The organism is uncultured Tateyamaria sp., from assembly GCF_947496075.1.
In the GTDB taxonomy this organism is placed as follows: Bacteria; Pseudomonadota; Alphaproteobacteria; order Rhodobacterales; family Rhodobacteraceae; genus Tateyamaria.
Map to the genome: position 1 here is coordinate 57,672 of NZ_CANMBJ010000001.1, position 55,368 is coordinate 113,039.

Annotated in this window: 55 protein-coding genes, 2 tRNA genes and 1 other RNA gene; 27 read left to right on the top strand and 31 right to left on the bottom strand. The window is 57.8% G+C overall.

The window, feature by feature from the left end; all coding sequences use genetic code 11:
- Window positions 1-47: 47 nt before the first annotated feature.
- From Q1A51_RS00255 to Q1A51_RS00280, 6 genes are all read right to left on the bottom strand, one after another.
- A complete protein-coding gene (locus Q1A51_RS00255; RefSeq protein ID WP_299196291.1) occupies window positions 48-464 on the bottom strand; it encodes an HIT family protein in 417 nt (138 codons plus the stop codon).
- Between the two features lie 41 nt (window positions 465-505).
- Window positions 506-1,492: an acryloyl-CoA reductase gene (gene acuI, locus Q1A51_RS00260; protein ID WP_299605587.1), complete on the bottom strand. Its 987-nt coding sequence runs from the start codon at window positions 1,490-1,492 to the stop codon at window positions 506-508.
- Between the two features lie 86 nt (window positions 1,493-1,578).
- A complete protein-coding gene (locus Q1A51_RS00265; protein ID WP_299605590.1) occupies window positions 1,579-2,682 on the bottom strand; it encodes a dimethylsulfoniopropionate demethylase in 1,104 nt (367 codons plus the stop codon).
- Entirely contained in the window at window positions 2,682-3,191 is a 510-nt protein-coding gene (locus Q1A51_RS00270) for a DinB family protein (protein ID WP_299605593.1), read from the bottom strand. The genes Q1A51_RS00265 and Q1A51_RS00270 overlap by 1 nt, the downstream gene beginning before the upstream one ends.
- Window positions 3,188-3,895, bottom strand: coding sequence for a DUF1326 domain-containing protein (locus Q1A51_RS00275; RefSeq protein ID WP_299196282.1), 708 nt, complete (start codon window positions 3,893-3,895; stop codon window positions 3,188-3,190). The genes Q1A51_RS00270 and Q1A51_RS00275 overlap by 4 nt, the downstream gene beginning before the upstream one ends.
- Before the next feature lies 1 nt (window position 3,896).
- The gene (locus Q1A51_RS00280; protein WP_299605595.1) at window positions 3,897-4,685 is read right to left on the bottom strand and encodes a DUF2182 domain-containing protein; all 789 of its coding nucleotides are present in this window, start codon (window positions 4,683-4,685) and stop codon (window positions 3,897-3,899) included.
- 69 nt (window positions 4,686-4,754) lie between these two features.
- Here Q1A51_RS00280 and Q1A51_RS00285 point away from each other — a divergent pair, with 69 nt between their 5' ends.
- The 10 genes from Q1A51_RS00285 to Q1A51_RS00330 all read left to right on the top strand — a co-directional run bounded on the left by Q1A51_RS00285 (window position 4,755) and on the right by Q1A51_RS00330 (window position 12,668).
- Window positions 4,755-5,510 (top strand): FCD domain-containing protein, encoded by a 756-nt coding sequence (locus tag Q1A51_RS00285; RefSeq protein WP_299196278.1) that lies wholly within the window; start codon window positions 4,755-4,757, stop codon window positions 5,508-5,510.
- Window positions 5,511-5,584: 74 nt separating this feature from the next.
- Complete coding sequence (locus tag Q1A51_RS00290; RefSeq protein WP_299605597.1) at window positions 5,585-6,985, top strand: selenium-binding protein SBP56-related protein; 1,401 nt, start codon at window positions 5,585-5,587, stop codon at window positions 6,983-6,985.
- A complete protein-coding gene (locus Q1A51_RS00295; protein ID WP_299196274.1) occupies window positions 6,986-7,639 on the top strand; it encodes a hypothetical protein in 654 nt (217 codons plus the stop codon). It abuts the gene before it with no gap.
- A 71-nt stretch (window positions 7,640-7,710) separates the two neighbouring features.
- Window positions 7,711-8,403, top strand: a complete 693-nt coding sequence (locus Q1A51_RS00300; protein WP_299671100.1) for a 1-acyl-sn-glycerol-3-phosphate acyltransferase — start codon at window positions 7,711-7,713, stop codon at window positions 8,401-8,403.
- Between the two features lie 37 nt (window positions 8,404-8,440).
- Window positions 8,441-8,794, top strand: coding sequence for a DUF4345 family protein (locus Q1A51_RS00305; RefSeq protein ID WP_299605602.1), 354 nt, complete (start codon window positions 8,441-8,443; stop codon window positions 8,792-8,794).
- Between the two features lie 77 nt (window positions 8,795-8,871).
- Window positions 8,872-9,223, top strand: a transfer-messenger RNA (tmRNA) gene (gene ssrA / locus Q1A51_RS00310).
- 99 nt (window positions 9,224-9,322) lie between these two features.
- Entirely contained in the window at window positions 9,323-9,751 is a 429-nt protein-coding gene (locus Q1A51_RS00315; protein WP_299206817.1) for a nuclear transport factor 2 family protein, read from the top strand.
- A gap of 358 nt (window positions 9,752-10,109) precedes the next feature.
- Complete coding sequence (locus Q1A51_RS00320; protein WP_299605603.1) at window positions 10,110-10,835, top strand: rhodanese-like domain-containing protein; 726 nt, start codon at window positions 10,110-10,112, stop codon at window positions 10,833-10,835.
- Complete coding sequence (gene chrA / locus Q1A51_RS00325) at window positions 10,832-12,085, top strand: chromate efflux transporter (RefSeq protein WP_299605606.1); 1,254 nt, start codon at window positions 10,832-10,834, stop codon at window positions 12,083-12,085. Before Q1A51_RS00320 ends, chrA begins: the two co-directional genes overlap by 4 nt.
- A 76-nt stretch (window positions 12,086-12,161) precedes the next feature.
- Window positions 12,162-12,668, top strand: coding sequence for a ClpXP protease specificity-enhancing factor SspB (locus Q1A51_RS00330; RefSeq protein WP_299206823.1), 507 nt, complete (start codon window positions 12,162-12,164; stop codon window positions 12,666-12,668).
- Window positions 12,669-12,676: 8 nt separating this feature from the next.
- Here Q1A51_RS00330 and Q1A51_RS00335 read toward each other — a convergent pair whose 3' ends face one another.
- Window positions 12,677-13,246 carry a hypothetical protein gene (locus Q1A51_RS00335; protein WP_299206825.1) on the bottom strand — a complete coding sequence of 190 codons (570 nt, stop codon included), beginning with the start codon at window positions 13,244-13,246 and terminating at the stop codon, window positions 12,677-12,679.
- A gap of 178 nt (window positions 13,247-13,424) precedes the next feature.
- On the opposite strand from Q1A51_RS00335, the gene fumC reads away from it, so the two are divergent.
- The 4 genes from fumC to Q1A51_RS00355 are packed head-to-tail and all read left to right on the top strand — an operon-like array spanning window position 13,425 to window position 15,443.
- Window positions 13,425-14,816, top strand: a complete 1,392-nt coding sequence (gene fumC, locus Q1A51_RS00340; protein WP_299605610.1) for a class II fumarate hydratase — start codon at window positions 13,425-13,427, stop codon at window positions 14,814-14,816.
- The gene (locus tag Q1A51_RS00345) at window positions 14,813-15,025 is read left to right on the top strand and encodes a DUF4169 family protein (protein WP_299605612.1); all 213 of its coding nucleotides are present in this window, start codon (window positions 14,813-14,815) and stop codon (window positions 15,023-15,025) included. Before fumC ends, Q1A51_RS00345 begins: the two co-directional genes overlap by 4 nt.
- Before the next feature lie 41 nt (window positions 15,026-15,066).
- Entirely contained in the window at window positions 15,067-15,228 is a 162-nt protein-coding gene (locus tag Q1A51_RS00350; protein ID WP_299605614.1) for a hypothetical protein, read from the top strand.
- On the top strand, window positions 15,225-15,443 hold the full coding sequence (locus Q1A51_RS00355; protein ID WP_299605616.1) for a ribbon-helix-helix domain-containing protein: 219 nt from the start codon (window positions 15,225-15,227) through the stop codon (window positions 15,441-15,443). Before Q1A51_RS00350 ends, Q1A51_RS00355 begins: the two co-directional genes overlap by 4 nt.
- A 143-nt stretch (window positions 15,444-15,586) precedes the next feature.
- On the opposite strand, the gene Q1A51_RS00360 is transcribed toward Q1A51_RS00355, so the two are convergent.
- The 4 genes from Q1A51_RS00360 to Q1A51_RS00375 form a co-directional block, all read right to left on the bottom strand.
- Window positions 15,587-16,480: a fructose bisphosphate aldolase gene (locus Q1A51_RS00360; RefSeq protein WP_299605619.1), complete on the bottom strand. Its 894-nt coding sequence runs from the start codon at window positions 16,478-16,480 to the stop codon at window positions 15,587-15,589.
- 85 nt (window positions 16,481-16,565) lie between these two features.
- Complete coding sequence (locus tag Q1A51_RS00365) at window positions 16,566-17,906, bottom strand: cytochrome P450 (protein ID WP_299605622.1); 1,341 nt, start codon at window positions 17,904-17,906, stop codon at window positions 16,566-16,568.
- Window positions 17,903-19,123 carry a hypothetical protein gene (locus Q1A51_RS00370; RefSeq protein WP_299605625.1) on the bottom strand — a complete coding sequence of 407 codons (1,221 nt, stop codon included), beginning with the start codon at window positions 19,121-19,123 and terminating at the stop codon, window positions 17,903-17,905. Before Q1A51_RS00370 ends, Q1A51_RS00365 begins: the two co-directional genes overlap by 4 nt.
- A gap of 59 nt (window positions 19,124-19,182) precedes the next feature.
- Window positions 19,183-19,935 (bottom strand): cytochrome c biogenesis protein CcdA, encoded by a 753-nt coding sequence (locus tag Q1A51_RS00375; protein WP_299206840.1) that lies wholly within the window; start codon window positions 19,933-19,935, stop codon window positions 19,183-19,185.
- Between the two features lie 93 nt (window positions 19,936-20,028).
- Here Q1A51_RS00375 and Q1A51_RS00380 point away from each other — a divergent pair, with 93 nt between their 5' ends.
- A complete protein-coding gene (locus tag Q1A51_RS00380; RefSeq protein WP_299605630.1) occupies window positions 20,029-20,256 on the top strand; it encodes a sulfurtransferase TusA family protein in 228 nt (75 codons plus the stop codon).
- Window positions 20,257-20,283: 27 nt separating this feature from the next.
- On the opposite strand, the gene Q1A51_RS00385 is transcribed toward Q1A51_RS00380, so the two are convergent.
- From Q1A51_RS00385 to purC, 8 genes are all read right to left on the bottom strand, one after another.
- Complete coding sequence (locus Q1A51_RS00385; RefSeq protein WP_299605632.1) at window positions 20,284-23,037, bottom strand: ribonuclease E/G; 2,754 nt, start codon at window positions 23,035-23,037, stop codon at window positions 20,284-20,286.
- Between the two features lie 507 nt (window positions 23,038-23,544).
- Window positions 23,545-24,351, bottom strand: coding sequence for an endonuclease/exonuclease/phosphatase family protein (locus Q1A51_RS00390; protein ID WP_299605635.1), 807 nt, complete (start codon window positions 24,349-24,351; stop codon window positions 23,545-23,547).
- 108 nt (window positions 24,352-24,459) lie between these two features.
- Window positions 24,460-25,128: an HAD family phosphatase gene (locus Q1A51_RS00395; RefSeq protein WP_366869738.1), complete on the bottom strand. Its 669-nt coding sequence runs from the start codon at window positions 25,126-25,128 to the stop codon at window positions 24,460-24,462.
- Between the two features lie 113 nt (window positions 25,129-25,241).
- Complete coding sequence (locus Q1A51_RS00400; RefSeq protein ID WP_299206848.1) at window positions 25,242-26,576, bottom strand: sigma-54 dependent transcriptional regulator; 1,335 nt, start codon at window positions 26,574-26,576, stop codon at window positions 25,242-25,244.
- Between the two features lie 6 nt (window positions 26,577-26,582).
- On the bottom strand, window positions 26,583-28,364 hold the full coding sequence (locus tag Q1A51_RS00405) for an ATP-binding protein (RefSeq protein WP_299605638.1): 1,782 nt from the start codon (window positions 28,362-28,364) through the stop codon (window positions 26,583-26,585).
- Between the two features lie 37 nt (window positions 28,365-28,401).
- Entirely contained in the window at window positions 28,402-29,070 is a 669-nt protein-coding gene (gene purQ, locus Q1A51_RS00410; protein WP_299605640.1) for a phosphoribosylformylglycinamidine synthase subunit PurQ, read from the bottom strand.
- Window positions 29,071-29,179: 109 nt separating this feature from the next.
- Complete coding sequence (purS, locus tag Q1A51_RS00415; protein ID WP_299206854.1) at window positions 29,180-29,410, bottom strand: phosphoribosylformylglycinamidine synthase subunit PurS; 231 nt, start codon at window positions 29,408-29,410, stop codon at window positions 29,180-29,182.
- Between the two features lie 11 nt (window positions 29,411-29,421).
- A complete protein-coding gene (gene purC / locus Q1A51_RS00420) occupies window positions 29,422-30,183 on the bottom strand; it encodes a phosphoribosylaminoimidazolesuccinocarboxamide synthase (protein WP_299206856.1) in 762 nt (253 codons plus the stop codon).
- Between the two features lie 151 nt (window positions 30,184-30,334).
- Here purC and Q1A51_RS00425 point away from each other — a divergent pair, with 151 nt between their 5' ends.
- From Q1A51_RS00425 to bmt, 3 genes are all read left to right on the top strand, one after another.
- Entirely contained in the window at window positions 30,335-30,652 is a 318-nt protein-coding gene (locus Q1A51_RS00425; protein WP_299605644.1) for a DUF1476 domain-containing protein, read from the top strand.
- Window positions 30,653-30,814: 162 nt separating this feature from the next.
- Window positions 30,815-32,713, top strand: coding sequence for a phosphatidylglycerol lysyltransferase domain-containing protein (locus Q1A51_RS00430; protein ID WP_299605646.1), 1,899 nt, complete (start codon window positions 30,815-30,817; stop codon window positions 32,711-32,713).
- Window positions 32,714-32,749: 36 nt separating this feature from the next.
- The gene (gene bmt / locus Q1A51_RS00435) at window positions 32,750-33,766 is read left to right on the top strand and encodes a betaine--homocysteine S-methyltransferase (RefSeq protein WP_299206862.1); all 1,017 of its coding nucleotides are present in this window, start codon (window positions 32,750-32,752) and stop codon (window positions 33,764-33,766) included.
- Here bmt and Q1A51_RS00440 read toward each other — a convergent pair.
- Window positions 33,763-34,839: a PA0069 family radical SAM protein gene (locus tag Q1A51_RS00440; RefSeq protein ID WP_299605649.1), complete on the bottom strand. Its 1,077-nt coding sequence runs from the start codon at window positions 34,837-34,839 to the stop codon at window positions 33,763-33,765. The genes bmt and Q1A51_RS00440 overlap by 4 nt on opposite strands.
- Window positions 34,840-35,047: 208 nt before the next feature.
- Between Q1A51_RS00440 and Q1A51_RS00445 the strand changes: the two genes are divergently transcribed.
- The 3 genes from Q1A51_RS00445 to Q1A51_RS00455 are packed head-to-tail and all read left to right on the top strand — an operon-like array spanning window position 35,048 to window position 36,952.
- A complete protein-coding gene (locus Q1A51_RS00445; protein WP_299206865.1) occupies window positions 35,048-35,749 on the top strand; it encodes a B12-binding domain-containing protein in 702 nt (233 codons plus the stop codon).
- A gap of 34 nt (window positions 35,750-35,783) precedes the next feature.
- Entirely contained in the window at window positions 35,784-36,329 is a 546-nt protein-coding gene (locus tag Q1A51_RS00450; protein WP_299605651.1) for a thioredoxin family protein, read from the top strand.
- The gene (locus tag Q1A51_RS00455; RefSeq protein WP_299605653.1) at window positions 36,320-36,952 is read left to right on the top strand and encodes a DUF1638 domain-containing protein; all 633 of its coding nucleotides are present in this window, start codon (window positions 36,320-36,322) and stop codon (window positions 36,950-36,952) included. Before Q1A51_RS00450 ends, Q1A51_RS00455 begins: the two co-directional genes overlap by 10 nt.
- A 92-nt stretch (window positions 36,953-37,044) precedes the next feature.
- On the opposite strand, the gene Q1A51_RS00460 is transcribed toward Q1A51_RS00455, so the two are convergent.
- On the bottom strand, window positions 37,045-37,452 hold the full coding sequence (locus Q1A51_RS00460; RefSeq protein WP_299207143.1) for a SufE family protein: 408 nt from the start codon (window positions 37,450-37,452) through the stop codon (window positions 37,045-37,047).
- Between the two features lie 136 nt (window positions 37,453-37,588).
- Here Q1A51_RS00460 and Q1A51_RS00465 point away from each other — a divergent pair, with 136 nt between their 5' ends.
- A complete protein-coding gene (locus tag Q1A51_RS00465) occupies window positions 37,589-38,122 on the top strand; it encodes a hypothetical protein (RefSeq protein WP_299605656.1) in 534 nt (177 codons plus the stop codon).
- A 9-nt stretch (window positions 38,123-38,131) separates the two neighbouring features.
- On the opposite strand, the gene rnd is transcribed toward Q1A51_RS00465, so the two are convergent.
- From rnd to purM, 3 genes are all read right to left on the bottom strand, one after another.
- Window positions 38,132-39,292, bottom strand: coding sequence for a ribonuclease D (rnd, locus tag Q1A51_RS00470; protein WP_299206873.1), 1,161 nt, complete (start codon window positions 39,290-39,292; stop codon window positions 38,132-38,134).
- Between the two features lie 66 nt (window positions 39,293-39,358).
- On the bottom strand, window positions 39,359-39,949 hold the full coding sequence (gene purN, locus Q1A51_RS00475; protein ID WP_299206875.1) for a phosphoribosylglycinamide formyltransferase: 591 nt from the start codon (window positions 39,947-39,949) through the stop codon (window positions 39,359-39,361).
- The gene (gene purM / locus Q1A51_RS00480; protein ID WP_299605658.1) at window positions 39,946-40,992 is read right to left on the bottom strand and encodes a phosphoribosylformylglycinamidine cyclo-ligase; all 1,047 of its coding nucleotides are present in this window, start codon (window positions 40,990-40,992) and stop codon (window positions 39,946-39,948) included. Before purM ends, purN begins: the two co-directional genes overlap by 4 nt.
- Window positions 40,993-41,184: 192 nt before the next feature.
- Here purM and Q1A51_RS00485 point away from each other — a divergent pair, with 192 nt between their 5' ends.
- Window positions 41,185-42,276 (top strand): hypothetical protein, encoded by a 1,092-nt coding sequence (locus tag Q1A51_RS00485; RefSeq protein WP_299605661.1) that lies wholly within the window; start codon window positions 41,185-41,187, stop codon window positions 42,274-42,276.
- A gap of 52 nt (window positions 42,277-42,328) precedes the next feature.
- Window positions 42,329-42,405 (top strand) — tRNA-Ile (locus Q1A51_RS00490).
- A gap of 8 nt (window positions 42,406-42,413) precedes the next feature.
- On the opposite strand, the gene Q1A51_RS00495 is transcribed toward Q1A51_RS00490, so the two are convergent.
- Together Q1A51_RS00495 and Q1A51_RS00500 are read right to left on the bottom strand one after the other, a co-directional pair.
- The gene (locus Q1A51_RS00495; RefSeq protein ID WP_299206881.1) at window positions 42,414-42,860 is read right to left on the bottom strand and encodes a DUF4442 domain-containing protein; all 447 of its coding nucleotides are present in this window, start codon (window positions 42,858-42,860) and stop codon (window positions 42,414-42,416) included.
- A gap of 75 nt (window positions 42,861-42,935) precedes the next feature.
- The gene (locus Q1A51_RS00500; protein WP_299605957.1) at window positions 42,936-44,255 is read right to left on the bottom strand and encodes an ATP-binding protein; all 1,320 of its coding nucleotides are present in this window, start codon (window positions 44,253-44,255) and stop codon (window positions 42,936-42,938) included.
- A gap of 43 nt (window positions 44,256-44,298) precedes the next feature.
- Here Q1A51_RS00500 and Q1A51_RS00505 point away from each other — a divergent pair, with 43 nt between their 5' ends.
- Together Q1A51_RS00505 and Q1A51_RS00510 are read left to right on the top strand one after the other, a co-directional pair.
- Window positions 44,299-45,219 (top strand): MBL fold metallo-hydrolase, encoded by a 921-nt coding sequence (locus tag Q1A51_RS00505; RefSeq protein ID WP_299605663.1) that lies wholly within the window; start codon window positions 44,299-44,301, stop codon window positions 45,217-45,219.
- A 70-nt stretch (window positions 45,220-45,289) separates the two neighbouring features.
- Window positions 45,290-45,364: transfer RNA gene (locus tag Q1A51_RS00510), tRNA-Asn, on the top strand.
- Between the two features lie 151 nt (window positions 45,365-45,515).
- On the opposite strand, the gene vsr is transcribed toward Q1A51_RS00510, so the two are convergent.
- Window positions 45,516-45,962, bottom strand: coding sequence for a very short patch repair endonuclease (gene vsr, locus Q1A51_RS00515; protein ID WP_299605665.1), 447 nt, complete (start codon window positions 45,960-45,962; stop codon window positions 45,516-45,518).
- A gap of 85 nt (window positions 45,963-46,047) precedes the next feature.
- Between vsr and Q1A51_RS00520 the strand changes: the two genes are divergently transcribed.
- Entirely contained in the window at window positions 46,048-47,541 is a 1,494-nt protein-coding gene (locus tag Q1A51_RS00520; RefSeq protein WP_299605667.1) for a DNA cytosine methyltransferase, read from the top strand.
- A gap of 83 nt (window positions 47,542-47,624) precedes the next feature.
- On the opposite strand, the gene Q1A51_RS00525 is transcribed toward Q1A51_RS00520, so the two are convergent.
- From Q1A51_RS00525 to Q1A51_RS00540, 4 genes are read right to left on the bottom strand one after another with little or no spacing between them, the layout of a single operon-like run.
- On the bottom strand, window positions 47,625-49,715 hold the full coding sequence (locus Q1A51_RS00525; RefSeq protein ID WP_299605669.1) for an AIPR family protein: 2,091 nt from the start codon (window positions 49,713-49,715) through the stop codon (window positions 47,625-47,627).
- Window positions 49,708-50,667 (bottom strand): PD-(D/E)XK motif protein, encoded by a 960-nt coding sequence (locus Q1A51_RS00530; protein WP_299605671.1) that lies wholly within the window; start codon window positions 50,665-50,667, stop codon window positions 49,708-49,710. Before Q1A51_RS00530 ends, Q1A51_RS00525 begins: the two co-directional genes overlap by 8 nt.
- Entirely contained in the window at window positions 50,660-53,398 is a 2,739-nt protein-coding gene (locus Q1A51_RS00535) for a Z1 domain-containing protein (protein ID WP_299605673.1), read from the bottom strand. Before Q1A51_RS00535 ends, Q1A51_RS00530 begins: the two co-directional genes overlap by 8 nt.
- Window positions 53,395-54,822 (bottom strand): ATP-binding protein, encoded by a 1,428-nt coding sequence (locus Q1A51_RS00540; RefSeq protein ID WP_299605960.1) that lies wholly within the window; start codon window positions 54,820-54,822, stop codon window positions 53,395-53,397. Before Q1A51_RS00540 ends, Q1A51_RS00535 begins: the two co-directional genes overlap by 4 nt.
- Between the last annotated feature and the right edge of the window lie 546 nt (window positions 54,823-55,368).

The window sequence follows — 55,368 nt, forward strand, 5'->3', positions numbered from 1 at the left end:
GCGAAGGGGCGCATGTTATGCACCCCTTCCACATCGCAGGTTCAAGCTTAAAGTGCCGCGCGCATCTTCTCTGCATGCGCCTTGATCGCCTCCATATCACCCATTTTGCCCGGTGGGCGCATCGAAACACCGTCGTGACGTGGGTGGATATGAAAGTGCAAATGAAACACCTCTTGGCCGCCCGCAGTTTCATTGAACTGCTGAACGGTGATGCCATCGGCATCAAATGCGGTCTTGGCCGCGTTTGCCACCTTCTTGACCGTGGACATGACGGAGGCCAACTGTGCGTCGCTGGCATCCAGCACATTGCGGCATGGTGTTTTGGGGATCACCAGACAATGTCCGTCTGTGCGCGGCATGATATCCATGAAGCAAAGGGTATCATCGTCCTCGTAGACGGTGACATTGGGGATTTCGCCCCTCAGGATCTTGGCAAAGATGTTCTGGTCGTCATAGGCGGTCATCGCGGGTCTCCGAAAGCTGTTCGAAGACCCGTCTAGACCGATCAGGCGTTCACGTCGACCACGACGCGGCCCTTCACTTGCCCTTGCAAAATGTCTGCACCCAGCTTTGGCAGATCGGACAGAGTGGCGGGCTGAACCATGGCTTCAAGCTTGTCCATGGGCAGGTCTTTCGCAATGCGATCCCAGGCGCGGACACGATTGTCGTAGGGCTGCATGACACTGTCGATGCCCAGAAGGTTCACACCCCGCAGCAGGAACGGAATGACCGTCGCAGGTAAGGCTGCTCCGCCCGCCAGACCTACGGCAGCCACAGAGGCACCGTATTCCATCTGTCCCAACACGCGGGCCAGCATGGCGCCACCCACGGCATCGACACAGCCGCCCCAGGTTTCACCCTCAAGCGGGCGCTTGGTGGTTTCATTGATCTCTTCCCGGGCCACGATCTGGCTGGCACCGAGAGAGGTCAGATAGTCGGCCGTTTCGGGCCGCCCCGTTACGCCTGCAACAGTGTGACCAAGGTTGGCAAGAATGGCGGTGGCAACAGAGCCAACCCCACCCGCAGCACCGGTGACCAGAACCGGACCACTCTTGATCCCATGATCTTCCAGCGCCATCACGGCCAGCATTGCCGTGAAGCCAGCGGTCCCAACGGCCATGGCCTGCCGCGTATCAAGACCTTCCGGCAGTGGCACCAGCCAATCCGCCTTGACCCGCGCCTTCTGGGAGTAACCGCCCCAATGCGCCTCGCCCACGCGCCAGCCGGTCAGCACGACCTTGTCGCCGGGTTTGTAGCGGTCATCATCGGACGCCTCGACTGTCCCGGCAAAGTCGATGCCTGGCACGTGGGGGTATTTGCGAACGAGTCCGCCGCCCGGACCAATGCAAAGACCGTCCTTATAGTTCACGGTCGAATACTCAACCGCTACGGTCACCTCAGCCTGCGGCAGATCATCCAGCGACAGTTCCTGCACCGCAGCGGACGTTTTGCCACTTTCTTCGTCCTTGTTGACCACCAGTGCATTGAACATTTTGTTCTCCATTTTTCTGGGGATGATCCCCTGCTTCATCTTGCAAAGTAAACTTCGGGGTCCGGGGCAGCGCCCCGGTTCCACATCTATAACCAGAACGCCTCTTGTACCGTGGCCCGGCGTATCCCATCGAGGGTGTCGACTTCGAGGTCAGTTCCGGGATCCCAATGCGTCATGCGCACCATACCGATGGCCACGTTGGTCTTAAAGTCCGGCGACCATGCAGCCGACGTCACCTGCCCCACGCGTTTGCCGCCGGCGAGAAGTGGCCAAGGCCGGTCACAGGTCGGCACCGCATCCCCATGGATAACGATGGGGCGAATTTGCTGAACCGGCCCTTCCTTGGACACGCGCAAAAGCGCATCACGTCCAATACAACCGATAGCCGTCTGGGTGTCGCAGAACCGCCCCAGCCCGCACTCATGCGGTGTGTTGTCGTCGGTCATGTCATTGCCATAGCTCAAGAGCCCACCTTCGATCCGCTCAATGGCATTGGGGCAGCCCGCACGGACCTGTAGGTCTTCGCCTGAATTAAACAAAGCGTGCCACAGCGGCATGCCAAGCGCGCTGTCCGGCACATAGATTTCGAACCCGCCCTGCTTGGAGTAACCTGAGCGGGCAATGGCTAGGTCCTGCCCCTCGAACTGGAACATGTCGAAGCGGAAAAAGCGGATGTCGCGCACGCGGTCGCCAAACACGCGCTCCAGCAGATCATCGGCCTTGGGCCCCTGGATGGCCAGCGGCGACACGTCCGGCTCATCCACCAGCACGTCCAGGCGGTAGCCGTTAGCGATGCCCTTGACCCAGAGCAGCAGATCGCTGTCAGCAATGGAAATCCACCACCGGTCCTCGCTGAGCTTGACCGCAACAGGATCGTTGAGCATGCCGCCCGTCTCATCCACGATGGGCACGTAGTAGCACTGTCCCGGCAGCATCCGGCGTAGATCGCGCGGTGTCAGCATCTGCATCAGCCGCCCGGCGTCCGGACCGCGAAGTTCCACTTGCCGTTCGACCGAGACGTCCCAGACCTGAACGTGGTCTTTGAGATGGCGGTAATCTGCCTCGACGCTTTCGAACACGGTCGGCAGCAGCATGCGGTTGTAGATGGTGTAGGCTTTGACGCCTGCCGCCTCGACCCCTTCAGAAAAGGGTGTGCGGCGCAGGCGGCGTGACGGAGATATGACGGCCATCAGTCGTCCTTTGGCATGAACACAATATCAGTAACGGGAGCGGTCAGACCGGCGGCCGTCATCATGGCGTGGACCTGACCCCGGTGGTGGGCCTGGTGGGTGAAAAGGTGCACCACGCAGGTTTCAAGCGGCATTTCAAAGTCCTGCTGTAAGGTGCTGGAATGCCAAGACAAATCGCCCTTGAGCGCGACGGTGTCGAGGCGGTCGCCCCAAAGGCGGATCGTGCCGTCCATGCGGAAGCGCTCCGCACTCCAGACCGCGAATGTCGGGGTGAATTCCTTGTGCTGTTCGGGCGGAACCGACGGCGGAGGCAGGTCCGCGTCGAACCGGCTCATCCAGATCGTGTCGCCCCACAGGATGTGGTTGAGCGTCGCCATGACGGACCCGAAGAACGCACCGCGATCCTTGCGCAGGTCCTCGTCCGGCACGCCTGTGAGCATTTCCGTCAGTTGGCGGTTCTGCCAGGCGTTGTAACGGGCCATGGTACGTACATAACCCGCGTCGATCATGGTTTGGGACCTTTCCAGTCGATCGGGCAGATTTCCGCGGATTTGCCGCCGAAGTCCCAGATGCGGCCGTAGTCACGCACCTTGGATTTCACACCGCGGGCTGCGATGATATCCGGCCCCATCCAGTACTTGGAGTTGGTGATCATCACCGGGTGATCCTCGGACTTGCCGGTGATCATCTCGATCTCGCCCTGGATCTTGCGCCCGATATAGAGGCCGCGTTTCTTGCCTTCGCGCACGATCTCGACCTTTTCACGCTCGGCGCCCACGATGTCGCTGACCAGCATGGTGAAGAGACCCGTAGTGCCGCCTGCGGCGCCAGAGAATATCTGCAGGATGCCATTGTAGGCCTTGCCGCTTGCGCGCTCGTCCACATAGGCCGCGACACGCCAGCCGCCTTCCCCCATACGACCAGGGATATCGACCATCAGGCCGACGTTCAGGCCGCTCAGGTCCTCGCCTTCGAAATGTCCTTCGTCGATGGCAATGGCCATCCACGCGTGGCAATGCCCTTCGGTGGGGGGATGCGCGCCAAGTGAGACGACGCAGGGACAAAAGAGCTCGCACGAACAGTTGAGAAACAGTTCGCCCTTGATAGCCCATTCGGTGGGCGACATCTGCCGCCGGCCCGGGTTGGGCATCCGGCTGTCGATGCGCTGACTGACCGGCAACTTATCCGCGTCGGGGCGTTTTTTCACGGCCATCTTATCCTCCTGAAACAACGGGATATGCGAGCACACTGATACCACCCAGCACCAGTAGAACCCCCAAGGGTTTTGTAACAACATGCCCGATCTGGGGCAGTTTTTCGATCACCATAAACAGCGTGGCAAGGCCCATCCACAAAAGGCTCATCACGCCGCCGACAAAGCCAAGCGCCATGAAGCCCCAACAACAGCCCACGCAAAACGCGCCGAGGCCGAGCCCCATGCGCAACCCGCCCGCAAAGCCGGTGCGCCAGTGGCCGAGAAAATAGGTCATGGGGCTATGGCAAACGCCATGGCAGATTTCCTTCGCTCGGGTGAATTGGAACAGACCGACGGCCAGCAGCAGCAGGCCCGCAAATGTGGTGGTCTTGGGTATGCCCAGCATGTCGATGATGCCACCATAAAGCAAGGCCAGTTGCACAGCCGAGATCAGCGCAGCAAAGGCGACCCAAACCACGAAGTAGCCCAGTAGCACACCCAGCCACCCTACCCGCGTGCCGTTCGCCGACACCATCAGGTCCTCGTAGCTGCGCAAGGTCGGCACCAATGTCGGCAACATCATCGCGGCCATCATGATCGCCCACATGGCAAATAGCGGACCAAAATTGGCCATCGGCATGTACATGGGCATGCGCGGGTCCATGGCAGCCATGCGCGCGCCCATGTCTCCTGGGCGGCCAAACAGGTCCACGTCCATGGAAAGCGACATGGAATACATGACCCACCACGACGCCAAAATCGCGCCGAAGAACCCCAGCCAGAGGGTCGAACGAACGATGTGCGACATGTGTCCTCCCTGACCTCATGCGACTCAATGCTTGCCAGATTAAATGTCAGACATTAAAATGTATGACAAATGAAAATTGATCCCGACAGCACAGTTGATCTCTCTGCCCAGATTGCCAAGGCGATCCGGGATGCCATTATCGCAGGTGATTTGATTGTGGATCAACGGCTTCCAAGCGAGGCCGAGCTTGCCGATCACTTTGACGTATCCCGGCCCACGGTGCGCGAGGCCCTAAAGCGACTCGCGGCGCAATCGCTGATCAGAACCCAGCGCGGGGCCACGGGCGGCGCTTTCGTGAACCGCCTGCGATTCGAAGATGCTTATGCCCAGCAGGTCACGACCTCGACCCTGCTGCTGTCCATGAATGCTGTCAGTTTCGATGTCGCCTGTGAAGCGCGCTATGCGCTGGAGCGTGCCTGTGCCCCGCTTTCCGCGGAACGCCGTACGCCGGATCATTTGGCTACGATGCGCGCGGAAATTCACCGTCAAGGCCAGCCCGGCCTCACCGACGAGGCGTTTTGTGCCTCTGATGTCACCTTTCACCGGGCATTGGTGGATGGCGCAGGCAACAAGGTACTCAGCTATCAGCTTGCCGGTGCGGTCGAGGCGATGCAGCCTCTTATGAACATGATCACGTTCACCGCCCGGTCGCGCGAAGCGATTGTGGCGCTGCACACGGACATCGCGGACGCGGTCGAGGCTCGGGACGCCACCAAGATCGACGCGACATTGGTTAAATTAGAAGCCTACACGCGAGAGCTGGCCCATTCGGTCGTCACTGCCCGCGCGCAAAAGGCCGCAGAAAAGGAGCACAAGACCGCCTGATCCTTCCCCCAAAAGTCGCAAAGGCATCCGAGGGGTCGGGCACTGATCGTCAACCATACGTCAGGGAGGACGCTATGAATTTAAGACCCGATCCCACATTTCACCCCTCGCCCAAGATGGCCATGGAAGCCCCGGTTGAGAAATTGGCGTTTACGCTGATGCTCAGCCCTGATGGGACCAAACCCGATGGCCTTGCGGTTGTCGATGTTGATCCCACGAGCGACACTTACAGCCAGATCGTCCATGAGCTTTATGTCCCCAACCTTGGTGACGAGTTTCACCATTTCGGTTGGAATGCCTGTTCTTCGGCGCTCAGCCCCCTCACCGGCCACGCGTTTCTTGAACGCCGTTACCTGATCATTCCTGGCATCCGGTCGTCGCGCATCTACATTATTGATGTAAAGGAACCGCTCAAAGCCAAGATCCACAAGATCATCGAACCCGAAGAACTGTTTGAGAAGACGGGCTATTCCCGCCCTCACACCATTCACTGCGGACCCGAGGGCATCTATGTATCGACCCTGGGCGGCGGTGGTGAGGATGGCACCGATGGCCCTCCCGGTATCTTCATCATGGATTGCGAAACCTTCGACATTCTGGGCCGCTACGAGATGGACCGCGGCATTCAGGACAAGCATTACGATTTCTGGTGGAATCTGCCGCGCGACTACATGGTCAGCAGCGAATGGGGCCTCCCGCCGCAATTCGAAAATGGTGTGGTGCCAGAGGATCTTCTGTCCAACAAATACGGCCACACGATCCACTTCTGGGACCTGCGCGGGCGTAAGGTAACGAAGTCCATCGACCTGGGAGAAAATCACCAGATGGCGCTGGAAATCCGCCCAGCCCACGACCCGGTCAAGGAATATGGGTTCTGTGGCGTGGTGGTTGATACCACCAACCTGCAGGGTGCGATCTTTACCTGGTGGCGGGATGAGGACGGTGAATGGCAGGCCAAGAAGACGATCACGATCGACCCCGTACCTGCGGACGCGGACGACCTGCCCGATCTCCTCAAGGGCTTTGGTGCGGTGCCACCGCTGGTCACAGACATCGACCTGAGCCTCGATGACAAGTACCTCTACGTTGCCTGCTGGGGTCTTGGTGAAATGCACCAATACGATGTGTCCGACCCGATGAACCCCGTGCTCGCTGGCAAGGTCGAAATTGGCGGCATCGTCAAGAAAACCAAGCACCCCAATGGCAAGGACTTTGGATACGGCCCGCAGATGGTCGAGATCAGCCGCGATGGCAAACGCGTCTACTGGACCAACTCGCTTTATTCCACCTGGGATGACCAGTTCTATCCCGGCGAGCGTGGTGCGGCGATGGTCATGGCCCACGTGGGTGAAGATGGCGGACTGACGCTGGATGAAAACTTCTGGACCAAGTTTCCCGAAGGCTACCGCAGCCACCAGATCCGGCTTGAAGGTGGCGACTGTTCGACGGACAGTTTCTGCTACCCATCCGTCTAGATGGACATGACGACGGCGGCGGGCCTCTGGCTCGCCGTCATCCTCTCCGGCCTCTACCACGGCCTGAACCCCGGCATGGGATGGCCACTGGCCGTGTCGTCGGCCCTGTTTGAACGCAGGCGCAGTGCGCTCTGGCCCGCTCTGGGTGCCCTATCGCTCGGTCACTTCGTGGCGATGCTGGGCATTCTGCTGCCGTTTTCGATGATGACATTGCTGATCGATTACCAAGGCGAAATACGCATTGGCGCGGGGCTGATCGTGATTGCGATGGGCGTCTACCTTGCCATCACGCGCAAACATCCCCGTTTCCTTGCGCGCATTCCTCCGCACAAGCTTACGCTGTGGTCTTTCCTTGTCGCACTCGCGCATGGCGCCGCCTTGATGCTGGTGCCGATCTACCTGGGCCTATGTGCAATTGAGGAACTGGATGCGGGTCACCGCGCAGCCTCCGCCTTGATGGCAACGACAGCGCTGGCCCTTGGCGTGGCTGTGCTGCACACCGCTGCCATGATGGGGTCTGGCGGGGCCGTGGCCTATGCCGTGCACCGCTGGTTGGGCCTCAATTTCCTCAAGCGGGGTTGGTTCGACCTCGAGCTTGTCTGGGCACTCAGCCTGATTGTGGTAGGTGGTGTCGGGCTGTGGACCGCGTTCTGAAAAAGGCATTGACCTGGCGGCAACAGACCGCAACTGTCTGAGAAGAGACGTGCGGTACCGGAATGCCCAATATGTTGCGACTGATCGATAGAACATTGGGTAAATGGCTGCGCCACTTTTTCTTCGCCATTGTGCGCACGTATTTTTCGCTGTTCTACAATGTCAGCTGCTCGGGCAAACACCTGCTACAGGACACGCAAGGCGCGCTGATCCTTGCCACCCATGTCAGCCGCTTCGACGGACCGTTGATCGCCGCGATCCTCTATACGACGCAGCGTATCCGGCCCGTTGTGCACTACAAAGAGTACTACAACTGGATACAATGGTTCCCCATGTTCGTGGCCCGTGCGATCCCGGTCAGTTCACCCAAGTCCTGGCCAGCGGAAAAGCGGCAAGCCCAGAAAGAGGCAAGCATGCAACGTATTCTGTCTGCCCTCGATAGTGGCGAAAGCATCCTGCTGTTCCCCTCAGGTCACACACGACAACAGGAACCCGAGGTGATCGCACCACACCTGTCCGGTGCGCAAGACATCCTGCAAGCCAACCCCGATAGCCCCGTCCTGCTGCTCAGGCTCGACGGTTTGGGCCGGTTCCAACCCGCGCGATATGACTATTTCTGGACGTTCATCGGACGCAGCAAGGGGCGTCGCCATATCTCGGTCGACATCAAAACGGTCGATGACCTCGACCCGGGCATCGATCTTGCGGCCTTCAACAAAGATCTTGAGGACCGGTTGAACACACCCATACGCGACAGCTTCTAGACTTGCCTCGGGCCATACTTGGCCCTACGTGCCGCGCATGATCGACATACTGAACATCCTCGCCGCACTCCTGACTATCGCTTTCGGCCTCTTCGGTTTTGTAGCGCCGCGGTACACGGCCTCCGCTCTAGACCTTGCGCCGACACACAGCACCATGGGGCTGAGCGAAATGCGCGCCTCTGTGGGCGGGCTTTTTGTGGTGGCGGGGCTCGCTGCCATCTGGATCGATGCACCATTGGCCTATGCAATGATCGGCTTTGCCTTTGCCGGCGCGGCCTTGGGGCGGTGTCTGTCTTTAGTGTTTGACAAACCTCCGGTGAAAAAAGTGCTGATCTTTGGTGGTATCGAAGCAGCGCTTGCAGGATGGTTTCTGCTCGCTAATCATTTTTGATCAGAGGCTTACATTCCAAACTTAATGAGCACTATTTTCATTTCCCATTTCAAAAAATTCCCGACCTGAGCGCCTCACAGATTGCAAAAGGTGTGCTCTTCACTTATCTAATCGATGTCCTTCGGGACTATGGACATAAACGCGCTCGTAATAAACGGATCGGACCCGGGGGCGGTACCCGGCGGCTCCACCAAATATCCCTTCGTTTGGGGGATCATGGGGCCGAAACAGGATCGACGGACGTCTAAAGGTGTTAGCTTTGTCTCGGCTGTCTGCCACCGTTACCGGCGAAAACAGTACAATTGCAAACGACAATCGTGCTCCGGTTGCTATGGCTGCGTAAGCAGTCCTAGTCGAACCGACTTTAAGCCCTAGCGCCTAGCCGCGTTAGGCGGGGTTCGCAGGCACCTGGCAACAGAAGCCTGCACTTTCACAAAGATTTTCGTGTTTTCTGAATACCTTCAAGGATTGTTAAGTCCGTGGCGCTATCGCTGTGGTGTTAATAGTCCGATTGAATACGAGGGGCGCATGCCGCACAAGGTCAAGACCCTGCAAGGCTGGTACGACGAGGTGTGGATCAAGGGTGATCTTGACGCGATCCCCAAATTTCTTGCGCCCAACGCCCGCTCGCGCGGGATCATGGGCGATACTCCCTTTTCGATCGAGGACCTCAGCGAGCTTGTGACCATGGTCCGCGAACTGCTTGGCCCCATCGAAATCACCCTGCCAATCACCATGGAGCAAGACGACTGGCTATCGGCGCTGGTTGAGATCAAAAGTCACTCGGCGGACACGGGTGATCCGGTACATGTCTTCGGGCAAGTGATCGCACGGTTCGAGGGAACGCAGATGGTCGAAATTTACACGGGCACAGATTCACTGACGCTATTTGAGCAACTCAGCTTACTTCCCGAAAATGCGATGGCTGTCATGCTTGGCGGGACGCGTCTGCGATAGTGGCTGCAAAGTGTTTTGTTCATACCTTCCTGTCAGCACTCCCATTTTCTCCAGTGTCCACACGAGAAACCTACCATTCAGTAAGCTCTGTTGTGCAGTTGACGATCGTATCCCACATCCGGCAGCCATTCTGCTTCGAAATTCCTTTCTGTTGAAACATCCTGAGCCTGCTACCGGTATGTCGACTTCGTTATGGGGTTGCATTTAAATCTGCAAAGCTTCCGGCAATCCAAAGGGTTGACGGACGCGACATCCAAGCGCAATTTTGTCAGCGGGGCCAACGCGACTGCCCCATCAGGCTGAACATCCTTACTGGCCCAAACGTCGCATCCTTTTGTTGTGCTCAAAGGATGCTGCAATGGACCATTCGTATTACTCCATATCTGCGTTTGAACTACTGACCTTGTTGGGAACAGACAAGGCGCCGTGCCTGATCGACGTATGCCTAACCGAAGACATTAAAGCTGAACCGTGGCGTCTGCCTGGCGCGCAACATGTCCAGCACCGCGACGTCCAGCTGTGGGGTGCTGCACATGCCCGAGACAGACCAGTCATCACTATTTGCCAAAAGGGTTTGAAGCTGTCGCATGGCGCCGCAGCCCAATTGCGCAGCATGGGCTTTGACGCACGAGCACTGACAGGCGGGAACCGCGCATGGTGTACCGCCAATTATCCAGGCATTGCGTTGAGCGACTCTCCTGCACCGGGAACATCATGGGTTTTGCATGCGACCCGCGACGCACATGCGTGTATTGCTGCTTGGGTGATCCTTCGCTGGTATGACCCCCGCGCCATACTGATGTGGGTGGCCTCCGAACATGTGCAGGATGTTGCCGCGCGCTTTGAGGCATATGCTCTGCCAGAAACCCCTCTTGCTCAGAGCTTCGCCGCAACCGGCCTCAGGTATCCTGATCTTTTGGATTTTGTCACATCCGTTGATACTCTGACAAATCCCGTCACATCACTGCTTGGCGTGTTGTCCAATCTTCATGAACGTGATGAAGACTTGATACACGCCGCCCTGCCGTTTCTTGACGCGGCCTGGCTGCTACATCGCCAATCCAATCGGCAGGAGGTCGCATGAGGGAACAGAGCTGGTCCCGGCTGATCCAGGTCTTCGGACGCATCGGTTTGCTGTCTTTCGGTGGGCCTGCAGCACAAATTGCATTGATGCATGACACGCTCGTGTCACGCGAAAAGTGGTTGACCGAGGATCAGTACCTGCGCGCGCTGTCGCTCTGCATGCTGCTGCCGGGACCGGAGGCAATGCAATTGGCCACATATGCGGGCTGGCGGTTGCGCGGCTTTGCAGGAGGGCTGCTTGCCGGATTGCTTTTTGTCATTCCGGGGGCCGCCGTGATCCTTGTTCTCGCACTCGCCTATATTCGCTTTGGCGATATCCCTATGGTGCAGGCCGCGTTCCTTGGCATCAAGGCGGCTGTCATCGTCGTCGTGTCGCAGGCACTTATGCGGCTGGGACAAAAGGCACTGAACGGCCTTATCGCGTGGGGCCTTGCTGGCGCGGCCTTTGTTGCGTTGTTCGTGTTTGGTGCCCCTTTCCCTTTGGTCGTGATTGGCGCAGGCTTGGTTGGCGCGTTGCGTGCCGATGGTGCAGCCGCCGTGACAAACCCCGCCCCGGTCAGGACCCAAACTTCGCGCACCATCGCGGTTTTCGGGACACTCTGGCTCGCGCCGCTTGTTGCGCTATGGCTCACTGCCCAGAGTTTCCTGCTCGAAATCGGCCTGTTCTTTTCCAAACTTGCGGTCGTGACGTTTGGCGGGGCTTACGCGGTGCTCGCCTATATGACCCAGCAAGTCGTCCAGGATCACGGCTGGATTACAACCGGGCAGATGATAGACGCCCTGGGGCTTGCAGAAACCACACCCGGCCCACTGATCCTTGTAACCGAGTTCGTGGCACTGCTTGCGGGCTACGCTCAGGGCGGTCTGACACTTGCCCTTGCGGCAGGCGCGCTGACGCTGTGGGTGACTTTTGTGCCGTGCTTTCTCTGGATCTTTATGGCTGGACCATATCTGGATCACATCGCCACACGGCCCCGGCTGTCGGCCGCGTTGCAGGGTATCACGGCTGCCGTGGTCGGCGTCATCCTGAACTTGTCGGTCTGGTTTGCGTTGCATGTCGTGTTTGCAGATGTCGGCACAGCCAAGATAGGCGCCCTGCCCGTCCCAGACCCTTCGACCCTCAATCCTTGGGCGATCGGCCTGACAGTTGCCGCAGGGCTTTTGATGCTGCGCTTGCGCGTCAGTTTGCTGGCGACATTGGCGATCATGGCGGCGTCAGGTTGCGCACTTTCACTTTTGGGGCTGGTTTAATCCCATTGAACGCGCGCCACCTCTTCCCTCTGCGTTAAATTGGGATATGGTTGATACACGCAGCACGAGGATCACCATGAGCCGGAGCATTGATTACGGCAACCTGATGCACGAGGCCATGCGCGGCCTTATCCGGAAGGTGTTGACGGATGTTGCCCAGAACGGACTACCTGGCACACATCATTTCTTCATTACCTTCGATACAAGCCACCCAGACGCCGAGCTGGCCGACTGGCTGAGCGATCGCTACCCGGGCGAAATGACGGTGGTGATGCAGCACTGGTATGACAAACTTGATGTCGGGGCCGAGGGCTTTGCCGTGACACTGAACTTCGGCGATGCCCCGGAACCCCTGTACATACCCTACGATGCGATCAAGACCTTTGTAGATCCGTCGGTCGAATTTGGGCTCCGCTTTGAGACCCAAGGCGAGGACGAAGACGAAACCGCGCCAGCGACACCGCCGGAAATCTTACCGAGCCGCGCACCCGCCGCCCCCAAACCAGCGCTTGAAGACAAAGCGAAGGCTGACGATGAGGGCAAAGATGCCGACATCGTGTCTCTCGACAGTTTCAGGAAGTAACCCGGCAATCAGTCCCGGGTCAGGAATGTTTCCACTGCACGCAGGATTTCCCCGTCCTGGATGTTCTGGAAGTTCAAGTCCAATCCGCCTTCAGTCAATGTGCGGTCATATTGCTGCAGGCTGTAACCACCATCGGTGCTCACGAACAGGGAATAGACCGTCAGCGTCTCTGCATCGATGCGCGCCCAAACATAGGGTTCGCCTTTCATCGGGTCGAGTTGCACTTCATGACCAAAAACGTTCTTTCTTTGAGCCGCTGCATAGACTTCGCCTCGACCGCTTGGCACAAAATCGACGGAATATGATTTTTCTGACAGCTTACCGGATGCTCTACGCGTGACCGATGTCCACGTGACAGTGAACCCGTATTTCGTCGTATTGATCTTTACGCTCATATCGCGGGGAATCTTTGTTCCGTCCGCTTGAATAACATCGGCACTGCCCGAGTATTCACCGACAAACGGTGCAATATCCGCCCGTACAGGTGCCCCAAGTGCGAGCATGGTAAAGCCTAGTGCAAAGAGGGCAGCAAAAAAGGGCCGCGTCGAGCCGCCAACAAGTGCGCGTGAGACATTCATGAGGTGGTCCTTTTTCCTCCTGTTTCCCCAGATATAGGAACGCTCGCACACGGATGCACCCTCGATTCGCCAATGTGTGATGACATCATCCATGATCCAGCGCACCAGTCCTTGTCTGCGCTGCCCTTGGCCGGTAGATGCATGACATCACGACGACACGCGTAAAAGGAGCCACCCCATGGCCGACACCCGCACTGAATCCGACAGCTTTGGTCCGCTGGAGGTTCCAGCCGACAAGTATTGGGGTGCGCAAACGCAACGCTCCATCATGAACTTCCCGATCGGTTGGGAAAAGCAGCCTGTGGCCTTGGTGCGTGCACTTGGTGTGATCAAGAAGGCCTGCGCCATGCAGAACAAGGCGCACGGCACGCTTGACGCAAAGCTGGCCGATGCAATCATCGAGGCGGCGGGCGAAGTCGTTGCGGGCAAGCTGGATGACAACTTTCCGCTGGTGGTCTGGCAGACCGGGTCTGGCACGCAATCGAACATGAATGCCAACGAGGTGATCGCGAACCGTGCTATCGAAATTCTGGGTGGTGTAATCGGCTCAAAGGACCCGGTGCACCCCAACGATCACTGCAATATGGGCCAATCGTCGAACGACACATTTCCGACGGCCATGCACATTTCGACCGCCATGACAGCGCGCGACGTGCTTTTGCCGGGTCTTGAGAAACTGCACACGGCCCTTGAAGCAAAAATCGCGCAGTTCGATGGGATCATCAAGATCGGTCGAACCCATACGCAGGACGCAACCCCGCTTACGCTTAGCCAGGAATTCTCGGGCTACAGCCATCAGGTCGCCATGGGCATTCAGCGGGTCAAAGACGCGCTGGGCCGCATCTACGAATTGGCGCAAGGCGGCACAGCCGTTGGCACTGGCCTGAACACCAAGGTCGGCTGGGCCGAGGCGGTCGCGGGCCACATGGCCGACATCACCGGCCTGCCCTTTGTCACCGCCCCCAACAAGTTCGAGGCGCTGGCAGCCCATGATGCCATGGTCGAAATGTCCGGCGCACTGAAGACGGTTGCAGCCTCGCTCTTCAAGATCGCCAATGACATTCGGCTGCTGGGCTCCGGCCCCCGCTGCGGTCTGGGGGAGTTGGTTCTGCCCGAGAACGAGCCCGGCTCGTCCATAATGCCGGGTAAGGTGAACCCGACCCAGTGCGAGGCACTGACACAGGTTTGCGCACACGTCATGGGCAATGACGCAGCAGTAGGTTTTGCCGGGTCGCAGGGACATTTCGAACTGAACGTCTACAAGCCGATGATGGCCTATAATGTGCTGCAATCCATGCAGTTGCTTGGAGACGCCTGTTCCGCCTTCACGGACAATCTGGTGGATGGGCTGCAGGCGGACGAAGTGCGCATTGACAAGCTGATGCGCGAGTCGCTGATGCTGGTCACCGCGCTGGCGCCCGAGATCGGCTATGACAACGCAACGAAGGTTGCCAAGACCGCACACAAGAACGGCACAACGCTGATAGAAGAAGCCGTGAAACTTGGCTTTGTCACCGAAGAACGGTTCAACGAGGTGGTGCGCCCCGAAAACATGATCGGCCCCAAGTGAGCACACCGATCAACCTAAACAAGGTTCGCAAGACCCGTGCGCGCGCTGAGAAGAAGGCGCGCGCCGACGCCAATGCGGTCACATTTGGGCTGACCAAGGCGGAAAAGGATCGCGCAAAGCGGGAAAACTCCCGGTCTGCGCGAGAATTGGACGGCAAAGCCGCCGAAACGTCCCCGTATGGCGCGAATGGGAACGACAAAAAGCCATAAATCTTAGTCAAGTTAGCGGCGTTGAGAGTTATAGGTGTTTCATGACACAGATCGATGACACAGCCGTGCGCGACCGTATCCGCGCCCTGCGCCGCGCGCGCCGTTACATTCGTGCCAACCAAGGATCGTTGGCGCGTCTGCTGAACACATATGAGCGTATTGCCGAACTCGACCCGTCACGGCGGTTCTGGGCAGAGCAGTGAGCACCCGGCCACAGAAGCACTCCCTCACCCTCAAGGGCCATCGCACCAGCGTGTCACTGGAGCCCGAATTCTGGAATGCCTTTCGCATGATTGCGGAAGAAGAGCGTCGCCCAATCAATGATTTAGCAGCTGAAATTGATGCAGAGCGCGGCACCAATGTTGGACTTGCTTCCGCTATTCGGGTCTTTGTCCTTAAGCGGCTGATGGAGCAATAAATACTCACTTTGCCGCCGCGATCTTAGGCCCGTAGCACGGATCACCGTCTTCAATGACAGTGATCCAGTACGCTCAGTTCCACTCCGAACCCACAATCTCAAAAAGTCACCGGGCTCGGAGCACTTTGTTTTTAGCGAAAAGTCTATGCAACAGATGCCTCGTAAATCTGATTGATATTGCCACCAAGCGCTGCGTGAAAGCCGTCGTCGCTCATGTCGCGCTGCAATCCTTCGGTCAGCGCACGGCTGAAGCTCGCGATCATCTTGTGGTTCTGGGCAAGCCGCGCACTGGCATCCTGCGTCGAGTATCCACCGGACAGCGCTACAACACGCTGCACACGCGGATGATCTGCCAACGCATCATAGATACCGGGTTGCTCGGGCAAGGTCAGCTTTAGCATGATGTCTTGGCCTTCGCCCAACGCCTCAGTCTGTGTCAGCAGGGCTTCAGCCAAGATTGCCTCAGCCTCAGCCTTGGTCTCGGAGTGAATGTTCACCTCAGGTTCGATGATCGGGACCATACCAGCGGAAATAACCTCATGCGCGACGTCGAACTGGTTTGCGACTATCGCCTTGATCCCATCCACATTGGCACCGTGAATCACGGACCGTTCCTTGGTGCCGTAGATGCCCATTGCCTTGGCTGCCGCCAGCGTATCCGCAAGCCCAGGAATAGGCTTGAGCAACTGGACACCGTCGGCCTCGTCCTGCAGCCCCTTGTCGATCTTCAGAAATGGCACCACGCCACGCTTGTCCCATAGGTACGATGGCACCGCCTGCCCTTCGATCTGTTCATGCAGTGTTTTTTCGAACAGGATTGCGCCAATGACCTTGGCGCTTGTGAAATCCGGGCTCAGGATGATGCGTTCCCGCATTTTCTGGATCTCGCCAAACATTTCGTCTTCGGACCCATAGTCCGAAGCATCCACCCCATACAGCGCAAGCGCCTTTGGCGTGGACCCGCCAGACTGGTCCAAGGCAGCGATAAAGCCGCTTCCGTTTTCCATCTGGTCCTGCATCTTGGCAAAGTCGGTCATACCGTGCTCCAAAGTCATGACTTTAATTGCCCCAGACCTAACGCATTAACGCCGTGCAAGAAATCCCGCCAAGCCCCTGTTTGCGCTATCTTTTGCCGATATGAAGCCAAATTCCGTCTTTTGCACGAACAGTCAGGTGTGCCACAGGTACGGGCGCCCGTCCCTCCACGCATGATACCGTAACATCGCGCAACAACCGCGCCAGAATCAGCGGACCTTCGACCATGGCAAATCCGGCGCCCGTACAAACCCGTGCGCCAGCAGAAAATGGAATGTAGGCATCACGCCCACATGTCTTGCCGTTTTCGGTTTGCCATCGGCCTGGGTCGAACTCATCCGGACGTTCCCACAACCGCTCATGACGATGCAAATGCCACGGGCTCAGCACCAGCTGGCTGCCCTGGGGCACCGCGCGATCCCGGAACTTTTCAGGGCAAGACGCCTCGCGCACCATCATCGGGACCGGTGGGTAGAGGCGAAGCGTCTCGCGAAAAACGTCTCGGGTCACAGGCAGCTTTGACATCACGGCGAAATCGCAATCTGACAGCGCTTTCGCCTCTGCAGCCACTTTTTCTTGCCACTCCGGGTAAAGGGCCATCAGATACAGTGCCCATGCCAGCGCGGATGCACTGGTTTCGTGACCCGCTAGGAAAAAGATCGCAACCTGGTCCACCATTTCTTCCGGGGAAAAGGTCTCACCTGTTTCGGGATCATGTGTCGTCATGATCTTGGTCGCCAGATCATCAGGCGCGGTGCCGTCGGCAATCTCTTGTGCTCGCTGAATAACCAACTTGGCAATCAACGCCCGAATACGCGCCGCGCTGGCTCTTGTGTCGCGGCGAAACAGCCGTGGCATCCAACGCGGCAATGGGACAAAGGCGGCAAGGTTCAGAATTGGCTGGCTGCGCTGATAAGCGCGGAACTCGTGAAACACTGCGCTGGCCAACGCGTCCTCGATCGGAATGGAGAAGAGCGTGCGGAAGATGACATCAGCCGCCGCATGACTGGTCTGTTCTTCGATCTCAATCACGCCCTCGGACATACGACTGGCGGCGGCCTCCGAAGCATCCCACATGGCCGGGAACGTCTCGCGCAGGCGCCCGCCTTCAAACGCCGGATCAATAATGCGCCGCTGTCGTTTCCATGTCTCCCCATTGGTCAGAAACACTGAATTCCCAAGTAAAGGGCGCAGGCCCTCACTTACACGGTCAGACTTTGGAAAGTCCTCCGGCCGGTCCTTAAGGACCGTTTTCACCAACTCCGGTTGGCTCATCAGGTAACTGCGAAAAAACGGTGTTCGAAATTCGGCCATCCACGCGCGGTACAAACGTGCAGGCTGGGCCGATAGGATGTCCTGTCGAAAGAGCTGCATGTAGCGCCACAGCGACACACGGTCCGGGCGGCTGGGGGGCTTGGGTGGGATCATGCGGCGACTGACGTATACTTGGACACTGCGTGATCTATGCGTGACTTTGACGGTGGGCGATCTGCGTATCGATCCGCCAATGTCAGCGGCCCCGCCGTGATCCGGAAATAATCATAGTCCTTGGGCCGGTCGAAGGCACAGAGATACTGAAAATGCAGCCGAAAAAACCGCCAGCGCAATTCTTTCCAGCGCGCCGGACTTAGGCTTTGGGTGAAGGCGGCAGAGAACACCAGCGGCCAGCGCTTGTTCTTGGGCGCAACACCCGAGACCGATACGGGATCACACAGTGCAAAGGCGCATCCGTCGCCCGGGGCTGTCACATCGACCCATGTCAATGCGTCCTGCACCGACAGAAATTGAAGATCGGCACGCAGGCGGTGTGCGTCCGGCAAGAAGGACACCATGGGCACCACCTGCCCTAAGGACAGGAATGCCAGTGCAGGTCCATTGGCGGGCACCTGCCCCGCCCGGATCAGGTCTGCCAGGATCGAAACGGCCAGATGGGCACCGGATGAATGACCAACGATAAGCACTTCGTCGACGTCTTCTGACAGGGCCGCTGCTATACTGCTCTGGAAGTCGTGCATACGCTCTTCCAATGCGGGTGGGTTCGCCCCCTTGGATGCAGCCGAATAGGCATAGTCATGCATGAGGTAGTAGGCAAAGATCTTGCCGTCCTTTGCTTTGAACCAGCGCAAAAGAGTGATGAAAGCCGCAGCGCCAAGAAGCAGGCCGCCCCATTCGCCGACGGCACCAAATACCGCACCTACACGCCACAGCGCGTACCACAGACAGAAAGCCAGCAGGGCTTGTCCAAGCAACATGCCAACAGGGTATAGGGCAGCAATCACGGGCCCTTTCCGCAATCTCATCAACCGGCGCAACGCGCCGGAGGCAATGTAGGTCCACGCCGTACGCATCAATTGAAGGTATGTGCCGGGTATCGAAGCCTCCATTGACCCACGCACAATGTCGGACCAGACCAGTACTTCAACATCAGCATGGACGTTGGCACCATCTATTTCGGCCTCAACCTGCCACCCGTAATGTTCGGATTTGGATGCCGGACGCAGCGCAATCTGGTAGCCCGAGATATCCGCCTGAGCCGCGCCTTCCTTGCGATAAAGCTCGCGGTAGCGACGGGGATGAATCGGATCGTAGCCGGGAATGTAGAACACCCGACGACGCGAGACGGATTTTGGATGCGACCTGCTCATTCATGCACCTTTTGATGCAACCTAACGCGCATCTACGGCCAAAGTAAGACTGTGCCTGCCTAGCCCAGTGTGGCGAGTGCCGGGAATTGCTCGAGCAACCAGAACGAAAACCGGGTGAACAGCCCAAACAGCATCGCCGCACCGACCAGCAACAGCAATCCGCCCATAACCTTCTCAATCAAGGCCATGTGCCGCTTGATCCTGTTCATGAAGCCCATCGCGCGGCTCATGAACATTGCGGCCAACAGGAACGGAATACCCAGACCGGCCGCGTATATGCCAAGCAGGAACGTGCCCCGTGTGACCGAAGCTTCGGATGCGGCAAGGGTCAGAATGGCACCCAATTGCGGCCCGATGCATGGTGTCCAGCCAAATGCGAATGCGAGGCCAAGGATATACGCACCAAAAGACGACCCGCCCTGATCTCCCGCATCCATGCGAGCCTCGCGATCGAGAAACGGAATGCGGAATACACCCAGAAAATGCAGGCCGAAGACCATGATCACAGCACCGGAGATCTGGGCGAAGAGTATCTGGTTCTGCAAAAAGAACGCGCCAAAGGCTGACGCGGCGAAGCCGAGAATGATGAAGACGGTCGACAGGCCCAGCACAAAAAACAAAGCAGTGACAGTGGCACGGCTGCGGCCAGACTGTCCTTCTGACATCTCTCCGACGGTCATGCCTGACATGTACGCCAGATACGGCGGCACAATGGGCAGCACACAGGGGCTGAGAAAGCTGATGATGCCTGCCAGAAGCGCAACGCTCATGGCAGGGATCAGGCTTGCGTCGATGATATCGATTCCGAACATATCCCCCACCTAACCGTCCTTGTCCCGCACGTCACGTGCAGCACGGTCACATGTCTGTGGACAGGATGTAACATCGCGCCTATTTCGGCTTTTATGAATGACGCACACGAACTAGATGCGGTCGGGCTACTATGCCCCTTGCCCGTGCTCAAGGCACGCAAGCGCCTGCAAAAGCTTTCCTCCGGCGACTTGCTGATCATCGCCGCTGACGATCCTGCGGCCGTGGTGGACGTGCCCCATTTCTGCACTGAGGCGGGTCACGTACTTGTCTCAGCAGACACCAGCGGTCCTATCCAGCGTTACACAATCCGCAAAGGATAAGGGCGCGCCGCTGGCACGCCCCTTTGTTTACTTACCAAGCGACCACCAGCCGCGTTTTTTCGGCTTGGGTGGGTCGTCCGGAACAGATGCTGGTGCTTCGGCCACGGCTTCTGGCACCTTCACTTCTTCTGCCTGCACTGGTTTCGACACCGGTTCAGACGCAGGCGCATCATCGGCTTTCACCGTCTTGGACTTCGTGCTGCGCGACCGTGTAGAGCGCGTCGAGGTTTTCTTGGGTGCTTCTGTCGCCTCTTCAACTGGCACCTCAGGTGCTTCGACCTCAGGTTTCACCTCAGCCGGTTCAGTTTCAGCGTTCTCCGCCTCTGTTGCCGCAGCCTTTGCGGCGTCCGCTTTGGCCTTGGTGGACGAACGAGACCGAGACGACCGGCTTCGCGTGGTCTTCTTCGCCGGTTTTTCCGCCTGCTCCGTGGCCTCGTCTTGCTTCGGCTCCTCGGCAGTTGGTGCTTCGTCGGAAAGTGGTGCCGCTTCGTCAGACGCCGCTTCATTGGCCTCTGATGTTTCACCTTCTACCTGATCAGCCACCGTCTCCGTGCCGGACGACTTGCTGCGGCTCCGGCTGCGACGCCGACGACGACGACGTTTGGGCTTTGGTTCACCGTCCTCGCCTGTGGATGTCTCTGGAACGACCTCCGACAAGGCATCTTCGTCCTCGTCTATCTGGTCCATGATCGATGTATCGACGGACACCACGGGCGCCTCAACCGCGTTCACAACGCGAGTTGCGGTCTTGAATTTCTCGAGCGAGAAGTCGGGGCTCACCAGATGCGGGTCACCTTCAATCCGGACAGAAAGACCATAGCGGCCCTCAATCTGCGCGATATGCTCGCGCTTCTGGTTCATCAGGAAATTTGCGATGCCAACAGGCGCATTGATCAACACCTCGCGTGAGCGGCGGCGCGTCCCTTCCTCCTCAATCTGGCGCAGAATGGACAGGGCCAGATTATCATCCGACCGGATAAGGCCCGTGCCATGACACGCCTGACAGGGTTGCGTCGTTGCCTCGATCATGCCGGGGCGCAGACGCTGACGGCTCATTTCCATCAGGCCAAAGCCGGAAATCCGACCCACCTGAATGCGGGCGCGGTCGGTCTTCAGGCGATCCTTCATGCGCTTTTCAACGGCGGAGTTGTTCTTACGCTCGTCCATGTCGATGAAGTCGATGACGATCAGACCGGCAAGGTCACGAAGACGCAACTGGCGCGCCACTTCGTCAGCAGCCTCCAGATTGGTCTTGAGCGCGGTTTCTTCGATCGATCCTTCCTTGGTCGCCCGGCCGGAGTTCACGTCGATGGCCACAAGCGCCTCGGTGACGCCGATCACGATGTAGCCGCCCGACTTCAGCTGAACGGTCGGATTGAACATGCCACCCAGATAAGTCTCGACCTGGTAGCGCGCGAACAGCGGCAGGCTGTCCTGGTACTGTTTCACGTTCTTGGCGTGGGACGGCATGATCATTTTCATGAAGTCCTTGGCGATGCGATAGCCGCGCTCGCCCTCGACAAACACCTCATCAATCTCGCGGTTATAGAGATCGCGGATCGACCGTTTGATCAGATCGCCCTCTTCATAGATTTTCGCGGGCGCGATGGACTTGAGGGTCAGCTCGCGGATCTGCTCCCACAAGCGTTGCAGGTACTCATAGTCACGTTTGATCTCGGCCTTGGTGCGCTTGGCCCCTGCTGTCCGAACGATCAGACCGGCACCCTGCGGCACCTCGATCTCGTTTGCGATTTCCTTCAGCTTCTTGCGGTCGGCAGCATTGGTGATCTTGCGGGAAATACCACCGCCACGGGCGGTATTGGGCATCAGGACACAATAGCGTCCAGCCAGCGAAAGGTAGGTGGTCAGGGCAGCACCCTTGTTGCCGCGTTCTTCCTTGACCACCTGCACCAGCAGGATCTGACGAACCTTGATGACTTCCTGAATCTTGTAGCGGCGCGGCCTGGGTTTGCGCGGCGGACGAATGTCTTCGCTGTCGTCCTCATCCGCGACAGATTCGATGCTGTCATCCTTGGATGTTGCATCCGCCCCCTTCGCTTTGACGTCATCGTCCTCAACGGCATCGGCAGTCGGAGCATCGTGCTCTGCTTCATCAGCCTCATCCGTATCTACAGCTTTTTCAGCTTCATCGGCTGCCGAGGTTTCAGATGCAGAGGTTTCATCCTCCGCTGCTGGTTCAACCTTCTCTGCGGTATCATCAGCCTCGGAAATCTCTTCGCCCGCTTCCGGCGTATCAACAGGCGTATCCTTGACCGTTTCCATTGGGGAAGAGGCCTCTCCCTCTGGAACGGCTACATCCGTTTCAGCATCAGCGCCTGTATCGAGGTCGATGGTCTCCATTCCCTCAATCTCGGTCGATACCTTGGCGTCCGTATCAGCGGCTTTTGACGCTTTGGACTTCGACCGCGACGACCGCTTTCGCGTCGGCTTGGGTTTATCCTCTTCGTCATCGCGCGCCTTCAACGCCTCGGCATAGGCGCGCTCTTCCTCCATCAACGCCTCGCGGTCAGCGACTGGGATCTGGTAGTAATCCGGGTGGATTTCCGAGAACGCAAGGAACCCATGGCGATTGCCGCCATAGTCCACAAACGCCGCCTGAAGCGACGGTTCGACCCGTGTTACCTTTGCGAGATAGATGTTGCCAGCAAGCTGGCGTTTGTTTTCGGATTCAAAATCGAACTCCTCGACCTTGTTTCCGTCGACCACCACAACGCGGGTTTCTTCCGCGTGGGTGGCATCGATAAGCATTTTCTTTGGCATGAAATTCCATTGCGCGCCCGCAATCGTCTGGCGCCTGGCGGCGCAAGCGTGTTGGGGGCGTGTCTTGTCTGAGCGAATATGGACGCGCTGCAGATCAGGCCGGAGGGGCCTTCTGCCGGGAACTGTACTGTCCTCACGCGCGTCATCGCGGTTCTTCTCCGACACGGTGCTTTACTGCATCGTGTCCGTTCATAAGCTGCGCCAGACCTTGGTCCGCGTCAGCAATCCTTGGCCATTGCTGGCCCAATCGGTCTGTGGACCGCGGCAGGGTGTCCTGTCCGTTCCGTCCAACAGCGAAACTCAAACGAAGCGACGCACACAGGCGGCTTTGCTTCGTCCCTTTAGATAAGAGTAAGGTGGGGTAAATGACAATGGGCAATCGCCCGAACCGGCAAATGACGCATCTTCCCGTTCCCTCCCGGTACGAAAAAGTGCGCGCAACCTCTCTAGATGACGCGCGTGTCTCGCAGTTGACACCAACCGATCCAGGCAAAAACCAGCGCTCGTTCAGGTTACCAAGATCAAGGGGCGGTGGTCCGATACTTCGGGTTGATCCGGCACATCAAAGGCGCTTTTGGCCATTAAGTCATTGGACACCAACATGTAGTCGGCAAAGCGTTGGCTCTTTGTATAAAGCGTCGTGCGGGTATCCATGATGCGGTGATGGGCAATCAAGTCATGCAGGCCGTTCTGTGCAAATTGCGCAAAACTGGCACTGTCTGGTAAGAGGTTGAAATCCCCCGCGAGTACCGCCGGGATGTCTTGCTGCCAGAGCGAGCGAAAGAGAGCTATCGCGCGTTCGGTCTGCCGTGTACGGGCCGCCGTGTCGCCTTTGCCCGACGGGTCTCGCAATCCATGGAAATGGCCAACGCAAAGCGACTGACCTGTGCCGGGGTCCTGCACCCGTACCACCTGCATCGCGCGTGGCACGGGTTCTGCGCCCCAGCCATCTGGGCGAAACGTGCCATGGACAAAACCCTGCGCGAATTGTGTAACCGCCAAGTTCCGCCGAACCCACAAGCCCAAGCCATGCTCAGAGTGGACGGCAACGCCTTTGTCATCCATTAAAACACCGCGCGTCGCCGCCGCAAAAAAAGATTGGTGGTCTGGAAGCAGCGCGGAAATGTCACCGAACAGGTCCGACCGTTGTGCTAGATCGCGGTAGGGATCGACATAGCGTAACCATTCAGGGCTTTGTATCGGGGCGCGTGTGACCTCCTGCAGGCACAAAACATCAATATCGAGACTGGCAATCCATGGTGCAAGCGCATCCCAGACCTGCCCACCCCAGGCATTTAGACTGACAATCTTCATCGTCGCATGACCCCACCAATGACCCCCTGCTCACGTCGGCACCGTCTCACCGGTGGCGGGGACAGGCAAGTATGCTTCGCGGATCAACGTCAGAGTGCCCTGACCAGGCTAGAGATGAATTCCAAATCCGCCGACTTCTTCGATAGCCGCCCACAAATCGGGCGCAACCCGTTGGCCAAGCGAGGGTAAGGGCGTGTCAACAGGACGCAAGTCCGGCACCTGTACAGCGATGCAACCGGCGCGCACAGCCGCTGTAATCCCGCTGTCGCTGTCCTCGAAAGCCGCACAGCGTGTGGGGTCCACGGCAAGGGCTGTCGCCGCCTGGAGATACGGGGCCGGATCCGGCTTGCGTGCTGGCACCTCGTTGCCGCCTACGACCGCCTCGAAATGTCGCAAAAGCCCGGCTTTATCCAGATGCTGGCGTGCAGTGTCACCATTGGTCGAGGTTACAACGGCCATCCTGGCCCCCTGCCCGGCCAACCGCTCGAGGCTGTCACGCACCGTCGGACGCAAGGGCACGGTCTGCGCCACCCGGCGGGACACCTCAGCATGCCAGGCCACATTAAACCCGGCCAAATCGAATTCCGGGCCCAGAAACGATTCCAGCCGCTGCCGCGCAGCGTCGCCCGAAACCCCGACCAATGTTAGAAAATGCGCATCAACGGCCTGAGCGGCGAACCCATGTGGCACCAGAATATCCCTTGCCACCGCGCCGTAGACCCGCTCGCTGTCCAAAATCAGCCCATCCATGTCAAAAAGGAAAGCATCCGGCATCATCACTGCAATCTCCCAACACCAATGCCGCACTCATGCCACGCCCGCATACGAAACAAAATGACCGCCGAGTTCCCCGGCGGTCACTTGTTTCAACAGGCTGTCACGTAAGGTGATCAGAGATAGTCAGAACGCTGCAAGCCGTATTTGGCCATCTTCTCGTTCAGAGTCCGACGCGGCAGGCACAACTCTTCCATGACGCTGGCGATGGACCCCTTGTGACGACGCATCGTATTGTCGATCAGCATGCGTTCGAAAGCCTCGACATATTCTTTCAAAGGCTTGCCTTCTGTGGTCATCACAGGCTGCATTTCCTCGTGATCGTTCATCAGCAAGGACGCAATGGACCCAGTGCCGCGACGGGCCTGCAACACGGCACGCTCCGCAATATTGATCAGCTGCCGTACATTGCCAGGCCACGGGGCCTGCAACAGTTGCGCAGCTTCTTGGGCCGACACCTTGGGTGCCTCACAGCCATATTCATCGGCAAATTGATCACTCAGCCGGGTGAACAGGGTCAGAATGTCCTCGCCCCGCTGGCGCAGCGGGGGCACAGTGATCTTCAGGGCCGCCAGACGGTAATAAAGGTCAGGGCGCAGCGCGTCCTCACAGGTCCGGCCGGCTTCCTGCATGTTGCAGATGCCCACGATACGGGTCTCTGCCGGTGTGCCTTGCTCGTTGATGATCGACAACAGTCGGGCCTGAAGCGCCTCACTCAGGGCTTCGATATCCTCAAGAACAAGGGTCCCGCCACGGGCCTCCTCGATCGCGGGCAAGGCACTGTCCTCCGGCAACATGGGACCGAACAGACGCTTGGCCAGCGCCTCCTCTTCCCAAGCCGAGCAGCTGACCAATACGAATTTCTTGCCTGCACGGCTCCCGACAGCATGCAGTGCATGGGCGACCAGCGTCTTGCCTGTGCCAGTTTCGCCGTCAATCAGCACGTGACCGTCGGCCTGCCCCAGATCCAGAATATCCTCGCGCAGACGCTCCATCACAGGCGACTGGCCGATCAGCTTTTTCATCAACTGGCCGCCATCGCTCAACTCGCGACGCAGCGCACGGTTATCCATAGTGAGACGGCGGGCGCCCGTAGCGCGCTTTGCAAGCTCACTCATGCGATCAGGGTTAAAGGGCTTTTCGAGGAAATCGAACGCACCCACCCGCATCGCTTCAACGGCCATGGGCACATCGCCGTGGCCTGTAATCATGATGACCGGCAACGCACTGTCATTACCCATCAACTTCTTCAGAAATTGCATCCCGTCCATTCCGGGCATTTTGATGTCTGAAATCACGATGCCAGGATATTCCGGCCCCAGCACCTTGAGAGCATCTTCGGCGCTCGCAAAGGTTTCGGTGTCGTAGCCTGACAAGGCCAGCCATTGGCTGATGGATTGACGCATGTCCTGCTCGTCATCGACGATGGCAATTTTCATGGCTTGTGTCATTGTGGCTTACTCCGCCGCTCTGATCTTGTTGTCTTCACCCCCCGAACCCTCGTCATCGAGAATCGGAAGCTGCATTTCAAAGACGGCACCGCCCGCTTGTCCGTTGCGTGCAACCAACCGTCCGCCTAAATCGTTTACAATGCCGGAAGAGATAGCAAGGCCCAACCCTACGCCATCGCCCGGCTGCTTGGTGGTGTAGAAAGGTTCGAACAGGCTGTCCAAATCCTCGATACCCGGTCCGTTGTCACGCACGGTCAGTGTCGCCGTCTCACCCGCCGACAGGATAATATCAACCTGTGGCTCCCGTTCCGACTTGGTGGCGTCTATGGCATTTCGCAATAGGTTCACCATCACCTGTTCGATCCGCATCCGGTCGCCAAGAACTTCTATCGGTTCCGGGGGAACAACGCGGTTGATCAGAACCCGGCGCTGCCGCAGCTGCGGCTCCATCATCGACAGGCTGGACGCCAGCGCATCGCCCATATTTACAGGGCTTAGCGCGTCCTGACCTTTGCGTGCATAGGATTTGAGCTGGCGGGTGATCGCGCCCATCCGCTCAATCAGATCATCGATGCGACCAAAACCGACCAACGCCTCATCCGGGCGGTTTCTGCGCAGCAGCAGACGTGCACCGGCCAGATAGGTTTTCATTGCTGCCAGCGGCTGGTTCAACTCGTGACTGACCGCTGCCGACATCTCACCCAATGCAGCGAGTTTCGACGACTGCTCAAGGGTTTGTTCGGCCTGCGCGAGGTCTTCCTGAACCCGTTTTCGCTCGGCGATTTCTCGCTGCAACTGCACATTCAGGTGGCGAAGCTCTGCCGACTCCCGTGCGAACAACGCCAGCCGCAAAGCTGACCTGCGGCTCATTGCATAAAATGCGAGCGCTAGAAGAATGGCGAATCCCATAATCTCAAGCGCGAGAACTCCGTTTACGCGCTCACGAACACTAGCATAGGTGGTAAAAGACGTCATTCGCCAGCCACGAAACGGAATGCGTGCCTCAAGCCGCATCACGCCTTCGCCCTGCAAGTAGGCATCGGGCGGCAGCGCGGTCCAATCTGCCGTAGCGCGAATGGCGCGCTCGATCGCACTCTGTGGAGTTTGGCGCGCCAGTGCATCCTCTTCCGTGCGTCCACGCCACCGCGGCTCCGTGCTTAAGATGATCTGACCAGCGCTGTCGGTGACCAATACAGCAGCCGATATACCGGCCCAAGCCCGTTCGAACTTTTGCAAATCCACCTCGACGGCGATCACGCCCAGAACATCGCCCCCCGCCGTCACACGGCGAGAATACGTAAAGTCGAAGCCGCCTGCCTCACGTTCAGTAAGCGTAAAAATGGTGCCGCTCGCTCGCAGCGCATTAATGAAAAAGGGTTCAGTTCGGTGATTGGAACCAAGGCGATTGCGGTCCGTCGCAGCGACAGTCCTCCCGTCACGGTCCAGCAGATATAGATTGGCCGCGCCAATCTCTTCCACAAAGGAAATCAGGCGTTGCGTAGATTGCTGATAATCTTGACTGTTCAGCGCCCCAATCAGAGTTGGGTCGCGCGCCAGAAGCTGTGGAACAATCTGGCTCTGACGCAGTTCGCTTAGCAGGTTACCAGAGTACAGTGCGAGCCTGAGCTCTGCCCTGTTTCGCGTGGTTTCGGTAAACCGATCTGTCAGTAGCCGGTTTGTGAAAAAGACTGTTGTGACCGCTGCAACGGTCAAAAGGACAAGCGCAGCTCGAACACGCCAACTTGTGGCGGATGTGCGGGGCGCAGGGGATCGATCAGCAGCTGGCATAAAGAGGAACCTACGGCGTCGATGGTTCCGGCTCAAGTCACGCGGACGTCAATTGCCCCACCACTGCGCGAAAGAGCGCCTGTCCATCGGTCCCACCATGGCCTGAGTCCGCCGCCCGCTCTGGATGGGGCATCATGCCAAGGACGCGGCGGTTCTCAGACAGAATACCCGCAATGTCATGGCGCGATCCGTTCGGGTTGTCGGTATAGCGGAACGCAATGCGATCATCGCCCTCAAGTGCATTCAACGTGCTGTCGTCTGCAAAGTAGTTTCCGTCATGATGCGCAATGGGAATGTCGATTACATCGCCAGCATTGTAGCCTTCGGTAAACGCCGATTGCGACGTCTCAACTTCAAGGCCAACCGTTTTGCAGATGTACTTGAGCCCGGCATTGCGCAGCAGCGCACCTGGCAGGATTCCGGTCTCGGTCAGGACCTGAAAACCATTACATACGCCAAACACATATCCGCCCTGCTCTGCATGCGCCTTAACGGCTTTGCAGATCGGTGAATTGGCCGCGATGGCACCACACCGCAAGTAGTCGCCAAAGGAAAAGCCGCCCGGTACACCCACCATGTCGACGCCTGCAGGAAGCTCGGTGTCTTTGTGCCAAACCATTTCAACATCCGCACCCGCATTGCGAAAGGCGACGGCGAGATCTCGATCACAGTTCGATCCGGGGAAAACAACAACGGCAGCTTTCACGTTATGCGCTCCTTTGTATTCAGGTTTTGACAGCTACTGAGGAAAAGATTCCAATAAAGCTTGGCCAGCGAGCTAATGTACTAAATCGGTTTATAATGCCGCGGGTGGCTCAGCTCATCTCTACCCGATAGCTTTCGATCACCGTATTAGCCAACAGCTTCTCGCACATGGCCGTCACGTCTGCTTCATTGGTGCCATCCGCCAGGTCGAGTTCGATCACCTTGCCCTGGCGCACCCCATTCACCCCATCAAAGCCCAATGCACCAAGTGCGTGACGCACTGCTTCGCCTTGTGGGTCCAGAACACCGTTCTTCAACATCACATGCACGGTCGCTTTCATGTTCGTCTCTTTCAGTTGATAAGGGTCGGTTTCGAAATGGGTGCCGCGTTCTTGGGCATCACACCCAGACGTCGGGCCACCTCGGTATAGGCATCGGTCAGGTTGCCGAGATCACGACGGAACACGTCTTTGTCCAGCTTCTGGCCTGTCTCAATGTCCCACAAGCGGCAGCTGTCCGGGCTGATCTCGTCCGCAACGATCAGGCGCATGAAGTCCCCGTCATAGACGCGGCCAATCTCGATCTTGAAATCAACAAGGCGGATACCGACCGCCAACATGACACCGCTCAGGAAATCGTTGACCCGCAAGGCAAGGGACAGGATGTCGTCCATGTCCTGTTGGCTGGCCCATCCAAATGCGGCGATATGCTCTTCGGTCACCAGCGGGTCGCCCAGCTTGTCATCCTTGTAGCAATATTCGACGATCGGGCGTGGCAACTGCGTGCCCTCCTCGATCCCAAGCCGTTCGCTCATGGTGCCCGCTGCATAGTTGCGCACGATCACTTCAAGCGGCACGATCTCGCAGGCGCGAACCAACTGTTCACGCATGTTCAGACGCTTGAGGAAGTGCGTTGGCACCCCGATCTGGCCGAGGCCAGTCATGAAGAATTCGCTGAGGCGGTTGTTCAGAACACCCTTGCCTTCGATCACGTCTTTCTTCTGGGCGTTGAAGGCGGTGGCGTCATCCTTGAAGTATTGAACGATCGTGCCGGGCTCGGGGCCTTCGTACAGAACCTTGGCCTTGCCTTCGTAGATCTTTTTGCGTCGCGCCATGGGCGTCCTTTCGCGTGTGCAGGGGTGATGAGTCTCCCTGCCGATGGGCACCTCATAAGCAATCGACCCAAATGCCGCAAGCAATGGGGTTGCGCGGCGTGCCTTGGCCTGCATATCTGGAGGAAAGACAAGCCAGAAAGGGGGGTGACCAATGAGCACCTTTGACGAGCGCGAAAGCGCTTTTGAAAACAAATTCGCCCACGACGCGGAAATGCAGTTCAAGGCGGACGCCCGCCGTAACAAGCTGCTGGGCCTTTGGGCCGCCGACCTGATGGGCAAGACCGGCGACGCCGCCGAAGAATATGCACGTGAAGTTGTGAAATCCGACTTCGAAGAAGCGGGGCACGAGGACGTCTACCGCAAGGTGGCGGGTGATCTTGGCGCCAAGGCGGATGAGGCCACAATCCGCGCCAAGATGGCTGAACTGATGGCGGAGGCGAAAGCTCAGTTGATGAGTGAACTAGAGTAGTATCATTGGCTTGAAGCTTAAAATTGATGTGAAACGAAGCGCGCGCCTTTACCGGTGCGCGCTTTTTGATTTGCATTGTCACCAGTTGCCTCACCTCCGTTAAGAAATGGCACACTCTTGCCCGCTAGCCCTTGATTGGGGACTGCGGGAAAGGGTCGGTACATGCACAGAATTCAGGCGTTGGCGGTGGTGCGCACCGCCCTTCGGGTCGGCATGCCGATGATGATCCTTGTGGCATGTGTCATGCTTCTGGCGCGCCAAATCCCGATGGACGTGGTGGCCAGTCTGCCACAACAGCTGGCCGACATCTCGATCTTACAATGGGGTCTGGCCGCTGTTCTGACCCTTGGAAGCTTTTTCGCCGTCGCCCAATATGACGTGCAGGCACATCGGACTCTTGGCACCGGTGTACCCGAAGGCCAAGCACGGATCACCGGGGCTGTCGGAATCGCCATTGGTCAAACGGTCGGTTTTGGCTTGGTGTCGGGTGCTCTGGCGCGGTGGCGCATGCTGCCGGGGATGAGTGTGACGCAGGCGTTGAAACTGTCCACGCTGGTGTCACTAACCTTCGTCGTGGCCTGGGCCAGCGTGACAGGGCTGGTCAGCGCCGTTTTGCCAGCCCCCGCATGGACGATCCCCTTGTCTGTCGGCGCCATTGCCCTGCTGCCCGCCTGTGCCGCATTGCTATTCTGGTGCCCGACCTTGCGCATTGGGCGCCAAACGATTCCAATGCCCAGCCTGCGCATCGCCGGTTCGATCCTGATCTGGGCGCTAGTCGACATGGCCCTGGCGGCGGCGGCGCTTTGGGTGCTGCTGCCCTCCGGCACAATGGCCTTTGAGGTGCTGTTGCCGCTGTTCATGGTCGCCCTTGGCTGTGGACTGATGTCGAACACACCCGGCGGCGTCGGTCCCTTCGAATTGATCCTCGTGTCGGCGTTGCCCGCCGGTGCCGGGTTCGAGGCGGGTGTTCTGGCAGCCATCCTTGCGTTTCGCATCGTCTATTATGCCGCCCCGGCCTGTCTGGCCATCCTCGCCATGTTGCGGCCCCTGCCCGCCGTGACCAAGTGGCACCAAGCTGTGCCGCCGTGGCAAGCATTGCCACGCAGCGAAGCGCAGGCCCTGCGCCAGAACGGTGGTCAGGTCGATCCGGCAACATCCGGCAGCAGCGCACCGATCTGGCCCACATCGCAAACCCGCACTCTGTTTACGGACCCGCAGGGCCGCGCTGACACCTCTGTATTGACTTGGTTGCACTGTACCGCGCGGGCACATGGGCGCATTCCGTTGCTGTACAAATCCGGGCAGCGGCTGGCCCAAGTGGCGCGTCGCGGCGGTTGGGCCGTACTGCACATTGCCGATGATGCCATTATCGATTTGGCGCACTACGATATCGACACCCCCCTACGCCGAAGATTGCGCCGTAAGCTGCGGGCTGCGCAAAAGGCCGGGATCACCTTGCGATCGGATACCCCTTTGCAACCGCAATCAGCAGCCAATGTCGATGCAGAGTGGCAAGCCCAATGCGGATCCGCGCGCGGCGGAAGTATGGGACGGTATTGCCCGAATTATATTTCGCAGCAATGGGTTGTCAGCGCATATTCAGATAATGAACTCGTTGGGTTCGCCACATTTCATCATAGCCAATCGGACTGGTGCCTGGACATCATGCGTCACGGCGCAGACACACCCGATGGTACGATGCATGCCCTTGTTCATCAGGCCCTAATGGATGCAAAGGCAATGGGGTGCACGCGCGTCAGCCTTGCATCGGTCACTGCCTGCCCAGACCTGAGCCGCCCAATGTGGCGTTGGGCGGCTCAGGTGGCTGTCCGTCATGCCGGAGGCACGGGGTTGCGCCAATTCAAATCCGCATTTGCCCCGCGCTGGGTTCCCCGATATGCTGCCGCTCCAACCTGGGCTGGCCTGGTGCTGGGCTTGGCCGATATCGCCCGTACCGTGCACGCCCCTGATCCGCTGCCGAACCGCATGCCAGAAGCAAATGCAAACGTAGCTCATCATGAAGATGAGAATTATGAACTGGCCTCACGTTCGGCGGCATGACATGTGATCGAAACTCTTCGCGCGAAAGGTTTCCCCATGTCGGATGCTCTGACTACTCTTCTGGCCGAAAAAGGCACTTTGTTGGCCGATGGTGCCACGGGCACCAATCTGTTTGCCATGGGCCTGATGTCAGGTGACGCCCCCGAGTTGTGGAACGAGGAGGAACCCCAGAAGATCAAGGCGCTGTACAAAGGGGCCGTTGACGCGGGAAGCGACGTGTTTCTAACCAACTCCTTTGGCGCCAACGCATCGCGGCTCAAGCTGCATGACGCCGGCCACCGTGCCTTCGAACTGAGCAAGATCGCCGCCGAACTTGGTCGCGAGGTCGCGGATGCCGCCGGACGCAAGGTGATCGTTGCAGGCTCGGTTGGTCCGACTGGCGATATCATGGAACCTGTCGGCAGCCTGACCCACGCAGACGCGGTCGAGATGTTTCACGAAACCGCCGCCGGATTGAAGGCGGGCGGCGCAGATATCGGTTGGTTGGAGACCATTTCGGCCCCCGAAGAATACACGGCTGCCGCAGAAGGATTTGCCCGGGCGGAGTTGCCTTGGGTCGGTACAATGAGCTTTGACACCGCGGGCCGCACGATGATGGGTGTGACAAGTACAGATATGGCGACGCTGGTGGCTGGGCTGGATTTCCCGCCCGTGGCTTTTGGTGCCAATTGCGGCACGGGTGCCTCAGATCTGCTGCGCACGGTGCTGGGCTTTGCCGCCACCGGTACGACGCTGCCCATCATCGCCAAGGGCAATGCGGGCATTCCGAAATACCACGACGGGCATATTCACTATGATGGCACGCCGGAGTTGATGGGGGACTATGCCGCCATGGCCCGCAATTGTGGTGCGACCATCATTGGCGGTTGCTGTGGCACGACCCCGGCCCATCTGGAGAAGATGCGCGAGGCGTTGGACACGCGCGCCGTGCAGGCGGCCCCGTCGCTGGATGCAATTGTTGAAGCGCTGGGTGCATTTTCTTCCGCCAGTGATGGCACCGGTGATGATGACAACCGCCCGACCCGCAAGCGCCGTGGACGGCGTGCGGCCTAGAACAGGCTCAGCTGGGCGCTGGGTGCGCGCGGCGGCCGAAACAGGTCGGTGCGCATCGGTGCCAGATTTTCCTTCAACCCCAGACGCTTGACGGCCACTTTGAACCGATGTGCGACAATCTCGGCATAGGGTCCTTCGCCCCGCATCCGGTGCCCCCAGCGGGCATCATAATCCTTGCCCCCGTGCATTTCGCGCAGGCGCGACATGATGCGGTGTGCGCGGTCGGGATAATGCGCGGCAAGCCACTCCTGCCAGAGCAGCGACACCTCTTGCGGCAGGCGCAGCATGATCCAGCTGGCACTGCCCGCCCCAGCTGCCGCGCCCGCGCCAAGGATCGCCTCAAGCTCGGGATCGGTGAGTGCGGGCACCATGGGCGAGGCCATGATGCGGACCGGAATACCCGCCGCTGTCAATCTGCGCATCGTTGCGAGCCGTCGCGTGGGCGTGGGCGCGCGCGGCTCCATCGCACGGGACAGTTCGGGATCGAGTGTGGTGACGGACAGACCAACCCGCGCCAACCCCTTGGCCGCCATACGCGCCAGGATGTCGATGTCGCGTTCGATCAGCGTGCCCTTGGTCACGATGGCGACGGGATGGTCGCAGGCTTCCAGCACCTCAAGGCAACGGCGCATGATCTCGTGCGTGCGATCGATGGGCTGGTACGGGTCCGTGTTGGTGCCAATGGCGAGCGTTGCCACCTTGTAACTTTTGCGGGCCAGTTCGGCGCGCAGCACGTCTGGCGCATCAGGCCGCGCCACAAGCCGCGTTTCGAAATCCAGGCCCGGAGACAGGCCCAGATAGGCGTGGGTGGGCCGGGCAAAACAGTAGACACATCCGTGTTCGCACCCACGGTAAGGATTGATCGACCGGTCAAACGGCAGATCGGGAGACCGGTTGTAGCTGATCAAGCTGCGCGGGTGTTCGATGCTGACCTCCGTCCTCAGGGTCGGCAGGTCCTCCTCCATTTCCCATCCATCGGCCTCGGCGTGACGGCTGACCTTGTCATACCGGCTGACTGCGTTGGACACGGCGCCGCGGGCCTTGGGGGTGTGAGTTTGCAGATCGGGTTTCATACGCCCACACTAGAACAGAACAGGAACATTTTCCAGAATGAACGCATCACAAGACGCCGCATCGGCATACAACAGCACACAAAAGTGACACTCAGCGTCGCACGCGAAGCGGCCCATGTCGCAATTCAGACAGTCCACCTGCGACATTCTGAACGATAACTCGAAAAAACCAGGCACCGGGTCCGGCACCCACTCAAGAGGAATGCCCATGTCAGACGAAGACGAAATCATCCTGTCCGAACTTGATGACGAAGAGCTTGTCCAGCAGATGTTCGACGACCTCTACGATGGTCTCAAGGAAGAGATCGAGGAAGCGGTCAACATCCTGCTCGAACGCGGCTGGGTGCCTTACGACATCCTGACCAAGGCTTTGGTCGGGGGTATGACGATTGTGGGACATGATTTCCGCGACGGCATTCTGTTCGTGCCCGAAGTGCTGCTGGCTGCAAACGCGATGAAGGGCGGCATGTTCATCCTCAAGCCGCTGCTCGCCGAAACCGGCGCACCGCGCGTTGGCAAGATGGTCATCGGAACGGTCAAGGGTGACATCCATGATATTGGCAAGAACCTCGTGTCGATGATGATGGAAGGCGCAGGCTTCGAAGTGGTCGATCTTGGCATCAACAACCCGGTCGAAAACTATCTGGAAGCGATCGAACAGGAAGGTCCTGACATTCTGGGCATGTCGGCGCTGCTGACCACAACTATGCCTTATATGAAGGTCGTGATCGACACGATGGTCGAACAGGGCATTCGGGATGACTATATCGTTCTGGTGGGTGGCGCGCCGCTGAATGAAGAGTTCGGCAAGGCCATCGGCGCCGACGCCTATTGCCGCGACGCGGCCGTGGCGGTCGAAACGGCCAAGGAATTCGTGGCCCGCAAGCATAACCAGATGGCGGCAGGCTAACTGTCCTGTCGCCCCGGCCCAACCGGAGGACGACATGCTGCTTGATACACCGATCTGCGACTTTGGCGCGCCAGCGCCACAGTTCAGCCTCGTGAACGCGCATGGCGCCGTGCATAACCTGTCAGACCACATGGGTGAGAACGGCGTGCTTGTGGCGTTCATCTGCAATCATTGCCCCTATGTCATCGCGATTGCGGACCGACTGGCGGCGGATGCAAAGGCCCTGAAAACACTGGGTATCGGCGTGATTGCCATCAATGCCAATGACTATGCCGCCTACCCCGCTGATGCCCCGGACAAAATGCCCGGTTTTGCGGCAAAACACGGGTTTGACTTTCCCTATCTCATCGACGCGGATCAGTCCGTTGCGCGCGCCTATGGCGCTGTATGCACACCCGATTTCTTCGGCTTCAACCGCGATGGACAGTTGCAATACCGGGGGCGGCTAGACGACACACGTATGGGTGACGCCAAAGATCGCGTGCCCGAGTTGCTAAACGCCATGCGGCAGGTGGCCGAAACCGGACACGGTCCCCAAGACCAGAGGCCCAGCATGGGGTGTTCGATTAAATGGCGCTGACAGACGCCCAATTGACTGACTCCGGCCTGCCCGCCACAGGCGCGGGACGTATCTTGCTGATTGCCTGCGGTGCGCTCGCCCGCGAGATACTGGATCTCAAACGCACAAACGGCTGGGATCACATGGATCTGACCTGCCTGCCCGCCAAGTACCACTTGTTCCCTGACAAAATCACGGAGGCGGTGGGTGACGCGGTCACCAGGCACCGTGACGGCTATGAAACCATCTTTGTGGTCTATGCGGATTGCGGGACGGGCGGCCTGCTGCAAGCCGCCTGTGCCGAGATGGGTGTAGAGATGATCTCGGGTCCACACTGCTACAGTTTTTTCGAGGGAAATGAAAGATTTGCAGCGCAAAGTGAAAGTGAAATCACCACCTTCTACCTGACTGATTTCCTCGTCCGCCAGTTCGAAGCCTTCATAATCAAACCCATGGGGCTCGACCGCCATCCCGAACTGCGGGACATGTATTTCGGCAATTATGAAAAGCTCGTTTACCAGGCCCAGACCAATGATCCGAGCCTTACCGAGAAGGCGCGCGCCGCGGCACACACACTGGGACTGACCTTTGAACGTCGCTTTACAGGCTATGGTGACCTGCAAACCACTCTGAAGCGGCTTTAACAGCACCTTCTTCTGACCGGAAATACGACGGGGGCGCCGCAGGCGGGGGCAGAGCCCCCTGAATCATGGTGTCGCCTCTGGCGGCCTTGGGATCACGCAGCCGCGGCAACCAACTGAATCCGCTCGATCATGGCCCGAAGCCCATTTGAGCGTTGCGCCGATAGGTGGTCGTTCAGCCCCAGCCGCGCCATTTCGGCCCGCGCATCCACGGCACGCACCTCGGCCACCGGCAAGCCGTTGTATAGCCTGCGCAGCACTGCAATCAGCCCCTTCACGATCATTGCATCGCTTTCGCCGTCAAATCGGAATATCCCGTTTTCGATCTGCGGATGCAGCCAGACCTGGCTGGCACAGCCGTCAACCTTGGTTGCAGGCACCTTGAGCGCAGCGGGCAGAGGGTCCATCGCCTTGCCCTGCTCGATCACATAACGATAACGGTCTTCCCAATCCTCGAGAAACTCAAAATCTTCCACGATCTCTTCAAAGCTGGCCGTTGCCATCCGGTATCCCCACATCATGCCTGTGCCTTTGTGACCTAGGCGCAGCAGCCGCAAAGGTCCAGAGCAGCAATGGATGCTTTTCAACAGCGCCTGCATCCGCTACCACATGTGCCAAAAGCAAATATGCGAGCGGACAATGCGCCTGATCTTACCTGCCCTTCTGGTTGCCACGTTAACCCTGTCGGCCTGCGCCGCTGTGCGTGACAGCCGGGTGAACCCGATCAACTGGTTTGGCAACAGTCGGTCCGGACCAGTTCAGCCCGACCCGAGGGCTGCGACCAACCCGCTGATCCCGGAAACGCGAAGGGCGGGCCTGTTTTCCAGTCTGCGCGACCAGACGGAACTCTATGTCGGCACCCCTATTGATCAGGTCACTGATCTGGTGATTGAACCGGTCCCCGGAGGCGCCATCGTACGGGCCACGGGCATCGCGGGCGAGGACCGTGTGTATGACGTGCGTCTGACCACCGAGAGCGACGAAAACCTGCCTGTTGACGGTGTGCTGACCTATCAGTTGCGAGGCATTCACTCCGACCGCCCCACACGCACGCTCAGCCAGCGTGTGCGCACGGTCACGGCTGCCCGCCGCCTGACCGATCAGGAATTGGCCGAGATCCGCGTGATCCGTGTTGAGGGATTGCGCAACGCGCAATCAACCACGCGGCGCTGACACACCGCGTCAATCCAGTGGAATGATCTGAACGTCGGCCCCGTTGGCCGTAAGCGCAACACGTCCGTCGCACAGCCTCAACGCATCCGTTCCGAACACTTCGGACCGCCAGCCCTGCAGCGCAGGAACATCCCGCACCCCTGCCGCCAACGCATCCAAGTCCGCAGCAGAGGCAATCAACTTGGCCGCAACACCCGCACTTTCCGTTTTGGCCTTGAGCAACACCCGCAGCAGGTCGGCCAGGGCCGGGTTAACCTGCAGCTTTTCACGTGACCGGTCGGGACGCGGCATCATGTCGGGGTCCATGTCCACCCCGCGCTGGACCGCGGCAAGGATGCCATCAGCGATGTCGCCCTTGCGCGCCTCACGCAGCAGCAGTCGTGATCGGCTCAAGTCCTCAAAGGATTTCGGTTTGTTGCTGGCCAGTTCCACCAGCGCATCATCCTTGAACACGCGGTTGCGAGGGATATTGCGTGTCTGTGCGTGGGTTTCGCGGAACGCGGCCAATTCCCGGACCACCGCAAGGAACCGTGCCGAGTGCGTGCGTGTCTTGACCCTTTTCCAGGCGTCATCAGGCTTGATGATGTAGGTGTCGGGGCTGAGCAGCGTCTGAAGTTCTTCCGACACCCAACGCGCACGCCCGCTTTCTGACAGCTTGTCCGCGAGGAATTCGTAGATTTGCCGCAGATGCGTCACGTCCGCAATCGCATAGGTTTTCTGCGCGTCCGTCAGAGGCCGCCGCGACCAATCGGTAAAGCGCGAGGTCTTGTCGAGTGACTGCTTAGCGATCTTGCGCACCAGTGTCTCATATCCCACCTGTTCGCCAAAGCCGCAGACCATCGCGGCCACCTGCGTGTCGAACAGCGGTTCGGGAAAGACCTGCGCATCAACATAGAAAATCTCGAGGTCCTGTCGTGCGGCGTGGAACACCTTGACCACCGATTTGTCGCGGAAAAGGTCGTAGAGCGGCTCAAGCGACAAGCCATCAGCCAGCGGATCAACCAGCACGGCATTGCTGTCATCTGTGCCGGGCATGGCCAGCTGCACAAGGCAGAGTTTCGAGTAATAGGTCCGTTCGCGCAGGAATTCTGTATCGACGGTCACATACGGGTGCGCGCGGGCCTCGGTACAGAATTCAGCCAACGCGTCCGTGGTTGTGATAGTTCTCATGGGTGGTTCTTTTTGTTGCTTTTCACCGTCTGGTTGTCCGGTCCTACACCAACACGCGCACGCTGGCTAGAGCAGGAGGGGCGTTCGATCGCCAGAGGCAAATCGGCGCAGCACAGCCGGGTATAAAATGTGCTCTTGCTGCAGCACCCGGGCGGCCAAATCGTCCGGCGTATCGCCCGGTCGAACGGGCACACGCGCCTGTCCGAGAATCGGGCCATCATCCAGTTCAGGCGTGACCAGATGCACGGTGCAGCCGTGTTCGGTATCGCCCGCCTCAAGCGCTCGGGCATGGGTGTGCAAACCACGGTACTTGGGCAGAAGTGAGGGATGAATGTTCAACATGCGCCCGCGCCATGGCGTCACGAAACCTGCCGTGAGCACGCGCATGAACCCGGCCAGGCAGATCAGGTCCAACTCAAAGGGATCAAGGGCTTCCGAGATCGCCGCCTCAAACCCGGCACGATCCTTTCCGAAAGGCCGGTGATCGACCACCACCGTGGCAAGCCCGGCGTCTTTCGCCCACGCGATACCACCAGCATCGGCCTTGTTCGAAACAACGACGATCGGCGTGGCGGGATGCGACGCATCCATGTCCTCGACCAGCGCACGCATGTTTGATCCGCCACCCGAGACAAAGATCCCGACACGTTTGTTCAAAGAAGCGCCCCGGAGTAGCGCAAGCCCTGCCCTGCTTCGACCGCGCCGATCCGGATCACGACCTGCCCTTCGGCTTCGAGTGCGGCTGTCACATCGGCTTCAGAGGCCGGGTCCACAACCACAACCATCCCGATACCGGCGTTGAAGGTCTTGAGCATTTCGGCTTGATCCATGCCGCCTTGCGCCGCAAGCCATTGGAAGACCGATGGCAGTTCCCATGCGTCCAAATCCACATGCACAGCCATCCCCTCGGGCAGCACACGCGGCAGGTTTTCGGTCAGACCACCGCCGGTGATGTGGGCAAAGCCGTGCACGCCGCCCGCCTTGATCGCAGCCAGCGCAGCCTTCACATAAAGCCGCGTGGGCGTCAGCAGGGTCGTGCCAAGGCTTCCTTCGCCCCATGGGCAAGCATCGTCCCAGCCAAACCCAGAGGTTTCGACGATCTTGCGGACCAGCGAGTATCCGTTGGAATGAACACCGTCTGAGGCCAATCCCAAAAGCACATCGCCCTCGACCACGCCCGCTGGCAGGGCCGTACCCCGCTCCATTGCGCCAACGGAGAAACCGGCAAGATCAAAGTCACCCGCAGGATACATTCCCGGCATCTCTGCGGTCTCACCACCGATCAATGCGCATCCGGAGGCCTCACACCCCCGCGCAATACCTTCGATGATACGTGCTGCCTGATCGAGTTCCAGTTTGCCCGTGGCGAAGTAATCTAGAAAGAACAGCGGTTCCGCGCCCTGGCAGACCAGATCATTGACGCACATTGCCACCAGATCGACACCCACGCCGTCCACGTTTCCGGTATCGATAGCGATCCGCAGCTTGGTCCCGACACCATCCGTGGCGGCCACCAGCACCGGATCGACAAAACCGGCAGCTTTCAGATCGAACAATCCCCCGAAGCCACCCAGCCCGGATGCAACCCCTGCCCGTTTCGTGGCTGCGGCAGCCGGTTTGATCCGCTCGACCAGAGCGTTGCCTGCGTCGATATCGACACCGGCCTGCGCATAGGTCAGTCCGTTCTTGTTACTGGTCATTCTCAATCTCCCCGGGGGCTCGCCTGCCCCTTAACGTGAAGACAGGTGGCGTTGCAAAAGGAAATGCAGTTCTGCGCCGCTGCGCCGCGTTTCACGCGCCCCTCACAGTGCGTCACCCTCTCGTGACACCTCGTATTCGAGGCTGCGAGAACGTGACACAGTTCTTGCACCAACCACTCAAAGGACATCGCCATGACGTTTCACCGCCTGCTCATTGGATCATCCATGACGGCGATCTCGCTTTCTGTGCCCGCTGCCCAGGCCGAGATTGTCGACGTTCAGGATGGCGGCTTCTCTTTCACCTTGGGTGGTCAGATCAACCGCGCCTTCCTGTTCACGGATGACGGAGTAGAGAGCAACGAGTTCTTCGTGGACAACGACAACTCATCGACACGGTTGACCGCGCGGGCAGCTTACAGCTTCGGAAACTATATCGTCGGTGCCCTGGTAGAGTACGAGTTCGAGTTCTCCTCATCAAATTCCGTCAGCCAATTGAATTCGGACATCAGCTCATCCGTTTCCAACGAACGCAAGTTCGAGCTGTTTGCGAACACGCCCTACGGTAACTTCGCCTATGGACAAGGCGACGCTGCCTCGAACGGGATTTCAGAGATTGACCTGTCGGGAACAGCCCTTGGCAACTATTCCGACGTGGGCCTGATTGCGGGTGGCCAGATATTCCGCACGGCTACGGGTGGTTTTAGCGGCAACACTGTCGGCAGTTTCTTCTCCAACTTCGACGGTATCAGCAGGGTCGAACGTTTCCGCTACGACACGCCCACGTTTGGCGGTGGTTTCGTGGCGTCCGTTTCCTTCGGCGAAGACAGCAATAGCGACATTGCCATCCGTTACACCCAAACATTCGGCGATGTGCGTGTGCGTGGCGGTATTGCCTATGCCCAGATTGACGAGGTGGATCGGGTTGCGGGCTCAGTTTCGGCCTTTCACGATCCTACTGGCCTGAATGTCACCTTTGCATCCGGGACCGACGACCTGGATACAGCCGGTCGTGAAGACCCCGGCTTTAACTATGTGAAACTGGGGTATCAGAAGCAGGATCTTCTGCCGTGGGGCAGCACGTCATTCGCTGTCGATTTCTATGATGGCAGCGATCAAGCGGTGAACGGCAGCGACTCTGAAAGCTACAGTATTTTCGCGGTGCAAAAGATCGATCGACTGAACACCGAGGTCTACGGCGGCTTCCGCACATTCAGCGCGGAAACGCCGACCGAATCCTTTCGGGATATCGACGCTGTCTTTATCGGTGCACGCTACCGGTTCTAAGCCGTCGCCTGTCTTGACACCCGGGGTGGCGATGCTATCCCCGGGATCAGGCGGGCCTGTAGCTCAATTGGTTAGAGCAGAGCGCTCATAACGCTTTGGTTGCGGGTTCAAGTCCTGCCGGGCCTACCAACCGCCCTTCATGCTTTGCGGACGTGCCAGCCGACCGTCATAGTGACAACCGTATCACCATCGTCGTCGCGGATATCAACATTGATGTCGAAGGCCGTCTTGCCCACTTCTTGCAGCTCCTTGACCAGTTCCGGCCCCGGACGTTCGGTTTTGGCGTGGGCCTCAAGACGCCCCTTCGCGATCTTGACGTAAGAGATGTTGGCGCCGGATGCGACAGGCCGCGCCTGAAAGATCATGGGACCAAAAGCACCAGCAAGGGCAGCACCTGATGCGGCTTCGCCCAGGGTGAACATGGCCCCTGCATGCTGGCTCTGGATGTGGTTGGATGTTTCAGGCCGTTGGTCCAGTGCTGCGACACCAATACCGTCGCCAACTTCAAGCAGTTCAACCCCAACGTGGTTGGCAAAGGGCACCGCCTTGCCGAGTTGGTCGCGGATCATGTCATACGGTGTCATTTCAGGCGCTCCTGCTGTGCTGTGTCGTCAATAAAACCGATCCGTCCTGCGCGGCAAGCGTGCCGCTGCGGCACGTCACCGGGCGATGACGATATCGGCACGCAGACCACCGAGCCGCTCGCTTTCGCCGAGGCGCAGCACGCCACCATGGGCGCGCGCAATGTCGGTGGCGATGGCCAATCCCAGCCCGACACTACCGCCTTTGTCCTGATTTCGCGACGGATCAAGACGGGTGAAGGGGCGCTGCGCATCAGCGCGGCGGTCTTCTGGAATGCCCGGACCATCATCTTCGACCCGGAAGCGCAGCGACTTATCGGTAAGTGCCACGCTGACCTCGGCGCGCCTGCCGTAGCGCACCGCGTTGCTGATCAAGTTACCAAGCGCCCGGCGCATCGCTATCGGGCGCAGCATGACCGTGCCCTGCCCATTCACCTCGTGCAACGTCACCGGTTGATCACCCCGCTGCGCATCTTCGACAAGTGTTTGGGCCAGTGCAATCGGATCTACCGCCTTTGGCTCGCTTTCCCCGTCGCCCTTCGCGAAGTCAAGAAACGCGTCGATCATGTTCTGCATGTCGTCGACATCCGCTTCCAAAGCGTCGCGCGTGTCGTCATCGACCATCGAAAGGGCCAATCGCATCCGCGTCAGAGGCGTGCGCAGATCATGGCTAACGCCTGACAACATGAGTGTCCGTGTCTCCATCTGCCTTTCGATCCTGTTGCGCATGTCGACAAAAGCAGTCCCGGCTGCCCGCAACTCAGTGGCACCCGCCGGTACATAGGCCAGATGACGTCCCCGGCCAAAAGCTTCGGCAGCCCTTGCAAGCCTCCGGATCGGGCGCAGCTGATTGCGCAGATAGATAAACGACACAAAGGTCGTCAGGACCGAGAATACGACCATGTAGACCAGCAATTGGTGCGGGTTTCGGGCCGAAACGCGGCGTCTGTCAAAGGTGATGGAAACCGGCCCAGTCCCGCTTTCGACTGCAATCTGCACCAAACCGCTCCCGGACAGATCGAAGGAACGGATCGCTGGGATCGTCTCCCCCAGACGTCGGATCACAACACGCCCGGAAAAGTCATCCCAATCGCGTTGATTGGGCGCATCCAGCGCCTCCTCCGGAATACGCTGCACAATCATGGCCAGCGGACCGGTTGCATCTAGTACGGCCTGCGTCACATCGGCGTCAGGTGGCAGATCAGACAAAACGTTCAATACTAGGTTTATCTCGCGCTCGACCGTGTCAGCCATCTGAACCGTCACACCTTCGAAATGGCGCTGGGCGAAAAGGACAGACACGACAAGCTGCACGACCACAACCGGCAGAAGAAGGATCAGCGCGGCGCGCGCGTAGATGCCACGGGGCATATAATGTTTGAGCCAGGCAAAGGACATGGCGTAAACCCTATCGAGCCGCGATCCCAGACGAAAGACCACCATGCTGCCGTCAGACGATTTTGATCCACCCATAGGTATCTCCGAAGTACTGGAACTCGGCCTGCGCCGCATCGTGGCACCAAATCCATCGCCGATGACCTATCGAGGCACAAACACTTACCTTGTGGGCACAACCGCTCTGGCGGTGATCGACCCGGGCCCAGACAGCGCGGCGCACCTTGACGCGGTCATGGGAGCAATCGGTTCAGAACAATTTGTATCGCATATCATCGTGACACATGCACATCTGGATCATTCTCCCTTGGCTGCCCCCCTTTCCAAGGCCACAGGCGCACCCGTTCTCGCGTTTGGAACAGCAACGGATGGGCGAAGCAGCGTTATGCAAGGCTTAGCGGACAACGGGCTTGTAGGCGGAGGAGAGGGTGTCGATATCTCCTTTGCGCCCGACACCCGACTACGCGACGGGGATGTGATCAACGGCCCGGATTGGCACCTTGATGTCATTCACACACCGGGGCATCTCGGCAATCATATCTGCCTTGGGTTTGGCGATGCTTGCCTGACGGCGGATCACGTCATGGGATGGGCCAGTTCACTGGTGTCTCCACCTGACGGCGATCTGACAGATTTCATGGCCTCCTGCGAAAAGCTGCGCAGGAGGCGTTGGCGCGTTTTCTATCCCGGGCATGGAGGCCCAGTGATCGACCCGACCGCACGGCTGGAATGGTTGATCGCGCATCGTCGCACCCGGGAAGCCGCCATTCTTGCGACGCTTGACAAAGGGCCCGCCACCGCAGTGCAGATCGCCCAACTTGTCTATGTGGATACGCCCAAGGCTCTCTTGCCTGCTGCCACGCGCAACGTATTGGCTCATCTGATCGACCTGATGGGTCGATCAGAGATCGAAGCCAGCGATCCATTGGCACATGACACCCGTTTTGCACGCATTGGTGGAGTTTGATTTTTTTGTTCACGGGCCTGCAAAACCCTCTGGACGACCTGAATCGGCCTTGCTATACGGCGCGAACCGTTCCGGCGTAGCTCAGCGGTAGAGCAGTTGACTGTTAATCAATTGGTCGTAGGTTCGATCCCTACCGCCGGAGCCAAAACAACCATTTATTGTCAATGACTTAAGCCTATTTTGACGCATCTCAAGATGGCTTTATCGTGTGTTCTCTGGTTCACTGAACCAGGTTGGTGTAACTCCCGCGCAACCCGTCGTTTCGGCCGACTTTGCTGACTTTGCGATATCGGTACCTACCCGCCAAACTCGATTTGGCGGCCTCCAGCACCGCGAATGAAATCTCCAACCTGTTCAATCAATTCGTCTCCAATGCGCGGCATTACTGCGCACTCCCACACAATCGCCGTACGCCAGCCAAGGCTTAGCAGTTGTGCGACCGCCTTAGCGTCCCTTTCTACGTTTGCATCGAACTTCTGCGTCCAGAACTCGATGTTCGTAGCCGGCTTTGTAGCTTTGCGACAGCCCGGATGCCGATGCCAGAAGCACCCGTGCACGAAGATCACGGTTTGCCACTTTGGCAATACGATGTCAGGTGTGCCAGGCAAGCGTCGCGCATTGATACGAAAGCGGAATCCCGCACGATGCAACGCCTTTCTGAGGGACACCTCTGGCTTGGTGTTCCTGCCCCGAATGTTCGACATCATTCGGGATCTGGTTCGACTGTCAACGATGTCCGCCATGCACGCGACATAACACTCTTGCTGGCAAATTCGAGCTTCAGCGTGACGCGAAACCTGGTACAAGGCCTATCTCAAGGGGACACGAATGACAAAAGAGTTTGCCATCATAGATCTGTTCGCCGGCCCGGGTGGGTTGGGCGAAGGATTCTCTCGGGCAGGTCGGGATGCAGACACGCCCATGAAAATCCATCTTTCGGTGGAAATGGATGATCATGCTGTCCAGACACTCCGTCTTCGTGCGTTTCTACGCTCATTTCGCGAGTTTCCGATTGAATATTACAACGCCCTGAATTCCGGCAGTGCTCTACCGGATTGGGCCGAGCTTTATCCGACGATTTGGAAACACGCTGAGCGTGAGGTCAGGCAAAGGGTTCTTGGTGAGAAGGGCGTCTTCGAGGAACTGGCGGTTGAGCTCGATAGGGCTCGTGAAGCCTACAGCGGAAATACAATCCTGATCGGGGGCCCTCCCTGCCAAGCTTACTCGCTGGCTGGTCGGTCCAGAAATTCGGGAAAGGCAAACTACGTCCTCGAGGAAGACCACAGGCACTACCTGTACCGTGAGTATGTTAGAATTCTCCATCGGCTTCGCCCAGCTGCTTTCGTCATGGAAAACGTCAAAGGCATGCTCTCGAGCAAAGTGGATGGCGGTGGCATTTTCAGTCGTGTTCTGGACGATCTCGAAGCTGCCGGAGACGGCTATGTCCTCCTGCCACTGTCAAAGACAGCGCCGGAAGACGGCACTCGTGCACCCGCGCAAGACTTTCTCATAAGTGCTGAGGATCATGGTGTTCCCCAGGCACGTCATCGCGTGATCGTCGTCGGCATCCGCAAGGATATGGCAGAGGGACTGCATCTCGAAGAACCGCTTCTTGGTCAACCTCAGGCACTGGTGAGTGTAGAACAGGCCATCGGCGACATACCGATTCTGCGAAGCGGCTTGAGCAAAGGCGACACAGTCGAAGCTTGGCAAAAGGCGCTACGTAACCAAGCGTCGGCGATTGCAGCCTCGGAAGCTGTACCGGCGGAGGTCAGGGAAATTGCACGTTCGATAGAAAAGGCAAACGAATTGCCTTTCCAACGCGTCAGCAGCAGCAAGCAACGGCCAAACGGAATGCCTCGTCATTTGCGAGGCTGGTTTCCAGACGATGGCCTCAAGGCCTTGCTACAGCACGAAACCCGTGGCCACATTCCGGGTGATCTCGGCCGATATCTCTTTTCATCAGCTTTCAGCAGAGCTTTTGGCAAAGCTCCCAAGCTTGTCGAATTTCCCGAATTCCTCCAACCAATGCACCGCAACCGCAGCACCGGGAAATTCGCTGACCGGTTCCGCACCCAAGTAGCGGATCGACCATCAACTACGGTGACCAGCCACATTTCGAAAGACGGGCATTACTTCATACACCCGGATCCGCTACAGTGTCGTTCATTGACGGTTCGCGAGGCAGCCCGTCTCCAGACATTTCCGGACAATTATTTCTTTTGCGGCCCGCGCACCAAGCAATATCATCAGGTGGGCAACGCGGTTCCCCCCTACCTCGCTTGGCAGATCGCAGAGTCCGTTCGAAAGCTGCTCGATTAGAGGGCAGCTTTCTTAGGACAAGACGCTCTGTCGAAATGGCGAATTATCAGCCTTGATGCCGCGCTCAGAGGCGAGAACCCTCCTCACGAAGCCGACGTTTCATCAATCTTCGAAAATCCATGTTCTTCGAGTTTCCTGAGCAGCTCGAGCGCAAACACCGTCTGCTTCTCTGTAGGCAATCTCGATGGCATCTTTGAACAGACATCCAAAACGCCAAACTCAGAGGGCGAAAGCAGCTTGTTGGCTCGCCCCCAAACTTTTGCCTCTGACCAGAACGGCGCTCCCAATTCGAAGACCCTTGTTTGTGCCTCAACGCCCTTTGTCAGGTTTTCATCATCAGTTATTTCGCGCTCCTCAATCTTCTCTTCCTCGGGATCGACAAGTATTTGGAAGAATTCATCCGGATAGGAAAGTTCGCGTTTGCGAAACTGTTCCCAACACGCCTGTTTCTTGGCCCATTCGCTCATGTTCCGAACGCCCTCAGGGGGATTGGTGATCAACTGTTGAGCCTCGGCGCCAGCAACCAGCAATGCGCTCTCAAGAGCTGCAGGCATGTCCTGCGATCGCCAAACACGGCCAAGATCAATTACCTTGTCCTGCTCCCGTGCGTCATGTGCAACCTTGGCAATGGCGTATGTCACGATGTTCGCGCGGTAGCCGCCTTCATACCATTCCTGAGCCGAAACGAGCTTCTCCACCTTTCGGAAGATGATTGCCTTCGAAATCAGATGCCTGAACCAAGCCTCATTGATACGATCACCATTCCGACCCCAAGTTTTTTCGATGGTTTTGGCGAAAGCTGCAAAGTTCTTTTGCGCGCCCTTCGAGACATCTTCAGGCTTGCCAGCCCAGGAATTCTCAAATTTGGCAAGATCTGTTTTTGTGAAAAACTGCTTTCGCGGGAACTCAGCATCCCACTTTTTGCGTTCTGAAACTGACAGTTTGCCGCGCTGATCGGCATATTGTCCCCGAGCGCGTTCGTAGAACCATTTGGTTTCCCGATAGCCTTCAGCTCCGGGCGGGGCCAAAATCTTTCTCGAAAGCTCCTCGATCTTTACATGGAACGGATGATTGGCGAAGAAATCGGCAGCATTTACTTTGTTCTGACTGTTCGCAAATTCCGAAATTCTCGGGACCACGGTGTCCGAAAGGATTGGCGGGACAACATTCAACTTCATCTGGACGAAGATGTCCCTGATACCCTCACCGGCCATCTTGCGCGCAGCATGGATGGATGCTGTGGTTTGACCGCCGTTGACGATCTGAAGGTTGTCTGCCCGCGTTATTATCAGGCCAACTTCCGTTTGCTCGAGCTTAACCGCCTCGGCAGTTGCGGCGAGCCCATTATTGTATGCAAGGAACATGTGAGGTTCCTCGACGATAGTTTTCCTGATTCCACGATTCACGTTCCCCCTCGCCTGGAGGAAGCTGCGAACGTTCGATTCAAGAAGACGTGCGCCCCATTTGTCGTAGATCTGAGCGAGCTGTTCGCCCGGGATCACTGCAATGTAGCTCTCGAGCGCTGCATCCGAGCCCGAAGCCTTGAGAACCGGAATGCCACCACCGAAGTGTTCCGCGAAATCGATGGTCAAATCGGCCCGCGCCTTGCCTTGTTCCACATAGGCTTGAAGACGCTTAAGATCCCAAACGTTATATGTGACCGGCTTACCGTCGATTGCGCCGGCAGGCATTGCATCAACTTTGGCCCGATTATCCGAATTGGTGACGAATATCAGTTTGACCTTGTCGATACTGTTCCATCGAGTGCTGATCAGATCAGCCAAACCTGCACCAAGGCTTGTCTCCTCGAGTTCCTCTCTGAACTCCTCCTTGCGTGCGTGCCTCAAGTACTCGACCAGTCTTTTGAAACGGGCCCTGAGAAAGGCCGCATCTGTTATTCTAACTTCGGGTGAAAATTCGAAATCGCAGAGAATGAGGGACAGGATACCATCCGCGTTCAGAGGGTCTCCGCCGGATCCTGTCACCTCAAGAAGCACACCATTCTTACCCGTACCATCGAAATAGGCGTAATCGCTTTGATCGATTTCGCCAGCCTCCGTCAGGATTTCACCGATCACCTCAAAGAATGCTTCTTGTGTGTACAATCCCAAAGCATCGGCATCACCCTGTATGTCGGCGATAAAGGTTTGATGGAATTCCGCAAGATCAGACATCTGCGGCTTCCTTGTTCAGCAGAATATCCAATGCAAAGTTCCGCTCAAATTCCGAGCAGGCATCAAGCCGAATAGTATACTCAACCCCGTCGACTCCCTGTGGCATCGGCGGGATCAACCTTGGAAAACCATCCAAGACCTCGAACGTTCGGTTGGTTCCGAGATGCCATCGTCTTTCCTGCTCAACCTGTTCAGGTGAATATCCAATAGTCGCAAGACGTTGCTCCCAAAGATCAAGCGCCATTATGTCACCATCAAAGAGCCGTTCGGTCTGCTCTACGTGATCTATTAGGTTTTCGCCTTCGGAAGCGAGCGAAGTATCCACGTCCTGAACCCGCAGGAACAAGTCGGCGCCATCGATGTCCATCAGTTGCGCTTCCGAGGAGATGCGCACTTTGGGGTGAGCAGCGCTTCGTCTTGCCTTTATCTCGAAGAATTTCCCGGGGAGTTCAAAATCTTTCGCGCTTTCATCGGGCCCTTTCCATGCTTCCACCGCCTTGAGAGCTCCAAGATGGTGAACAAGCTCCCGTAGAAAGGCCAACTCAGCGACAAGCCCTCTCTGTTCTTCAAGCGACATCCCTTGGTTTCGTCCACCTCTGAGCAGGTGGTGCCATCTCAAGGTTCGCCTCACGGCACGAGCCAACGCACTTTGAAGATCTGGTGCCTCTTCCGCAGCTTTCACCACATCGCGACACAGCGTTTCAAAGAGATCAACATGGGTGCTTTCGCCTAAAGTCACGCAATAGCAATTCTGCTCATCAACCAACTGATAAGAGACGTCGACATGCTTCAGTTTTGGCAGCGGGCGAATTTCCGATGTTTCGTCAGACAACCGCAGCAGGAGTCCCACCGACTTGTCAGGCATCCTGACCCAAAAAAAGTCATGCTTTCCTTGGCTGTCAACACGGCGGGCTTCGCTGATCTGAATGGTATTCCAAGGATCCTCAATCATCTTCCCAAGCCCCTTCATCGTCCTCGTCTGCTCCGTAAATCTCGCGGAATTTCACGGTGTTGATGATGTATTCCACCCGTTCATTTGGCTTGCCCGAGGGTGGAAGGCTTATACTCCAACCGATTACCGGTTCTTCCGGCAGGCGATCCAAATACGGCAGATCGCTTTCTTCTGGCGGGCGCACCTTGACTAAATGAAGCACGAACAATGGCTTGTCGCGCACTTGGCGATAGATCCTGTCCGGGAAGGACACCCGTTTTCCATCCGGTTTCTTGTCCTCCTTCAAATCCCGCAGGTATTGAAGCTCGGCTTCCTTGGCCTTCGCGGGATCAACGCCGACCTTTTCCACGCCTCTGGAAGCGATGCGGGATCTCTTGCCGCTCATTGAAAGGACGTGATCCCGAAGATCCTTGTATCCCACGCTGCGAACCTGTGGCCCAAGTCGCCAATCCACCAATGGAAATGGCTCAACATCACTCGAAACGCTCGTTATGAGAACGTCCCAAAACTCCAGCTCATCGTCCTTCCGATCTCGGATATATGCACGAATTGGTCCAGGCTGCGTCAGGAATGCCTGCTCGTGGTTCCTCCAGCCGAGGAGGAACTCGTCTATCGGGCCAACCGGCACATCCCTCAGTAGATAGCCGCCGCTTACCTTCTCTGCAGCAACCGTTGTGAAACCTCGATCGCCGAGGTCTTGCATTAGCCGCTCCGCAGAACTCTGGTTCGCCGCGATATCGTCTGGTTTCGCACTGATCTTGGCTGTTTCAACCCAAGCGTTCGAAAGACCGATCATAATGTGCTTCTGGCCAGATCCTATCTTGTTGCGGGCGGTCACAAGCAGTGCAGCCGGGTGGCTACGAACCGCGAGGCCAAAATCGGCCGGCGTGGCTTTCGCCTTTTCCATCTTCTTGAGTTCAAGGTGCAGTTCTTCGCTGGCCTCGGCAATATGCGCATACCAGTCGATAGCTTCCGAGGGCATCCAAATCCGACATAGGTCTTCGAAGCCCCCGCGATACCCGAACCAACGCCCCATCTGCATGAGCGTGTCGTACATCATGGTGTTTCGCAGAAACCAAGTCACTGTCAGGCCTTCGAGTGTCAGGCCACGAGAAAGGGAGAACCCTCCAACCGCAATAACCGTTTGTCCGGTAGTGGTGTCACCCGAATAGTCCAAGCCATTGGCTCGGCTGTTCACTTCCACAACTTTCGCTGCCGCGACGGCTTCCAACAAAGCGGCCTGGATGCCCTCCCAATCAGGTTCGGCGTCGGCGTATTCATTCAGCCAAGTCTCGTGCAAAGCAGAGATTTGCGGGTCCCGCAGGCCGTCGGTTCCTCGGGAACCATTCACGCGAAGAGAATCCAAGATTGCCGTCAAATATTCGTGTAGACGATTCCGCAATCTGCCCTGGACGTTTGTGAAACGGCTGGCGTTCACAAGCATGGAACAGTGTGATGCCGCTTGCCCTCGAAGATTTCGAATACAACGTGCAATCAGGAATGCACGGAGAGCTTCTTTCAGGCTTTCAGGAAGTTCTTCGACAGTCTGATCGATCTTGTGTTTGATTGGCAGAATGTCTTCATTGTCAGCAATGTACCTTAGCCAAACAGGATCACCCTCATCCGGGATGCCATCGATGAAAATCTTGCTCGCTCCGAAGTAGTTCGTTGGCGCATCAAGCCCGACTATGAAATGCTTGGGAAAAAGGTCTTCTTTCAGCGCATCATCATACTGATCAGGATCAACAAAGATGTTTGCAAATGGCGTCGCCGTGTACCCGACATAGCAACTGCGATGGAACAGATTCAGTAGATCACGGATTTGGCCGTTGATCTTGGTGATCTCCTCCTTGGAGTACTTCGTGTTGATCGATGCGTTATCCGCCTCATCATCGATCAGAAGCATTGGCTGATCAATCATCAGATCATCGCCACGAGCACTATTCTCGCGCAGCCAATCGAGCAAGTTCCTAAGAGTATTGTGGTTTTTCTTGATTACAAGAACCACTGGCACCTTGTAGGAATCGATCTGGCTCGTGTTTGTCGATGCGGTATCCTTCTTGAAATCGAATAGAGTGTTTGTAAGGCCTACAGGGACATGTCTGTCATCAAATAGTCCGACGCCGATGGCTCGGTTGCCTTTCTTGCCAAGCGTGGCAAGCCTTCCGGTATCACGCCCTATGAAACCCTCATCGATCCGTTCCTGGGTCTGGTTGCGTAGGTTATTGTGGATACCAGCAATAACGATGATCAGGCGGTAACCGGCGTCCGCTGCCTTGCAGATGAGGCCGGTGTAGTTGGCAGTCTTGCCGCTTTGAACGTGGCCAACGACCATACCGCGCCGATCCCACTGCTCGGCGAGCTTGGGGTTGCCGAGCCGGCCGAGAATTCTGTCCGTGACCTCGTCAGTCGTGGTTACGACGTCCTGCGGCAAACCGTTTTTGTGCAGCAGCTTTTTGTAACGATCCCAGTAAAAGGGTTTGATGCTCGACTTGGCATCGTCAAGCCAGGGCTTGAAGCTTTCATCATCCACCATGGCGCCAAGCCCCATGGTGATCCCGAAGCGCTGTTCGATATCACGCGCAAGCTGCTCAAGAGCCTCTTGCTCCGCGTTGACATTCAACGCAACATTCATGGTGGCAATGAAGCTGCGAAGATCGTCTCCGCTCTTGCGCTCATGCGCCAGCGACTGGGACACGACACCATCCAAATGCCTGAGCTGCGCAGTCATGAATTTTCTCCTTGCACAATATCTTCAACGAGGCGCCGAATGGGGGCCTTGTGGTTCAAAAATGGTTCAGTGGAGCCCAGAGTTCGCACCACGTCTGGACCAGACATGCCTATCTTCCGAAGCTCCTTGATTGCCGTTTCGGCCATATCTGCAAGCTCCTGAAAATCCGACTCATCGGCTTCGACGCTTTCTGCGCTTCCAAGCATGTCGGCGTGCAGCGCAGGGACCGGAAGGCCTGATCCGAGCAATGCAATGCACGCTCGAAAGCTATGCCGAAACTCTTCAGGCAAAATCTCCGCAAAGCCCGTGATGGAAGGATGCTCGGTGTTCGGACGATAGATGATCTTTCCATCCTTCAGAACTCGGTTCCAAAGTGGAAGGTTCTCATCCGCCACCAGCTTTCGACCTCGGCGCTGGTAAGTCCGTTTGGAGGTCCCCTGCAATCGTTCCACGATCTTGCGAAGACGCTCTCGAACAACAGGCGGCATCTGGGCAGATGCCTTCTTGACGTCAATCTTCCAATCCGCGTCCATCGTGTTGGGAATGTCCACTCTCACGCGGGATAGCTTCGTGAGCTCTTTTTGCCTTGCAAGGCCCAACCAGCTGCCGGCGATGATCAGTCGCTTCTCCCTGTAGATGTAGAATCCCTGTGAGCGCAGATGGCCCTCGCGTCCTCCGAGTTCTTCCCAAGCCGACTTCGTCATCATCTTATGGTGGGGCAACGTAAAGCACTGAGTGACGACATTGCCATGCGCCAACGGCAAGACCTCTTCGGGGTCTCGTTGGGTCGCTTTATGATCGGTAGCAAATGGGTCGATCGGTGAAAGATGGCGTCCATTCAACTTCAACCGAAGTTTCGGTCTGCTGCCCTCCATAAACCGATGGAAACAGAGGCGCAGGTGTCGTTCGGCACCTGACAGGGCGTTGTTGATCTCGCCGGCTCGCTTTGGCGTGTCATTGCGATAGTTGGTCGAAAGTCGATCGAGCTTTCGCCAGAGAACAACGGTTCCAGTTTCTGGAATTTCTGCGGCCGCAGGCACATCTGAACGATCGTCCTCGAGGTCAACACTCCAGACATTGGATTGTGCGACCTTGTCCAGGTCCCAAGTCGCAGCAGCCACGTTGGCAGATTTACGGGAAATTACGGTCAATTGCCGGCATTGCGAGAAACTTGCGCTTTTCAAGCCAAGCCCAAACCGCCCAAGATCGTGGCCTTCCCGTTCTTCCAGCGGGTTCCGGGATCCCGGTCTCATGGCCTCGATCAATTCGACCTCCGTCATTCCAAAACCATCATCAACAATAGCTATCCACGGTTCATCGGTCGTGGTTTCGGCGAGGATTTCGACCTTTGATGCTCCGGCAGTAATGGAATTGTCGATGATATCGGCCATCGCAGTCTCAAGCGTATAGCCAAAGTCTCGCATCCCTTCGATCAAGGATGCTGCATGAGGTGTTGCGTCTGCCTGCCTTTTCTCCGCCAATTTCCGTTTCTCGATCGTTTGCAAAATTGATTGGGCGCGATTTTATGGCTGCATCACACCGTCGTTGAGAAACTGTTTCCAACGAGAAAATTGGATTTCCTGGAAGCTTGAACTTCTTGAGGCACCGCACTTGCGGATCAATGCGGTGTTAGCTTCAACCAATTGTTTTTCTCAAACCGTCGTTACATTCTACAGCCACTCGCAAGGGCGCCGTAGCCTCGCAAGGCTTTGATAACGTTCGCCGCTAAGTTGAGCAAGCCTGATTGAGCACGGATTCAGCAAAGCCTGAAAAAGCCGACATCGGGTATTTCTGAGACACAATGAATTTTCGTCAGCAACCCCAAAAAAGCAGCATCCTCGGACTTCGTTTTTCTTGTCCTGGCCAATCTAATTGAAGGCCAAGACAAGGAAAAAACGACCCGAGAAAAATACCCACAAGACAGAGACTTTTAACCGCGGGATCGCAGCCCCGCAGACATGAAATCGCGC

Bases quoted from the DNA above. Each gene is read 5' to 3' on its own strand.
- acuI (WP_299605587.1), bottom strand. From the start codon at position 1,492: ATGTTCAATGCACTGGTGGTCAACAAGGACGAAGAAAGTGGCAAAACG.
- Q1A51_RS00400 (WP_299206848.1), bottom strand. From the start codon at position 26,576: ATGACACAAGCCATGAAAATTGCCATCGTCGATGACGAGCAGGACATG.
- Q1A51_RS00290 (WP_299605597.1), top strand. From the start codon at position 5,585: ATGAATTTAAGACCCGATCCCACATTTCACCCCTCGCCCAAGATGGCC.
- Q1A51_RS00395 (WP_366869738.1), bottom strand. From the start codon at position 25,128: ATGATGCCGGATGCTTTCCTTTTTGACATGGATGGGCTGATTTTGGAC.
- Q1A51_RS00265 (WP_299605590.1), bottom strand. From the start codon at position 2,682: ATGGCCGTCATATCTCCGTCACGCCGCCTGCGCCGCACACCCTTTTCT.
- bmt (WP_299206862.1), top strand. From the start codon at position 32,750: ATGTCGGATGCTCTGACTACTCTTCTGGCCGAAAAAGGCACTTTGTTG.
- Q1A51_RS00370 (WP_299605625.1), bottom strand. From the start codon at position 19,123: ATGAGCAGGTCGCATCCAAAATCCGTCTCGCGTCGTCGGGTGTTCTAC.
- Q1A51_RS00455 (WP_299605653.1), top strand. From the start codon at position 36,320: ATGGCGCTGACAGACGCCCAATTGACTGACTCCGGCCTGCCCGCCACA.
- Q1A51_RS00380 (WP_299605630.1), top strand. From the start codon at position 20,029: ATGAATGACGCACACGAACTAGATGCGGTCGGGCTACTATGCCCCTTG.
- Q1A51_RS00335 (WP_299206825.1), bottom strand. From the start codon at position 13,246: ATGAATGTCTCACGCGCACTTGTTGGCGGCTCGACGCGGCCCTTTTTT.
- Q1A51_RS00305 (WP_299605602.1), top strand. From the start codon at position 8,441: ATGATCGACATACTGAACATCCTCGCCGCACTCCTGACTATCGCTTTC.
- Q1A51_RS00530 (WP_299605671.1), bottom strand. From the start codon at position 50,667: ATGATTGAGGATCCTTGGAATACCATTCAGATCAGCGAAGCCCGCCGT.
- Q1A51_RS00330 (WP_299206823.1), top strand. From the start codon at position 12,162: ATGAGCCGGAGCATTGATTACGGCAACCTGATGCACGAGGCCATGCGC.
- Q1A51_RS00495 (WP_299206881.1), bottom strand. From the start codon at position 42,860: ATGACACCGTATGACATGATCCGCGACCAACTCGGCAAGGCGGTGCCC.
- Q1A51_RS00350 (WP_299605614.1), top strand. From the start codon at position 15,067: ATGACACAGATCGATGACACAGCCGTGCGCGACCGTATCCGCGCCCTG.
- Q1A51_RS00365 (WP_299605622.1), bottom strand. From the start codon at position 17,906: ATGATCCCACCCAAGCCCCCCAGCCGCCCGGACCGTGTGTCGCTGTGG.
- Q1A51_RS00295 (WP_299196274.1), top strand. From the start codon at position 6,986: ATGGACATGACGACGGCGGCGGGCCTCTGGCTCGCCGTCATCCTCTCC.
- Q1A51_RS00500 (WP_299605957.1), bottom strand. From the start codon at position 44,255: ATGTCCTTTGCCTGGCTCAAACATTATATGCCCCGTGGCATCTACGCG.
- purC (WP_299206856.1), bottom strand. From the start codon at position 30,183: ATGGCGCGACGCAAAAAGATCTACGAAGGCAAGGCCAAGGTTCTGTAC.
- Q1A51_RS00535 (WP_299605673.1), bottom strand. From the start codon at position 53,398: ATGACTGCGCAGCTCAGGCATTTGGATGGTGTCGTGTCCCAGTCGCTG.
- Q1A51_RS00390 (WP_299605635.1), bottom strand. From the start codon at position 24,351: ATGAAGATTGTCAGTCTAAATGCCTGGGGTGGGCAGGTCTGGGATGCG.
- Q1A51_RS00315 (WP_299206817.1), top strand. From the start codon at position 9,323: ATGCCGCACAAGGTCAAGACCCTGCAAGGCTGGTACGACGAGGTGTGG.
- Q1A51_RS00450 (WP_299605651.1), top strand. From the start codon at position 35,784: ATGCTGCTTGATACACCGATCTGCGACTTTGGCGCGCCAGCGCCACAG.
- Q1A51_RS00285 (WP_299196278.1), top strand. From the start codon at position 4,755: ATGAAAATTGATCCCGACAGCACAGTTGATCTCTCTGCCCAGATTGCC.
- Q1A51_RS00505 (WP_299605663.1), top strand. From the start codon at position 44,299: ATGCTGCCGTCAGACGATTTTGATCCACCCATAGGTATCTCCGAAGTA.
- Q1A51_RS00460 (WP_299207143.1), bottom strand. From the start codon at position 37,452: ATGGCAACGGCCAGCTTTGAAGAGATCGTGGAAGATTTTGAGTTTCTC.
- fumC (WP_299605610.1), top strand. From the start codon at position 13,425: ATGGCCGACACCCGCACTGAATCCGACAGCTTTGGTCCGCTGGAGGTT.
- Q1A51_RS00405 (WP_299605638.1), bottom strand. From the start codon at position 28,364: ATGCCAGCTGCTGATCGATCCCCTGCGCCCCGCACATCCGCCACAAGT.
- Q1A51_RS00375 (WP_299206840.1), bottom strand. From the start codon at position 19,935: ATGTTCGGAATCGATATCATCGACGCAAGCCTGATCCCTGCCATGAGC.
- purS (WP_299206854.1), bottom strand. From the start codon at position 29,410: ATGAAAGCGACCGTGCATGTGATGTTGAAGAACGGTGTTCTGGACCCA.
- Q1A51_RS00465 (WP_299605656.1), top strand. From the start codon at position 37,589: ATGCGCCTGATCTTACCTGCCCTTCTGGTTGCCACGTTAACCCTGTCG.
- Q1A51_RS00385 (WP_299605632.1), bottom strand. From the start codon at position 23,037: ATGCCAAAGAAAATGCTTATCGATGCCACCCACGCGGAAGAAACCCGC.
- Q1A51_RS00300 (WP_299671100.1), top strand. From the start codon at position 7,711: ATGTTGCGACTGATCGATAGAACATTGGGTAAATGGCTGCGCCACTTT.
- Q1A51_RS00445 (WP_299206865.1), top strand. From the start codon at position 35,048: ATGTCAGACGAAGACGAAATCATCCTGTCCGAACTTGATGACGAAGAG.
- Q1A51_RS00440 (WP_299605649.1), bottom strand. From the start codon at position 34,839: ATGAAACCCGATCTGCAAACTCACACCCCCAAGGCCCGCGGCGCCGTG.
- Q1A51_RS00425 (WP_299605644.1), top strand. From the start codon at position 30,335: ATGAGCACCTTTGACGAGCGCGAAAGCGCTTTTGAAAACAAATTCGCC.
- vsr (WP_299605665.1), bottom strand. From the start codon at position 45,962: ATGGCGGACATCGTTGACAGTCGAACCAGATCCCGAATGATGTCGAAC.
- rnd (WP_299206873.1), bottom strand. From the start codon at position 39,292: ATGAGAACTATCACAACCACGGACGCGTTGGCTGAATTCTGTACCGAG.
- Q1A51_RS00320 (WP_299605603.1), top strand. From the start codon at position 10,110: ATGGACCATTCGTATTACTCCATATCTGCGTTTGAACTACTGACCTTG.
- Q1A51_RS00520 (WP_299605667.1), top strand. From the start codon at position 46,048: ATGACAAAAGAGTTTGCCATCATAGATCTGTTCGCCGGCCCGGGTGGG.
- chrA (WP_299605606.1), top strand. From the start codon at position 10,832: ATGAGGGAACAGAGCTGGTCCCGGCTGATCCAGGTCTTCGGACGCATC.
- Q1A51_RS00430 (WP_299605646.1), top strand. From the start codon at position 30,815: ATGCACAGAATTCAGGCGTTGGCGGTGGTGCGCACCGCCCTTCGGGTC.
- Q1A51_RS00255 (WP_299196291.1), bottom strand. From the start codon at position 464: ATGACCGCCTATGACGACCAGAACATCTTTGCCAAGATCCTGAGGGGC.
- Q1A51_RS00360 (WP_299605619.1), bottom strand. From the start codon at position 16,480: ATGACCGACTTTGCCAAGATGCAGGACCAGATGGAAAACGGAAGCGGC.
- purM (WP_299605658.1), bottom strand. From the start codon at position 40,992: ATGACCAGTAACAAGAACGGACTGACCTATGCGCAGGCCGGTGTCGAT.
- Q1A51_RS00485 (WP_299605661.1), top strand. From the start codon at position 41,185: ATGACGTTTCACCGCCTGCTCATTGGATCATCCATGACGGCGATCTCG.
- Q1A51_RS00280 (WP_299605595.1), bottom strand. From the start codon at position 4,685: ATGTCGCACATCGTTCGTTCGACCCTCTGGCTGGGGTTCTTCGGCGCG.
- Q1A51_RS00525 (WP_299605669.1), bottom strand. From the start codon at position 49,715: ATGTCTGATCTTGCGGAATTCCATCAAACCTTTATCGCCGACATACAG.
- Q1A51_RS00270 (WP_299605593.1), bottom strand. From the start codon at position 3,191: ATGATCGACGCGGGTTATGTACGTACCATGGCCCGTTACAACGCCTGG.
- Q1A51_RS00275 (WP_299196282.1), bottom strand. From the start codon at position 3,895: ATGGCCGTGAAAAAACGCCCCGACGCGGATAAGTTGCCGGTCAGTCAG.
- Q1A51_RS00540 (WP_299605960.1), bottom strand. From the start codon at position 54,822: ATGCGAGACTTTGGCTATACGCTTGAGACTGCGATGGCCGATATCATC.